Annotated in this window: 44 protein-coding genes and 6 pseudogenes; 21 read left to right on the forward strand and 29 right to left on the reverse strand. The window is 67.1% G+C overall.

Annotated features, from left to right (window positions below):
- Positions 1 to 204, forward strand: a pseudogene (locus ACZ4RZ_RS46825) (hypothetical protein); the annotation flags it as partial.
- A complete protein-coding gene (gene fdxA / locus ACZ4RZ_RS46830) occupies positions 173 to 493 on the forward strand; it encodes a ferredoxin (RefSeq protein ID WP_467753698.1) in 321 nt (106 codons plus the stop codon). The pseudogene ACZ4RZ_RS46825 and the gene fdxA, both read left to right, overlap by 32 nt.
- A 121-nt stretch (positions 494 to 614) precedes the next feature.
- Here the strand turns inward: fdxA and ACZ4RZ_RS46835 are convergent, their stop codons facing one another.
- Positions 615 to 1,394: an exodeoxyribonuclease III gene (locus tag ACZ4RZ_RS46835; RefSeq protein WP_467753699.1), complete on the reverse strand. Its 780-nt coding sequence runs from the start codon at positions 1,392 to 1,394 to the stop codon at positions 615 to 617.
- Between the two features lie 111 nt (positions 1,395 to 1,505).
- Here ACZ4RZ_RS46835 and ACZ4RZ_RS46840 point away from each other — a divergent pair, with 111 nt between their 5' ends.
- Together ACZ4RZ_RS46840 and ACZ4RZ_RS46845 are read left to right on the forward strand one after the other, a co-directional pair.
- Positions 1,506 to 1,964 carry a MarR family winged helix-turn-helix transcriptional regulator gene (locus tag ACZ4RZ_RS46840; protein ID WP_467753700.1) on the forward strand — a complete coding sequence of 153 codons (459 nt, stop codon included), beginning with the start codon at positions 1,506 to 1,508 and terminating at the stop codon, positions 1,962 to 1,964.
- Between the two features lie 83 nt (positions 1,965 to 2,047).
- The gene (locus ACZ4RZ_RS46845; RefSeq protein WP_467753701.1) at positions 2,048 to 2,620 is read left to right on the forward strand and encodes an isochorismatase family protein; all 573 of its coding nucleotides are present in this window, start codon (positions 2,048 to 2,050) and stop codon (positions 2,618 to 2,620) included.
- Positions 2,621 to 2,691: 71 nt separating this feature from the next.
- Here ACZ4RZ_RS46845 and ACZ4RZ_RS46850 read toward each other — a convergent pair whose 3' ends face one another.
- Together ACZ4RZ_RS46850 and pcaDC are read right to left on the reverse strand one after the other, a co-directional pair.
- A complete protein-coding gene (locus ACZ4RZ_RS46850; protein ID WP_467753703.1) occupies positions 2,692 to 3,327 on the reverse strand; it encodes an MBL fold metallo-hydrolase in 636 nt (211 codons plus the stop codon).
- 70 nt (positions 3,328 to 3,397) lie between these two features.
- A complete protein-coding gene (gene pcaDC / locus ACZ4RZ_RS46855; protein ID WP_467753704.1) occupies positions 3,398 to 4,699 on the reverse strand; it encodes a bifunctional 3-oxoadipate enol-lactonase/4-carboxymuconolactone decarboxylase PcaDC in 1,302 nt (433 codons plus the stop codon).
- A gap of 272 nt (positions 4,700 to 4,971) precedes the next feature.
- Here pcaDC and ACZ4RZ_RS46860 point away from each other — a divergent pair, with 272 nt between their 5' ends.
- Together ACZ4RZ_RS46860 and ACZ4RZ_RS46865 are read left to right on the forward strand one after the other, a co-directional pair.
- Positions 4,972 to 5,343: a hypothetical protein gene (locus ACZ4RZ_RS46860; protein WP_467753705.1), complete on the forward strand. Its 372-nt coding sequence runs from the start codon at positions 4,972 to 4,974 to the stop codon at positions 5,341 to 5,343.
- Positions 5,344 to 5,584: 241 nt separating this feature from the next.
- Positions 5,585 to 5,764 carry a hypothetical protein gene (locus ACZ4RZ_RS46865; RefSeq protein ID WP_467753706.1) on the forward strand — a complete coding sequence of 60 codons (180 nt, stop codon included), beginning with the start codon at positions 5,585 to 5,587 and terminating at the stop codon, positions 5,762 to 5,764.
- A gap of 126 nt (positions 5,765 to 5,890) precedes the next feature.
- On the opposite strand, the gene ACZ4RZ_RS46870 is transcribed toward ACZ4RZ_RS46865, so the two are convergent.
- The 6 genes from ACZ4RZ_RS46870 to ACZ4RZ_RS46895 form a co-directional block, all read right to left on the reverse strand.
- The gene (locus tag ACZ4RZ_RS46870; RefSeq protein ID WP_467753707.1) at positions 5,891 to 6,763 is read right to left on the reverse strand and encodes a carbohydrate ABC transporter permease; all 873 of its coding nucleotides are present in this window, start codon (positions 6,761 to 6,763) and stop codon (positions 5,891 to 5,893) included.
- Positions 6,760 to 7,725, reverse strand: coding sequence for a carbohydrate ABC transporter permease (locus ACZ4RZ_RS46875; RefSeq protein WP_467753708.1), 966 nt, complete (start codon positions 7,723 to 7,725; stop codon positions 6,760 to 6,762). Before ACZ4RZ_RS46875 ends, ACZ4RZ_RS46870 begins: the two co-directional genes overlap by 4 nt.
- Before the next feature lie 21 nt (positions 7,726 to 7,746).
- Positions 7,747 to 9,012, reverse strand: a complete 1,266-nt coding sequence (locus tag ACZ4RZ_RS46880) for an ABC transporter substrate-binding protein (protein WP_467753709.1) — start codon at positions 9,010 to 9,012, stop codon at positions 7,747 to 7,749.
- A 723-nt stretch (positions 9,013 to 9,735) separates the two neighbouring features.
- Positions 9,736 to 10,044 carry an RICIN domain-containing protein gene (locus ACZ4RZ_RS46885; protein ID WP_467753710.1) on the reverse strand — a complete coding sequence of 103 codons (309 nt, stop codon included), beginning with the start codon at positions 10,042 to 10,044 and terminating at the stop codon, positions 9,736 to 9,738.
- Positions 10,045 to 10,665: 621 nt separating this feature from the next.
- The gene (locus tag ACZ4RZ_RS46890; RefSeq protein WP_467753711.1) at positions 10,666 to 10,860 is read right to left on the reverse strand and encodes a hypothetical protein; all 195 of its coding nucleotides are present in this window, start codon (positions 10,858 to 10,860) and stop codon (positions 10,666 to 10,668) included.
- Between the two features lie 260 nt (positions 10,861 to 11,120).
- Positions 11,121 to 12,815 (reverse strand): sigma-70 family RNA polymerase sigma factor, encoded by a 1,695-nt coding sequence (locus tag ACZ4RZ_RS46895; RefSeq protein WP_467753712.1) that lies wholly within the window; start codon positions 12,813 to 12,815, stop codon positions 11,121 to 11,123.
- Between the two features lie 933 nt (positions 12,816 to 13,748).
- Between ACZ4RZ_RS46895 and ACZ4RZ_RS46900 the strand changes: the two genes are divergently transcribed.
- The 3 genes from ACZ4RZ_RS46900 to ACZ4RZ_RS46910 all read left to right on the forward strand — a co-directional run bounded on the left by ACZ4RZ_RS46900 (position 13,749) and on the right by ACZ4RZ_RS46910 (position 16,708).
- Entirely contained in the window at positions 13,749 to 14,048 is a 300-nt protein-coding gene (locus tag ACZ4RZ_RS46900; RefSeq protein WP_467753714.1) for a hypothetical protein, read from the forward strand.
- Between the two features lie 3 nt (positions 14,049 to 14,051).
- Positions 14,052 to 14,792, forward strand: a complete 741-nt coding sequence (locus ACZ4RZ_RS46905) for a hypothetical protein (protein ID WP_467753715.1) — start codon at positions 14,052 to 14,054, stop codon at positions 14,790 to 14,792.
- 491 nt (positions 14,793 to 15,283) lie between these two features.
- Positions 15,284 to 16,708, forward strand: coding sequence for a ricin-type beta-trefoil lectin domain protein (locus tag ACZ4RZ_RS46910; RefSeq protein ID WP_467753716.1), 1,425 nt, complete (start codon positions 15,284 to 15,286; stop codon positions 16,706 to 16,708).
- A 442-nt stretch (positions 16,709 to 17,150) separates the two neighbouring features.
- Here ACZ4RZ_RS46910 and ACZ4RZ_RS46915 read toward each other — a convergent pair.
- The 7 genes and pseudogenes from ACZ4RZ_RS46915 to ACZ4RZ_RS46945 all read right to left on the reverse strand — a co-directional run.
- Positions 17,151 to 17,509 (reverse strand): annotated as a pseudogene (locus tag ACZ4RZ_RS46915) (heterodisulfide reductase-related iron-sulfur binding cluster); the annotation flags it as partial.
- A 34-nt stretch (positions 17,510 to 17,543) separates the two neighbouring features.
- Entirely contained in the window at positions 17,544 to 17,837 is a 294-nt protein-coding gene (locus ACZ4RZ_RS46920) for a hypothetical protein (RefSeq protein ID WP_467753717.1), read from the reverse strand.
- Positions 17,838 to 18,060: 223 nt separating this feature from the next.
- Positions 18,061 to 20,109: a hypothetical protein gene (locus ACZ4RZ_RS46925; RefSeq protein WP_467753718.1), complete on the reverse strand. Its 2,049-nt coding sequence runs from the start codon at positions 20,107 to 20,109 to the stop codon at positions 18,061 to 18,063.
- Positions 20,110 to 20,228: 119 nt separating this feature from the next.
- Positions 20,229 to 21,137 (reverse strand): carbohydrate ABC transporter permease, encoded by a 909-nt coding sequence (locus tag ACZ4RZ_RS46930; RefSeq protein ID WP_467753719.1) that lies wholly within the window; start codon positions 21,135 to 21,137, stop codon positions 20,229 to 20,231.
- 1 nt (position 21,138) lies between these two features.
- The gene (locus ACZ4RZ_RS46935; RefSeq protein WP_467753720.1) at positions 21,139 to 22,005 is read right to left on the reverse strand and encodes a carbohydrate ABC transporter permease; all 867 of its coding nucleotides are present in this window, start codon (positions 22,003 to 22,005) and stop codon (positions 21,139 to 21,141) included.
- Between the two features lie 76 nt (positions 22,006 to 22,081).
- Positions 22,082 to 23,353 carry an ABC transporter substrate-binding protein gene (locus tag ACZ4RZ_RS46940; RefSeq protein ID WP_467753721.1) on the reverse strand — a complete coding sequence of 424 codons (1,272 nt, stop codon included), beginning with the start codon at positions 23,351 to 23,353 and terminating at the stop codon, positions 22,082 to 22,084.
- Between the two features lie 364 nt (positions 23,354 to 23,717).
- The gene (locus ACZ4RZ_RS46945; protein WP_467753722.1) at positions 23,718 to 24,644 is read right to left on the reverse strand and encodes a helix-turn-helix domain-containing protein; all 927 of its coding nucleotides are present in this window, start codon (positions 24,642 to 24,644) and stop codon (positions 23,718 to 23,720) included.
- A gap of 238 nt (positions 24,645 to 24,882) precedes the next feature.
- Here ACZ4RZ_RS46945 and ACZ4RZ_RS46950 point away from each other — a divergent pair, with 238 nt between their 5' ends.
- Both ACZ4RZ_RS46950 and ACZ4RZ_RS46955 read left to right on the forward strand, forming a co-directional pair.
- Positions 24,883 to 26,154, forward strand: coding sequence for an alpha-L-fucosidase (locus ACZ4RZ_RS46950; RefSeq protein ID WP_467753723.1), 1,272 nt, complete (start codon positions 24,883 to 24,885; stop codon positions 26,152 to 26,154).
- Positions 26,155 to 26,335: 181 nt separating this feature from the next.
- Entirely contained in the window at positions 26,336 to 26,863 is a 528-nt protein-coding gene (locus tag ACZ4RZ_RS46955) for an ABATE domain-containing protein (RefSeq protein WP_467753740.1), read from the forward strand.
- 220 nt (positions 26,864 to 27,083) lie between these two features.
- Here ACZ4RZ_RS46955 and ACZ4RZ_RS46960 read toward each other — a convergent pair whose 3' ends face one another.
- The 3 genes from ACZ4RZ_RS46960 to ACZ4RZ_RS46970 form a co-directional block, all read right to left on the reverse strand.
- Positions 27,084 to 28,049 (reverse strand): NAD(P)H-quinone oxidoreductase, encoded by a 966-nt coding sequence (locus tag ACZ4RZ_RS46960; RefSeq protein ID WP_467753741.1) that lies wholly within the window; start codon positions 28,047 to 28,049, stop codon positions 27,084 to 27,086.
- Between the two features lie 344 nt (positions 28,050 to 28,393).
- Complete coding sequence (locus ACZ4RZ_RS46965) at positions 28,394 to 29,089, reverse strand: type 1 glutamine amidotransferase domain-containing protein (protein ID WP_467753724.1); 696 nt, start codon at positions 29,087 to 29,089, stop codon at positions 28,394 to 28,396.
- A gap of 132 nt (positions 29,090 to 29,221) precedes the next feature.
- Positions 29,222 to 29,917, reverse strand: a complete 696-nt coding sequence (locus tag ACZ4RZ_RS46970) for a type 1 glutamine amidotransferase domain-containing protein (RefSeq protein WP_467753725.1) — start codon at positions 29,915 to 29,917, stop codon at positions 29,222 to 29,224.
- 161 nt (positions 29,918 to 30,078) lie between these two features.
- Between ACZ4RZ_RS46970 and ACZ4RZ_RS46975 the strand changes: the two genes are divergently transcribed.
- Both ACZ4RZ_RS46975 and ACZ4RZ_RS46980 read left to right on the forward strand, forming a co-directional pair.
- Positions 30,079 to 30,987: a LysR family transcriptional regulator gene (locus ACZ4RZ_RS46975; RefSeq protein ID WP_467753726.1), complete on the forward strand. Its 909-nt coding sequence runs from the start codon at positions 30,079 to 30,081 to the stop codon at positions 30,985 to 30,987.
- Positions 30,988 to 31,305: 318 nt separating this feature from the next.
- Entirely contained in the window at positions 31,306 to 32,196 is an 891-nt protein-coding gene (locus ACZ4RZ_RS46980) for an AraC family transcriptional regulator (RefSeq protein WP_467753727.1), read from the forward strand.
- Between the two features lie 49 nt (positions 32,197 to 32,245).
- Here ACZ4RZ_RS46980 and ACZ4RZ_RS46985 read toward each other — a convergent pair.
- Positions 32,246 to 32,737: pseudogene (locus ACZ4RZ_RS46985) on the reverse strand (type 1 glutamine amidotransferase domain-containing protein); the annotation flags it as partial.
- A 484-nt stretch (positions 32,738 to 33,221) separates the two neighbouring features.
- Here ACZ4RZ_RS46985 and ACZ4RZ_RS46990 point away from each other — a divergent pair.
- Complete coding sequence (locus tag ACZ4RZ_RS46990) at positions 33,222 to 33,353, forward strand: hypothetical protein (RefSeq protein ID WP_467753728.1); 132 nt, start codon at positions 33,222 to 33,224, stop codon at positions 33,351 to 33,353.
- 694 nt (positions 33,354 to 34,047) lie between these two features.
- Here the strand turns inward: ACZ4RZ_RS46990 and ACZ4RZ_RS46995 are convergent.
- Both ACZ4RZ_RS46995 and ACZ4RZ_RS47000 read right to left on the reverse strand, forming a co-directional pair.
- A complete protein-coding gene (locus tag ACZ4RZ_RS46995) occupies positions 34,048 to 35,250 on the reverse strand; it encodes a Gfo/Idh/MocA family protein (protein WP_467753729.1) in 1,203 nt (400 codons plus the stop codon).
- 122 nt (positions 35,251 to 35,372) lie between these two features.
- Positions 35,373 to 35,564 (reverse strand): hypothetical protein, encoded by a 192-nt coding sequence (locus ACZ4RZ_RS47000; RefSeq protein ID WP_467753744.1) that lies wholly within the window; start codon positions 35,562 to 35,564, stop codon positions 35,373 to 35,375.
- Here ACZ4RZ_RS47000 and ACZ4RZ_RS47005 point away from each other — a divergent pair.
- Positions 35,530 to 35,697 (forward strand): annotated as a pseudogene (locus ACZ4RZ_RS47005) (helix-turn-helix domain-containing protein); the annotation flags it as partial. The gene ACZ4RZ_RS47000 and the pseudogene ACZ4RZ_RS47005 sit on opposite strands and share 35 nt — an antisense overlap.
- Positions 35,698 to 35,746: 49 nt before the next feature.
- Here ACZ4RZ_RS47005 and ACZ4RZ_RS47010 read toward each other — a convergent pair.
- From ACZ4RZ_RS47010 to ACZ4RZ_RS47035, 6 genes and pseudogenes are all read right to left on the reverse strand, one after another.
- Positions 35,747 to 36,442, reverse strand: coding sequence for a type 1 glutamine amidotransferase domain-containing protein (locus tag ACZ4RZ_RS47010; protein WP_467753730.1), 696 nt, complete (start codon positions 36,440 to 36,442; stop codon positions 35,747 to 35,749).
- Positions 36,443 to 36,649: 207 nt separating this feature from the next.
- Positions 36,650 to 37,063, reverse strand: coding sequence for a DUF4345 family protein (locus tag ACZ4RZ_RS47015; protein ID WP_467753731.1), 414 nt, complete (start codon positions 37,061 to 37,063; stop codon positions 36,650 to 36,652).
- 43 nt (positions 37,064 to 37,106) lie between these two features.
- Positions 37,107 to 37,868, reverse strand: a complete 762-nt coding sequence (locus ACZ4RZ_RS47020; protein ID WP_467753732.1) for an SDR family NAD(P)-dependent oxidoreductase — start codon at positions 37,866 to 37,868, stop codon at positions 37,107 to 37,109.
- A gap of 316 nt (positions 37,869 to 38,184) precedes the next feature.
- On the reverse strand, positions 38,185 to 39,510 hold the full coding sequence (locus ACZ4RZ_RS47025; RefSeq protein WP_467753742.1) for an aldehyde dehydrogenase family protein: 1,326 nt from the start codon (positions 39,508 to 39,510) through the stop codon (positions 38,185 to 38,187).
- A 19-nt stretch (positions 39,511 to 39,529) separates the two neighbouring features.
- Positions 39,530 to 40,147 carry a hypothetical protein gene (locus ACZ4RZ_RS47030; protein WP_467753733.1) on the reverse strand — a complete coding sequence of 206 codons (618 nt, stop codon included), beginning with the start codon at positions 40,145 to 40,147 and terminating at the stop codon, positions 39,530 to 39,532.
- Positions 40,148 to 40,513: 366 nt separating this feature from the next.
- Positions 40,514 to 40,857: pseudogene (locus tag ACZ4RZ_RS47035) on the reverse strand (carbohydrate ABC transporter substrate-binding protein); the annotation flags it as partial.
- Between the two features lie 1,268 nt (positions 40,858 to 42,125).
- Here ACZ4RZ_RS47035 and ACZ4RZ_RS47040 point away from each other — a divergent pair.
- The 6 genes and pseudogenes from ACZ4RZ_RS47040 to ACZ4RZ_RS47065 all read left to right on the forward strand — a co-directional run.
- Positions 42,126 to 42,560, forward strand: a complete 435-nt coding sequence (locus ACZ4RZ_RS47040) for an RICIN domain-containing protein (protein ID WP_467753734.1) — start codon at positions 42,126 to 42,128, stop codon at positions 42,558 to 42,560.
- A gap of 73 nt (positions 42,561 to 42,633) precedes the next feature.
- Positions 42,634 to 42,849 (forward strand): ATP-binding protein, encoded by a 216-nt coding sequence (locus tag ACZ4RZ_RS47045; RefSeq protein ID WP_467753735.1) that lies wholly within the window; start codon positions 42,634 to 42,636, stop codon positions 42,847 to 42,849.
- Between the two features lie 315 nt (positions 42,850 to 43,164).
- Positions 43,165 to 45,693, forward strand: coding sequence for an RICIN domain-containing protein (locus tag ACZ4RZ_RS47050; protein WP_467753736.1), 2,529 nt, complete (start codon positions 43,165 to 43,167; stop codon positions 45,691 to 45,693).
- 633 nt (positions 45,694 to 46,326) lie between these two features.
- Positions 46,327 to 46,545 carry a hypothetical protein gene (locus tag ACZ4RZ_RS47055; protein ID WP_467753737.1) on the forward strand — a complete coding sequence of 73 codons (219 nt, stop codon included), beginning with the start codon at positions 46,327 to 46,329 and terminating at the stop codon, positions 46,543 to 46,545.
- A 912-nt stretch (positions 46,546 to 47,457) separates the two neighbouring features.
- A complete protein-coding gene (locus tag ACZ4RZ_RS47060) occupies positions 47,458 to 48,678 on the forward strand; it encodes a metallophosphoesterase (RefSeq protein WP_467753738.1) in 1,221 nt (406 codons plus the stop codon).
- 30 nt (positions 48,679 to 48,708) lie between these two features.
- A pseudogene (locus tag ACZ4RZ_RS47065) lies at positions 48,709 to 48,990 on the forward strand (peptidase S8); the annotation flags it as partial.
- 441 nt (positions 48,991 to 49,431) lie between these two features.
- On the opposite strand, the gene ACZ4RZ_RS47070 reads toward ACZ4RZ_RS47065, so the two are convergent.
- A partial coding sequence (locus ACZ4RZ_RS47070; RefSeq protein ID WP_467753739.1) for a GNAT family N-acetyltransferase occupies positions 49,432 to 49,848 on the reverse strand: 417 nt, incomplete at its 5' end.

Genomic DNA, 49,848 nt, shown 5'->3' on the forward strand with positions numbered 1-49,848 from the left:
GCCGACCCCGACACGCTCCACCACACCCCCATCGGCGTGCTCCGTTCCGTGGACCGGCCGGTCTACGACACCCAGATGGCCGACCAGCTGGACACCGCCGTCGAGCAGTACGGCAAGGGCGACCTCGCCGCCCTCCTGACCGGCAACGACACCTGGACCGTGGAGAACACCCATGACGTACGTCATCGCGCAGCCCTGCGTTGATCTCAAGGACAAGGCCTGCGTCGACGAATGCCCCGTCGACTGCATCTACGAAGGCCCCCGCAAGATGTACATCAATCCGGACGAGTGCGTGGACTGCGGAGCCTGCGAACCCGTGTGCCCCGTAGAGGCCATCTTCTTCGAGGACGACACCCCGGAGGAGTGGGCGGACTTCCGCAAGGCGGACGCCGAGTTCTTCGCGGAGCTCGGCTCGCCGGGCGGCGCGTCCCATCTGGGTCCGGTCGAGCGCGACCACCCCGTGGTCGCCGGGGCGCCCCTGCCGACGGCATGACATCGCCGGTCGCCTGGACGTCCGGGTCCACCAGGACCAGTTGGACGTCCAGGTCCGCCGCCCCCGGCTGGACGTCCGGATCCACCACTACGGGCTGGACGTCCAAGTCCACCACTACCGGCTAGACGTCCAGGTCCACCACGACCGGCGCATGGTCCGACGCGCCCTTGCCCTTGCGCTCCTCGCGATCCACGTACGCGTCCTTGACCGCCTTCGAGAACGCCTCGTTCCCATAGACGAGGTCGATGCGCATGCCGCGGTTCTTGGGGAAGCCGAGCTGGCGGTAGTCCCAGTACGTGAAGGGGTGGTCGTACTTGAGGGGACGCGGGACCACGTCCGCGAGGCCGGCCTCGCGCAGGGCGGCGAGAGCTGCGCGCTCGGCCGGGGTGACGTGTGTGGCACCGTCGAAGAGGGAGATGTCCCAGACGTCGTCGTCCGTCGGCGCCACGTTGTAGTCCCCCAGCACCGCGAACGGCCGGCTGCCCGACGCGTCGCCCGCGACCGCGGCCTTGAGGGCCTCGAACCACTGGAGCTTGTACGCGTAGTGGGGGTGGTCCACCTCGCGTCCGTTCGGCACGTACACCGACCAGACGCGGACCGGGCCGCAGGTCGCGGAGATGGCGCGGGGCTCCTCGACGCCCTCGTAGCCGGGGTCGCCGGGCAGGCCCTTGACTACGTCTTCCAGGCCGACTCGGGAGATCACCGCGACGCCGTTCCACCGCCCCGTCGCGTGCACGGCCGCCTCGTAGCCCAGCTCGCGCAGTTGGTCGGACGGGAACTGCTCGGCCGCGACCTTGGCCTCCTGGAGGCACAGCACATCGGTGCCGCTGCTCTCCAGCCAGGCCAGCAGCCTCGGGAGACGGGCGGTGATCGAGTTCACGTTCCAGGTGGCAATGCGCATGACTCACAACCTACCGGGCGGGTACGACAACGGGCCCGTCAGTGCCACAGGACCGGCCGATTTCGACAGGCAAACTTGTAAGTTCGCCTGTTTGACAGTTAGCCTGTCGATATGACGTCGCCCGAGGACCGCACCCCGCTGAGCCGCGAGGAACTGGCGCGGGCCGCACAGGAACTGCGGTCCGCGCTGGACCGGCTGCTGCGCAGGATCCGTGTCGAGGCCGCAGACCACGGTCTCTCCCTCTCGCAGTCCTCGCTGCTGAAGCGGCTCGACCGGGAGGGCCCGGCGGCTCCCGCGGCCCTGGCCCGGGCCGAGCTGGTCCGCCCGCAGTCGATGCTCGCCACGGTGAACGCCCTGCAGAGCGAGGGCCTGGTGGAGCGCCGGCCGCATCCCACGGACGGCCGCCAGGTGCTCATCGCGCTCACCGAAAAGGGCCGGGACCGACTACGGCAGCGCGGAGAGCTCCGCGAGGACGCGATGGTCCGTCTCATGGCCGAGCGGCTGACCCCGGCCGAGCAGCACGCACTGTCCGAGTCCGTCGAGCTCCTCAGACGGCTGGGCGAGGACTGACTGTCTTTCCCTCCAAGGAGCCGCCCCTTGTCCTCCCCAAGGGCCGTCTCTGCCTCTCCGCACGCGCCACAAGGAGTACGACCATGTCCGCCACCACCCTCGACGAGCGCTCCGCCCTCGTTCTCATCGACCTCCAGAAGGGCATCCTGGCCCTGCCCACCGTCCACCCCTCCGACGCGGTCCTCAAGAACGCCACCCGGCTGGCAGAGGCGTTCCGTGTGCAGGGCCTGCCCGTCGTACGGGTGCGGGTCGCCTGGTCCCCGGACGGCGGCGACCTGCCGGTGGGGCGGGCGGACCACCCCGGTCCGGCCGCCGCGCCGCCCGCGGAATTCGCCGAGTTCCCGGACGAGCTGGGTCCGCTCGGCGACGACATCGTGATCACCAAGCGGCACTGGGGCGCCTTCACCGGCACCGAACTGGATCTCCAGCTGCGCCGCCGTGGCGTCACCCAGATCGTGCTCGCCGGGATCTCGACCTCCATCGGCGTGGAGTCCACGGCCCGTTCGGCCTTCGAGCACAGCTACCACCTCACGGTGGTGGAGGACGCGACCACCGACCTGGACGCCGACTCGCATGCGCACAGCTTCGGCAAGATCTTCCCGCGCATCGCGGAGACGGCGACGACGGACCAGGTGCTGACGCTGCTGAAGGCCTGACCCGGCGAAAGGCCTGCCGCCGCGGAAGGCCTGACGCTGCCGGAGAGTTGATGCTGCCGAAGGGCGGGCGCTCAGACCTCGGCCGACGACCCCGGCGCGAGCCGCAGGTGTTCGGAGCCGCCCAGGGCGCCGATCTGGTTGTCGTAGATCGGCCGGGCGAGGTCGGTGAGCAGGGCGTCGTGGATGTCGTACGCCCGTTGCGGTTTGACCTCGCGAACGTACTCGATGACCTCGGCGATCTTGTTCCACGGGGCCATGACCGGGAGCATCAGCGTCTCGACGGGCTGATCGGGGACCGTGAGGGCGTCGCCGGGGTGGAAGACGCGGCCGCCGTCGACGAGATAGCCGACGTTGGTGATGCGCGGGATGTCCGGGTGGATCACGGCGTGCAGTTCGCCGTGCACCTGGACATCGAAGCCAGCGGCGGTGAACGTGTCGCCGTGGCCGACGATGTGCACGCGGCCCGGGAAGGCGGCGGAGATCTTCTCCGCGACCGACCTCAGGGTCCAGATCTCGGCCGCCGGGTTGGACTCCATGCCCGCCCGCAGCCGCTCCTCGTTGAAGTGGTCGGCGTGCTCGTGCGTGACCAGGATGGCCTCCGCGCCCACGGCGGCGTCCTCCTCGCTGAAACCGCCGGGGTCGATGACGAGCGTGCGCCCGTCCTTCTCGAGACGGACGCAGGCGTGCGACTTCTTCGTGAGCTTCATGGGTCCATCCTGCCCCCGGCGGCGCCGCGAAGGGCTGCTGAGACTGGTGCTCCCACTGCCAGGCTGAAGATCACTCCTGCGGCGTGGTCTCCTCGCGGATGACCTGCTGCGCCACCTTGAATGCGCTGTTGGCGGCCGGTACGCCGCAGTAGACGGCCGCTTGGAGGAGCACCTCCTTGATCTCCACCGGGGTGAGGCCGTTACGGAGGGCGGCGCGGGTGTGGAAGGCGAGTTCGTCGAGGTGGCCGCCCGCGACCAGCGCGGTCAGCGTGACACAGCTGCGCGAACGCCGGTCGAGCCCGGGCCGGTCCCAGATCTCGCCCCACGCGTACCGGGTGATGAACTCCTGGAAGTCCCCGGAGAACTCGTCCGCCGAGGCCAGCGCCCGGTCGACGTGCGCGTCCCCGAGCACCTCGCGGCGGACCTTGATCCCGGCGTCGTACGGATCGGGACGCCCCATCCCCATGACCTCGGGCTGCAGGGCGGGCGGGGCAATCTCGGCGAGGGGCGCGACCGACGGGGGCGCGGCCAGGACCGGCTTCACCGGCGCCGCCGAGATCGCCATCTGGCCGGTGGTCGAGTCGAAGGCGGGCTGCCAGGCCGTGGAGAAGTGCCGTACGAGCAGATCCGTGACCGCGGCGGGCTGCTCCACGGGGACCAGATGCGAGGCCCCGGGCACGACCGCGAGCCGGGCGTCCGGTATCCCGGCGACCAGCGTGCGCGCCTCGGCGGGCCCGGTGACCTGGTCGTCGGAGCCGACGAGGACAAGCGTCGGAACGCCGATCCGGCCCAGCTCGGCGCGCACGTCGAAGGCGGCGAGGGCCTCGCAGGCCGCGATGTAGCAGCCGGGGTCGGTGGTGCGCACCATCTGCACGGCCCACTCGGTGATCGCGGGCTGCGCCGCGGCGAAACCGCCAGTGAACCAGCGCTCGGGCGACGTACGCGCCATCGGGTCGAGGCCGTTCGTCCGCACGATCACACCGCGCTGCCGGAACTCGTCGGCCGTACCGAACCGCGGCGAGGCGGCGATCAGCGCGAGCGACGCGAGCCGCTCCGGGTGGCGCAGCGCCAGCTCGATCCCGATGGCACCCCCGAACGCGCAGCCCGCGTAACCGAAGCGCTGCACGCCGAGACCGTCGAGCGTGGCGAGCAGCCGGCCGGCGAGTTCGGCGACCGAACCCGCCGGATACGCGGGCGCTCCGCCGTGTCCCGGCAGGTCGAACCGGAAGACCCGCCAGTGCTTCGCGAGCTCGGGGACCTGCCTGTCCCACATGTGCCATGTGGTACCCAGTGAGGGACCGAGGATCAGGACAGGAGCGTCTTCTGGCCCGTCAAAGCGGTATTGCAGGGTGTTCATCGGTGTCTCACTCACCCGCCTGACCCTCTCATCTGTCACGGACGCCCCTATAACGGGGGGTCGGCAGAGACCGTCCGGACCAGGCTGAAGACCTCGCGGGCGGCATATCGCTTGAGGCAACGGATGATCTCACGACGGGTTTTGCCCTCCTGGGTGCGGCGCTCGTAGTACGCCTGAGGTACGCGGGTCGTGGCGCAGCCGGGTGAACACGATGCGGTGCAGAGCGGCATTCGCCTGCCGGTCGCCGCCATGGTTGAGCCGACGCGAGCTCTGCCGAGGAGTACTCGATGGGACTGACTGACCCCGCACAGCGCGGCGAAAGACGCCTCGGTGCTCAGCCGCTCAGGGTTGTCGCCCATGGTGATCAGGAGCGTGACAGCGGAGTCCGGGCCGATACCAACCGGCGCGAGCAGCTGCGGGGCATGGCGTTCGACGAGCCCGGTCAGTCGCTGATTCAGCTCATCGATCTGCTGCTCGATGCGCTCGGCCAGCAGCCTCAGGGTGATGCGAGTGGCCTGGACGACGGCATCCTCGTCGCCCTCGCCGTCGCGCGGGCTGAGGCACGCGCAGGTGCGGAACAGCTCGCGGTTACCCAAGTCGGACAGCCGCTCCCGCAGAGCCGGGTCGGCTACAACCAGGACGGCCTTGAGCTGGTTTGAAGGATTCGGGGATGGCGTCCGCGAGCTCGCCGACGCCATCCTTGTGGCTCGCCACCGTCGCCTGTCGGAGTCGCCCACGCCGTACACGGCCCCGGCCCGACGCGGTACAGGATCACTGCCCGTTTACGGCCAATATGCCCGCTGCAGCGGTGAGCGGTGGAAGGGTGCGAGGCGGCGCGTCCAGGAGGTGGATGCCGAACTTGGGAAAGCCTTCGGGAGGCCAGGTCCGCACTCCGCTGCCATGCTCCTGATCACCGTGCGGGCCATGAACGAGGGCGTGGAGCGTACCGGCCCGGATGTCGAGGACTGGACGGTGGAGTACCGGTTCCGGGCGGTACCGAAGGTACTCGATGGGGCCCCGGGCGGCGGGAACGGGGTGGCGCCGAAGACGGTCACGCAGGTGAGTGGGCCGCGGCAGTGACGCCGGGTCGGCGGCCTGTCCCGTCGGCGTAAAGCCGCAGGTAGACCGCCGACGAGTTCACGGACTTGCGCGAAGGCGGAGTGGAAGGTCAACTTTCCCCTCGCGTAGGGCGGTTGGACAGACATCTCAGCCTTTGATTCCGGTCTGTGCGACGCCCTGGACCAGCCAGCGCTGAAGGAAGAGGAACACGAACACCAGGGGCAAGATGGAGATGGCGGTGGCCATGAAGATCAGGTGGTAGTTGACGGTCTGGTTGGTCATGTAGGAGGAGAGCGCGACCTGGACGGTCCAGGCGCTGGGGTCCTGGCCGATGACGAGGGGCCACAGGAAGGCGTTCCAGCCGTTGATGAAGGTGATCGTGGCCATCGCCGCGAAGAAGTTCAGCGAGTTGGGCACGACGACACGCCAGTAGGCGCCCCAGTGATTCAGCCCGTCCATGCGCGCGGCCTCCTCCAGCTCTTTGGGGAAGCCCAGGAAGTACTGGCGGAAGAGGAAGCAAGTGAAGCCGCTGAAGAGGCCCGGGATGATCAGTCCGCGGTAGGTGTCCACCCAGCCGAGGGAGGAGACCAGCACGAAGCTGGGCACGAAGGTGACAGCGGTGGGGACCATGAGAGTGGCCAGGACGGCGTAGAAGATCTTGTTGGCGTGCCGGTAGGGGATACGGGCCAGGCCGTAGCCGGCCAGCGAGCACACCAGCAGGGTGCCGGCGGTCATCAGGACCGCGACGACCGTGGAGTTCCACAGGGAGCGTGCGAAGTCGACCGTGACGTCGTCGAAGGGCTCGGTGATGTTGCCCCACCGGATATCAGTGGGGAGCCACTTCCAGTTCTCGCCGGTGATCTCCTGATCCTCCATCAGTGCGTTACGCACGATCAGGTAGAAGGGGATCAGGAAGAGCAGGGCGGCGATACCGACCGCGACATACAGACCGGTGTTGCCGAGCCCGCTCCCTCGCTTGACGCGGCGCTGCTTTCCGACCGGAGAGTTGATCGTGCTCACTTGGACTCCTCCCCCCTTCCGAAGCCCAGGATCTTCCCCTGGAACAGGGTCACTATGCAGATGAGCAGGGTGAGGATGACCGCGCCCGCGCTGCCCGCGCCGTAGTCCTGGTTCTCACCCAGGGCCGTCTTGTAGAGGACCACGAGGGGCGGCTGGCCCCAGGTGGCATTGCTCAGCAGGTTGTAGAACTCGTCGAACGCCTGGTAGGCGGCCACGAGCAGGAGCAGCAGCACCGCGGTCGAGGTGGCCCGCAGCTGCGGCAGCGTGATGTGCCGGAAGGTCTGCCAGCCCGGCTTCGCGCCGTCGATCGCGGCGGCCTCGTACAGCTCCTGCGGGATGTTCTGCAGCGCCGCCAGGAACAGGATCATGAAGAAGCCCGACTGGAGCCACAGGCGGACGGTCACGATGACCAGCCAGTACCAGGGCGGGTCGGGGTTGGCCAGCCAGGCGATGTTCTCGACGCCGAACCAGCCGATGACGGTGTTGGCCAGGCCGAAGCGGACGCCGTTGAAGATGGACATCTTCCAGATCAGCGCGGCGGCCACATAGCTGACCGCGGTGGGAAGGAAGAACACCGACCGGAAGAAGGCCCGCATGAACCGCAGCCGGTTGACCAGCAGCGCCAGGCCCAGCGAGAGAGCCCAGGTAGTGGGCACGATGAACGCGGCGAACACCGTGAACGTCACCAGCGAGCCGGTGAAGTTGGCGTTCGTGAGCATCTGCCGGTAGTTGGCGAAGCCGACGAACTCGCTCGGCGTGACGGTGAAACGTGCCTCGAAGAAGCTGAGCCAGATGCTCCAGCCGATGGGAACGAAGACGAAGATCACCAGGCCGAGCAGGAACGGCCCGGTGAAGAGCCAGAAGTTGAAGGTGCTGTTCGCCCTGAGGCCCCGCCGCGGCCGGGCCTTGAATGCCTTAGCCGGGGCGGGGCGCGCGTGGTGGCGCGTGGTGGTGGTCGACATGTCGCTGCCCGTCCGCATGGCCTAGCCGAAGAGCTTCGTCAGTTCACGGTTGACCTTCTTGTCGCAGTCGTCGAGGGCGGCCTCCGGCTTTGTGTTCTTGCGGACGGCATTGGCGATGACGTCGTTGAACGCGGCGATCACGGCTTGGGTCCAGCCGATGTTGTCGAAGTGCCCATGGGTGGTGGCAAGCTTGACCGCCTCGGCCGGCAGGCCGGACTTGAGCTTGGAAGCGGACCGGGCGAGCGAGGTTCGCGGTGGGATGTGGAAGCCGTAGGACAGCGACCAGTCCTCCTGGTACTGCTTCTGGTCGATCCACAGCCACTTGACGTATTCCTTGGCCGCATCGACGTTCTCACCCTTGGCGTTGACGAACATCGACCAGCCGCCCATGGTGACCGAGGGCTTGCCGGAGTCCACGATCTTGGGGAACGGGAAGATCCCGATGTCGTCGCCGAGCGCCTGCTGCATCACAGGCATGGACCACATACCGCCCCACTGGATCGCGTTCAGGCCCTGGGTGAAGGCCGACGGGTCCCACCAGTCGGCAGGTGCGTCCAGCAGCAGGTGACCGCTGGTGAACAGCCTGCGGAGCTTGGTCAGGCCCTCGGCGACGCCCTCCGTGTGGTAGGCGATCCGGTTCTTCTCATCGAGGGTGTTGGCACCGGCCGACCAGATCAGCGGGTTGGCGATCGCGGTCAAGTCGTTGCCGAGGAAGAGACCCTTGACCTTGCTGGTGGTGAGCTTGGCCGCGGCCTCGATCAGCTCATCCAGCGTGGTCGGCACCTCGACCTTCGCCTTCTCGAACAGCGAGGGCCGGTAGAAGAAGAACTGCGGGTCGTCGATCATCCGGACGCCGTATATCTTCCCGTCGACCGTGTGCGACTTGATGTCGGCCGCATTGAAGTCGTCCTTGACCGGCTCGATGATGTCGCTCAGGTCCGCCACCTGACCGCTCTTGACGAGCTGGATCTGCGGGTGGAACTCGAAGACATCGGGCGCGTTCTTGGTCAGCAGCGCCGCGAACAACTTCGTCTCAAAGTTGCTGCCCGTGATCCACTGCGTGCTCACATCGGCATCCCTGTACGCCTTCGCGTACCGCTTGATCGCCTGCTCGGTGCCCGCCTCACCATAGGCGTGAAAGTACTGGACCAGGGACTTGCCCGAACCACTTCCCCCGCCACGCCCGTTGTTGCCGCCGCACGCGGCCAGCGTGCCGGCGGCGGCCAGGCCCGCGGCGGCCCTGAAGAGTGATCGGCGATCCCAGTTGTTGTTGCTCATTGCCGACATGCTCACGTTCCTTGTCTCGAGTGCGGCTGCGGCTCATAGGGCTCAGCACGCGATGGTTCACATGGGTTTGCGGTGTGGGGTTCAAGGCTTCGGCAGGGAGTGGGACGAAACCTGCGCGAAGCGTTGCGCCGTTCGATCACAGGCTCCGATCGCTTCCACGTGTTGCCGGGCCTCAACGACGACTTGATTGGAGGAAGGGCATCACCCGGCACTCACAAGGCGGTCTGGAGCCATGCAGGGTGGCGGCCGTTCTTCTTCGCTACCTGGCTTGCGTAACCGGCTGGTAAGTCAGGCACAGCCGTTCCGAACGTGCCGATGATCTCGGCCGACGCCGCAGAAGTGTCGGGGATGGCGTTTCGGCGGTGGCGTAGGGCTTGGGAGCTCTCGGCTGCGGTGCAGCCTCGTTGCAGCGCGTCGTCCGCGGTGTCCGCGGCGACGACGAAGTGGTGGGAACCGACGCTGCCGTCGGTGTGTGATGTAGGGATGGTGACGAGCCACATGCGGGGGACGAGGCAGGGTCGGGTCATGACGGGTGTCCTTGGGTGCAGGCCCGCAAGCGGGTGTTGGGCCGGAGAGCCGGGACGCGTGCGGCCGTCCCGGCCCCTCTTCGGCTGGGGGTCACTTGCTCGGTGGGTGCGGGATGACGAAGTCCCGCGCCGGCGGTCCCCGCCTGTCTTGCGTGGTGGCTGGCCCGTCGTACGAGGTGGCGGGCCAGCCCGGGGCCTACGCGGGGTAGGTCCACTGCTGGTTGTCCATCCCCCAGCAGTCGTAGACGATGATCGGGGTGCCCTCGCCGGTGGTGCGGCCTTGGGCATCCAGGCAGCGGCCGGAGGCGGCGTTACGGATGGTGTCGTCCCAGGGCATGGTCCACTGCTGGCTCGCTCTACCGTCGCAGTTCCTCATCGTCACGGTGGCGCTGCTGTCGGAGATGTCCAGGCACTTGCCGAGTGACTCGAAGGTGTTGCCGGCGCGGGTCCACCGCTGGTTGATGGTGAAAGCCGCGCAGATGTCGGCGAACGTCTTCTCGGGCACCCGCGTGCGACGCGTTGAAGCCGACGGTGACGGTCTGCGGGGCGCTCCCCGTACCGCGGGCAATGCCACCGCAGGCGCTCAGCAGGGTGGTGGCGGCCCAGCGCAACCGCTCCGGCCAGCCCCCGCAGCAGCGTGCGGCGGTCGGGGCCGAGAGAGGAGAGACCGGACGTAGAGAGTTGCATGACGACTCCCGGGCAGGAAGCGGTCGTCGGGCTTCAGGCCACGAGAAAACAAGGCCGCTCAGAAACCAACTAGACCGAACAGTGGCCCCATGAGAGCTGTTCGAGCTGCCGAACGTCAAGGGTCGTGCGTACCCTTTTTATGACCCCTACGAAAACCCGTGACCTGGGGAAATCGCTTTCTGTAGGAGCCCCTTACCGAATCTCCGCAGGTTGAGACAGTGGGCGCGCTCCCAGACGTGGGCGTGTCCGTATCGCACATCGAGCGCGCACCTGTGGGAAACGTCGACAGTCTGAAGCCATTTCAGGTTCATCCACAGCGTTGGCGCGGTGTACCGCACCAATTCGCCGAGCCTGGACGGGTCCGCGGCCCATCTCAAGCAGGCGGCCGCGCGGCCCAGGCCGCGAGAGGGCCATTCCGAGCGCCGCGTCCAGGGGCATTTTAAGTCGATGTTGGGTGCAGCCGACGCTCATCGGGGCCGGGCCGCCAGTCTGTCGAGGTGATGGCGAGCTTCAGCGGGACGCCGTTGGCAGCGCCCACCGCGACCCGGATCGAGTTCGTGTCTCCGGCCGCCTTCAGGGCCTGCTCTGTAAGCCCCTCCGGGATGGACATCTGCAGCAGTTCCTCGAAGGCCATGTGCCCGTGCCCTTGGGGCGTCCCGAGGGACGGTGTGGTGAACAGCGATGTTGCTGCCGTACTCCCAGGCGTCCGTACCATTGCGGATGAGGGTCTTGCCGTCACTGCTTCTCAGGGCCGTCGGCGGCGACCTGCCGGGTTTCCGTCTCGGACTCTGCGGCGGCGCGGCGTCGCCCACATGCACAACCTCGCCCTCGCGCATCGGCAGCCGCGCCGTCCACGAGCTCTGGCCTGCCGGAACAAACTCTTGCGCCGACGCTTCAGAAGCCGAACACCTGGGTCCAGGTCCAGTCGTCGTCAACCAGGCCGAGGCCCATGGTGGTCAGAGAGCAGTTGAGGATGTTGTCCCGGTGAACTTGTGAGTTCATCCACGTCGCCATCACGGCCTCGGGAGAGCTCTGTCCTCGGGCGATGTTCTCGGCTCCAGGTGATGGATAGCCCTGGGCCATGGTCCGGTCCCAGAATTTGCGGCTGTCCACGCTCGTGTGGTCGAAGTAGTCGTTGGCCGACATGTCCTCGCTGTGCAGTTGGGCGGCGCGCGCAAGGCGCTCGTGGTACTTCACCGGGTTGCAGCCAGCCTTGGCCCGCTCGGCGTTGACGAGCGCCAGAACCTGCTCAGCCGGAGTGTCCGCGGGACCGAAGGTGGGAGTGGGAGTGGGGCTGGGGGTGGGGCTGGGCGGCCTGGGCTTCGGCTTCGGCGGCGTCGGTCTGGGCTTCCTGGGTGTCACACTGGGATTGGGTGTGCGGGATTTGCTGGGTGAAGGTGACGGGGATGCTGATGCCGAGGCGGTGGGCAAGGGGGAAGCGGCGGGTGCTGTAGCCGCGGGTTGCGATTCGGCCGCGGACCGCACCCCCTCCCCATCCGACGGCAGCATGCCCAGGCCCGCGAGCATGCCTCCCGCAATCAGTGCGGCGACCGCAGCAGCAACGTCCGTGTTGCGGCCACGCCTCTGTATTCGCTCTCGTACGCGGCGGTTGCGCCTGCCCATCGTGCCAACGCCATGGACCGGTTCGAGCAGAGCAGTGTGGTCGTCCGGTCCGGACGACGTGCCCATATCCGAGTGGGAGCCTGCGTGCTCGTGGCCTGTCATGGCAGGTAGATCACCGGCGCCCTGATGCCCGGACGCACCGAAGGCCGTGGGCTCCACGGGTGTTCCGGCACCGTTGAGGGCGGTCAGCCCTGCAAGGCCGGTCAGCGCGGCAGCCGCAGGCACCAGGCCCAGGCCCACCAACAGCCGCTCTGCGGGCACCAGTCCGGCTTGGTGTCCCGAGCACACTTCGCAGTCCCGTGCGTGCCGAGCGATGCGCCTGCGCCACAGTGCCGACGGGCGGCCGTCCCAGTTCCCGATCACTTGGTCGAGGCGTGCGCACAGCGGGGTCGCGGACAGCGCCCGTACGACGAGGCGGGCGGTCTCCAACTGCGCCTTCATCCGCTGTACACGCACGGCGGTGTGCTGCGCGGACAGCTCCACCGCGGCGGCCACCTCCGTACTGCTCAGCTCGCCCGTGGACTCCAGCCACCACAACGACAGCAGCGAGCGGTCGTCGGCGTCCAGCCATCGGGTGGCTTCCGCCACCTCGCGCCGCTGACCCCCCAGGCCGAGGCGCACGATCGTCAGGTCCACGAAGTCCGCACCGGGATCGGCCATGTCGCAGGCGTCCAGCAGATCCGAACCGGCCGGTGCCGCCTGCTGTTTGTACCCGTGCGTGCGGATCTGGTTCATCGTGATGGCAACCAGCCAGGACCGGAAGCTGACCGGGTGATGCAACGAGCTGAGACTGCCGAGCGCGCGGACCATGGTCTCCTGTACGACGTCGTCGACGTCGGCATGCCCGTTCAACGCGCGGCCCACGATGTTGTACACCAGCGGCAGATATGCGTTGACCAGCTCGTCCTGCGCCCACAGGGCGCCGCCCTGCGCCGCCTCCACCAGCGCGTGGTCGTGTTCTCCCATCGCTGCCACACCTGTCCACTTCCCTTCCCGGGTCCTTGCTGCTCTTCCGTCCGGCACAAGGGGAGACCTTGAGCCGGGGCCGCCCTAGCACAAAGCGGGATCCAGTTGTCGCCGTGTGCATCGCGCCGTTCGCGAGTAGGTGGAGCAACCGCCAGTTGCCGGCCGTAGCGGGGAGCGCGAGGAAGTACCCGCGGCGAGGAGGCACAGGCAAGGGACCGAGGTCGACCGCCATATGGAGTGGCACGTGGGGGTGTCCGGAATCGCATCGCCTGTTGGAAGGAGCCACTCGTAGGGTCACAATCGGCCACGATCGCAACCTTGCGGCTCGTGCAACCTTCAACGAAATTAAACAGTTTCACTCACATGCTGGGAGATAGTGAGCGGCAGTCCGGGCGCGTGTCAATGCCTGTGAGTGACTGCCGAAGTCAATGGACCTGAGATCCAACTCCCATAGTCCACGGGGAAGGTGAACTGTGCTCAACTTCGTGCGGTCACCGCGAGTTCTTCACCTCCGGCTCCAAAAAGTGACGCACGAGCCTTGACGTTCGACCAATCGAACGGTTCTCATTGGGCCCGGTTGTTCATTCGCGTTTGTTTTTGATCGACCTTGCGTCCACGCGGCCCGATGCGTGATGGCCGGTCGTCGTCAGCCTCAGGAGCTCTCATGCGACTCCCTCCCGCCGGTCTCTCCACTCAAAGCCCCAGCCGCCGCACGTTGTTGCGCGGTGCCGGAGGGGCAGCAGCGCTCGGCGCGGGCGTTCCGCTGCTCAGCGCCTGCGGTGGCAGCGAGTCCGCCGCGACGGACTCCAAGACCATCCCTGTCAGCGAGGGCCGGTCGGACGCCGTTCCGAAGAAGACGCTCGCCGACGTTACGCGCTCTCCACCCAGTGGTTCGGACTCAGCGTCAAGGTCATCGCCAAGGACCACAACGCGTTGCAGGAGCAGAGCAACGCCCATCTTCAAGGCACTCCTGACGACGTGTTCAGCTGGTTTGCCGGCTGCCGCATGCAGTTCCTCGCCGCCAAGGGCCTCGCAACACCGATTGCCGACGTGTGGAAGACGATCAGCGGCACGTTCCCCTCCGCCATGCAGGACCTCAGCAAGGGAAAGGACTGCAAGTACTACTTCGTCCCGCTGCACACCAACCTGGGCGATCTTCCACCCAGGAGCGTCTTCCAGCGGCACGGCCACGAAGTGCCCACCACCTGGGAGCAGTTCGCCGCCCTGTGTTAGCAGATGAAGAAGGACGGCCTGATCTCCATCGCCTTCAGCGACAAGGACGCCTGGCCCGCCTTCGGCACATTCGACCAGATCAACGCCCGCACCAACGCATACCACTTTCACATGTCCCTGATGAAGGGCGGCGTGGCCTCCTGGGCCGACGCCAAGGTGAGAGCCGGCATCGACCAATGGGCCGACATCCTCCCTTACCGCCAGGACGGCGCCGTCGGCCGCACCTGGCAGGACGCAGCCCAGAGCCTGGTGCCGAAGAAGGCAGGCATGTACCTGCTGGGGATGTTCGGTCGCGCACCAGTTCACCGACAAGGCCAATCTGGAGGACCTCGACTTCTACCCCTTCCCCGTGATCGACCCTCGTATGGCCAGGACACGGTGGAGGCCCACACCGACGGCTTCATGTTCAGCAAGAAGCCCAAGAACAATGCCGGCGCCGTCAAGTCGATGGAGTTCCTGGGCACGCCCGAGGCCGAGGAAATCCACCTCGAGCGCGACCCATGCGTCGTCACCGCCTCCACCAAGGCCGGCACCTCCTCGTACAGCACCCTGCAGAAGACGGGTTACGAGCTGATCAGCAAGACCGAGCACCTGACCCAATTCATGAACCGCGACGCCCGGCCCGACTTCAGCTCCACGATGATGCCGCCGGCGATGCAGGAGTTCATCCCCGACCCCAAGGGCGTCGACGGCCTACTCACCCAGATCGAGCGTCAGAGGAAGACGATCTTCGCTCAATCATGACCGTCACTCCGCACATGATCCCGGCGGCGACAACAACACCGACCTGCAGATCTACGAGTTAACCACCTGCACGTCCTCGCCCAGCACAGCGGCTGGCGCCTGGATGTCGCGGGTGCATCCACCGCAACGGGACCCGCCTCATCCGGTGGACCCTGCACGACCGGCACCAACCAGCAGTCCGAACGCCGCGCGGCCTGACCACGAACGCTGCACTCCCCAGTGTGGCGCGGGTGTCCGCGCCCTAGTCACAGGCTGGTCTGACAGGACCACCTGGCGCCTCGTCGATGAGGCGCAACCCCGCCCGGCGCAACCTTCGTTATCCCGTGCCGGGCGTTGATGACCGGCCGGGGTACGAGCCACACCCCAGCCTCCTGGACCGCCTCACAACTCACGGAGGGACCATGTTCCGTTCCCATCTCGATCCACCCGATCGCCACACCGTCGCACCAGGCCCTGCGCGTACCCGCTTCCTTCGCCGTGCGCTGGCCGGCATGCTGGCCCCCCTGGCCATTGCGTCGATCAGCCTTGTGTCCGGCACTACCCCGGCTCACGCTGACCCCAACCTCAACGCCAGCGAGTTCAAGGGCGTGAACTGGGCCCGCGTAGATGACAACTTCCACGATGGCCCCCTTGTCCTGCAGGGGCTGGACGCCTCCGACAGCTACGACACCGTCAAAGCCAAGGCCGCCGCCATCTACACGGGGTTGCAGAACAACCTCGGAGCCAACACGGTCCGGCTGCCGATCAACACCGACACCGTGAACTCGACATGGTGGAACTCCTACCGCGGCGCAATCGACGCCGCGACCGACAAGGGCTTCAAGGTCGTCCTGGGCTACTGGGCCGGCGACGGCTCCGACCATCCAGAGCGGGTCGCGATGTGGGACGCCGTCATCGCCAAGTACGGCTCCAACCCCCAGGTCTACTTCGAGCCGTGGAACGAACCCGGCAGTACGGACAACTGGCTGCCCGGCGTCGCTGCCTGGATCGAAAGATACTCGTCGCTCCCCAAGCACCGGATCTTCGTGAGTGGCGCAGGCATGAACACGGACATCGAGTCCATATGTTCCGACCGCCGCTTCGACGGGACCTACGTCTCCTGGCACAGCTACACGTTCTTTCACCCCGGAATCACCACCTACAAGGGATGGCTCCATCACATCGCCGACAAGCTGAACTCCTGCGATCCGTCACGTGTCGTCTTGGACGAGTTCGGCGAAACGATGATGGATGGGAACAAGCCCCAATTCAACTACAACGACGCCAACACCACCGAGAACAGGGTCCAGTACCTGCGCGCTCACACCGAAGCCATCCGTACCCTCGGCATAGGCTCGATCTACTGGCCCGGCCTCGGCGGCAAGAGGACAGGGTGGCCTGACAACCCCGCCTCCAATCCCGACGGGTACGCTCTGCAAGCCCTCCACGGCAGTGGCACCGACCTGACGCTGAGCAACGTGAACGAGAGCGGCGTCGACCGCGTCAAGTACGGCTGGGGTCTCGCCTCTGACCCGACTGCCAACTCGACCAGCGCCCTGTTCAACGTCGCCACGAAAGGTTGCCTCGACGTCCCCAAACGCACCGACGAAATCGGCACCCAGGTCGGAACCTGGGACTGCAATGGCGGCGACAACCAGAAGTGGACCAGAACGGAAACCGGCCAGATCACCGTCTACAGCAGCGACAAGAAGAGGTGCCTGGATGTCCTGAGCGAGAAAACGGACGAAGGCAGCGAGGTCGCCATCTGGAACTGCAATGGCCGCGACAACCAGAAGTGGACCGTCGATTCCCACGGCACGATCCGCGGCGTTCAGTCGAATCGCTGCCTGAGGGTGGACCCGTCCACCTCCAAGGTCGAGCTCGGGGCCCTCGGGGACTGCACGGCCAACGACCAGAAGTGGCTGAACGGCCAGTAGCGGCAATTCCCGCCTGACAAGCCACGACTGGCCGATTGCGGTGCACCCGCTCAGTGCGGTCGCTCCTCCCCCCATGGCCCTGCCCCGCAGGGGAGGAGTGACCGCACACGGCTGGACCAGCATGCCGGCTGACCCCCTTCGCCGACCGGACGCCACATCCCCTTGCCCACTCCCTGCTGTTCGGGGAGTTGCTGCATTTAAGGAGGGACGGACCCCACAGCGCGATGCGTATGCGCGGCGACAGCGGGGCCACGCCGCGATCGCGTTCCGCCGAGGACACCGTTGGCGAATTCGGCGGTGTCTGTGCGGGGTGCCCGGCGGCTGAAGCGGTAGGTGCGGGTGCCGGCAAGTGGTGTCCCGGTCAGCCAGGCGTCGGTTCGGATGAAATTAAGGGCGGCGCCGGTGAGCAGGTGTTGGAGGCGGGTCTGCTTCAGGCTGGTGGGCCGAGCACGTCCACGAGCAGCTCGGACAGCTCGTACACCTTGGGGCCGTGCCCCTCACGGAGGCAGCCAGATCCGCCTCGCCGCTGGACCGGGTGAGGGTGCCGTGGCACTCGCGGATCATGCCGGCACAGGCCCCAGAGGGGGTGACGACGGCGTCGTAGTCGGCGAAGACCTCTGCGAACCGGCGCACCAGAGGCAGCACCCGTGGCGGTAGCCGGAAGTGCATCTGGCCGCAGCACGTCTGGGCCTGCGGGAAGTGCACCGTGTGGCCGAGACGCTCCAGGAGCTGCTTCACCGCCGTTCCGGTGTCGGGATACAGCGTGTCGTTGAAGCAGGTGATGAACAGGGCGATGCGCATGCCTACGCTCCTTCCGGTACCGGAACGTCGCGGCTCAGTAGGCCCTCTGCCCGCAGCTTCTCCCAGACGGCGGTCGGCACGGCAAGCTCAACAGCTCTGCGGCGTCGTGGACTTCGGCCGCCGAACGGCCCCCGACGAGGACGCTCGCCACAGCGGGGGGACCGAACGGGAAGGCCAGGGCAGCGGCCCGCAGCGCCACTCCGTGTGCCTCGGCGATCCGGCGCAGGCGCAGTACGCGTTCCAGCAACGCCCGTAGCGTTTCTCCGTAGTTGTGGGTGGCTCCGTCGAGCATGTGCGCCTTCGCGGCGAGAAACTGCTCAAGAGGCACAGGCCATCCCTGCTTGTCCGGCCCACGGGATTTCAGCAGCCCTCGATGAGTGGCCGTGGTGCGGGCTGTGCGGGATCGACCGCCGCTAGGCAAGCGGGAGGTTCGGCGGGCTGGAACGAACCGAAGCAGAGATCCTTTGCCTGCAAGCGCCTGGTCGGCGTGGCCGGGTGGGTGGTGACGCGTGGCCGCCCGCCCGGTCACGCCGACTGTTTGTCGTGACGGTTTAGCCGGTGACGTCGATGCGGTCGATAACCAGGTAGGTTCCCGACGCCTTACTCAGTGTCAGGGTGTGCTGTTTGTTGGGGTCCAGGCCGGTCCGCGTGAACACTGGTACCTGCGCCCTTCTGGCGGGCGCGCTGACGGTGGCGTCGTAGCCGAACTGGACGGGGCTGCCGTCGAGGCTGTACTTGACCGCGCCTTCATCGGAGTAGGTCTCGGTCAGGACCTTCACGCCGGTGCCGTGGAACGTGAAGGTCACGCTGGCGTTGTCGGTCTTGGTGTAGTGGACGTCGCCCTGGTGGTCGCCGAAGCTCCGGCCGGTCAGGTGGCCCCAGCTGTCGTCGTAGGCGAACTGCGGCGAGTCGTCGTTGAACTTGGTCCACCGCTGCGCTTGCGCGGGGCCGTTGTAGGCGCCGATGTTCGGCACGGCGGTCGCGCTGTCCGGGTTGCCCCAGAAGTCTTTGCCACCGTTGATGCCGTCGTTGTTGGTGGGGATCAGCACGCCGCTTGCCAGGGCTGGCGAGCCGGTGCTGAGCTGGAACCCGCTGGTTTCGCCCATCGTGGTTCCCCCGTTGGTGCCGGTGCCGTAGCCGCCTGCCGAGTCCTCGACCAGCAGCGGGTCTTTGGAGATCGCATGGGTGTCGTTCGACGGCGCCGAGAATCCCCACCACAGGTTGTTGTTGAATTTCGAGGTGGTCGGCAGCTCCTTCGTGAGCCCGCTACCGACGAAGATGTTGTTCTGCACTTCGGTGCCGTCCGGCACTGCGAGGGTGAATTTCCGGTTCGGCGCGTCGAAGGTGTTGTTGTACATCTGCACCTTGGCGGTGCTGCCGGGAGCGAAGACGCGTCCCTCGTTCTGGGAGACGTTGTGCCGCAGAATGATCGTGGGGTCAGTGGAGCTGCCCACGCATCCAGCGCAATCGAGGAAGAAGCCGCCGGCGTTGCTGTTGCTGTAGTTGTACTGGTAGAGGCAGGTGCCGGTGACGCCCCAGTCACAGTCCCACGCTTGCGAGTCACCCGAGTCTTCCTTGTCGCCGGCCGGCTGGGTGGCGACGGCTTCGTTGTACTGGAAGGTGGGGTCGCTGCTGGTGTAGGTCCATATCGCGGCGATGTTCCCGATCTTCGGGTTGTTCCAGCCTGCTTCCCGGGAGATGTTGTACTCGGTCATGGGCGATTGGGAGACGCCGACCAGGATGGCATCGTCACCTGGGCGGGTGATGGTGTTGCCTTTGACCAGCACGTTTGTGTTGTGTTCCTTGGCGTCGTGCCCGTCGCCGCCGACAATGGCGACACCCATGGACTTCACGTCGTGCACCGTGTTGTTCGAGATGGTGACGTGGTCGAAGTGGCCGGAGAGATTGCAGCCCTTGTCAGGGCTTTGTACCAGGATCCCGGCCGAGCTGTAGCGACCCGCAGCGTAACGGTCCAGGATGCCGTTGACGTTGCTGACGTCGACGGCGTTGATGGTGATGCCGGAGTAGGTGTTGTTGTCGGTGGCACCGACCAGCACGCCGCTGTTCACGCCCGGCTCGGGTGCGTTGTTGGTTACCGCGATGTTCTCGATCGTCCAGTGGCTGACGTTCTGGAGGACCACTGCGGCGGATTCTGGAAAGTCGAGGAGGCGGCCGCTGGCAGCGGCGGGGCATGATTGCTGGTTCGGCTGGTTCTTGAACTGGGCGCCGTTGTTGTTGATGGTCGGGGCTGCGCCGGTGTCGTAGGAGGTCACGGTGATCGGTGATCCGGGTGCTCCGCTGCCAGAGGCCTGCAGGTATCCGCTGCAGCTGGTGCCGGCGCGCAGCCGGATGTGGTCGCCGGGGCCGAATTCGTGGCGGTTGACGCTGTTGAGGGTGTTCCAGGGAGACCCCTGGGCGCCGTCGCCGTTGGCCGACGCGGAGCAGTCGACGTAGTAGTCGGTGCCGGCGGCGTGGGCGGCGGGCGCCTCGAGTGCCACGGTGGCGGCGGCAAGTGGGCAGACGCTGCCTATGGCGGCGAGGATCCGCCGCAGCCGGAAGGTGCGGCCCACTGGGCCGGACCGTTTCTGGGTGTCGTGCATTGCCGTCTCTCCTTTGAGTGGGCTGCGGTTGCAGGGGTCGTTCCGTCTTCGGTCCAGGCGAGGCCCGGATGAGGCGCGCGGCTTCGTGCGCGTGGATGTTCGCGTTCGCGCTGGGTGTGTCAGCCCTTGACGGCGCCCGCCGTGATTCCTTCGGTGATCAGCCGCTGCAGGAATACGAAGCCGACGAGCAGCGGGAGTGCTCCGAGAAAGGCGGTGGCGAACAGCGTGGTGGGTTCGAACCCGTGAGGTCCGATGTAGGAGTAGGCGTTGACCATGACGGTCCGCTGCTGCGGGTTCTGCAGGAAGACCAGGGGAACGGCGAGGTCGTTCCAGACGGCCAGGGTCACGAACATGATCAGCGTGCCGGTGACCGGGCGGAGCAGCGGCAGGATGGTGGTGACGAAGGTCCGCAGCGGGCCGCAGCCGTCGAGGGCGGCGGCTTCCTCGAGTTCGCGCGGCACGGAGCGCACGAAGCTGGTGTAGAAGAACACCGCGAGCGGAAGGTTGACCCCGGCCTCGATGAGGATCACGCCGAGGTAGCTGTTGACCAGGCCCATGGTCCGCAGCGTGATGTAGAGGGGTGCGATGCCGACGAACAACGGAATCGCCATGCCGCCGAGGAAGAGCCGGTAGGTCCACTTCGACCACGACGCGGTGATGCGCGCCAGGGGGTAGGCGGCCAGCGACCCCAGGATCACGACGATCACGGTGGCAGACGCCGTGATCAGCAGGGTGTTGAGGACCGACCGGGCGAAGTCCATGTTGCGAAAGGCCGTGGCGATGTTCGCGAAGGTCGGGCGCAGGGGCAGGCCCAGCGGACTGGCTGCGACGTCGGCGGCTTTGCGCAGGGCCGTTGAGATGGTCAGCAGCACCGGGTAGAGGAACACCACGGTGGCGCAGATGCCCAACGCGTTGCACGCGTACCGCAGCGTTCGGCGTCGAAGTCCGGTGCGGTGCTTGCGGTGGGGGGCGCGGGTACTCCGGCGCACTCCGCGGGCCTGGACGAGGTCCTTCTCGAGCGTTGTCATCTCACAAGTGCCTTTCGCGCCGCTGCAGCAGCGTGGATGTCGCACTGGACAGGACGATGACGACCAGCAGCAGCACGACCGCGAGCGCGGTGCCGTAGGCGAAGTCGCTCTCCTGGAACACCTTCTGGTAGATGAGCAGGGAGAGCGTCTCGGTCGAGTTCACCGGGCCGCCGTTGGTCATGACGAGCGGCAGGTCGAAGGTGCGCAGGGTGCCGATGACGCTGAGAGTGACGGTGATCGTGGTCGCCGGCGCCAGAAGCGGCCAGTCGACGCAGCGGAACCGCTGCCATGCTGATGCGCCGTCGAGCAGCGCCGCGTCCTTCAGGTCCTGGGGGATCGCCAGATAGCTGGCGAGGAAGATCGCGCACGAGTACCCGGTGAACATCCAGACATGGACAGCGGCAACGGCGTAGAGGGCGTGGGAGGGCTCGGCCAGCCAGGTCTGCTTCCCCATGCCCAGTGAGGAGAGCACCGCATCCAGGCTGCCTCCCGGGGCGTAGATGTAGGACCAGATGAATCCGGCCAGCACCGGGGCCATCATCGCCGGGGCGAGCAGTGCCACGCGGATCGCGCCGCGGATCCGCGGGAGCGACATCAGCCAGGTGGCGAAGATCAGGCCGAGCAGGTTCTGGCAGACGACGACGAACGTCGCGTAGATGAGCGTGTTCTTCAGCGCCGCGGTTGCTTGTGAATCCTTCAGGATCTGCTCGTAGTTCGCGAGGCCGACGAACGGGCCGGGTTCTCCGCCGAGAGAGTCGGTGAAGCTGAGCCAGGCACCGCGCACCGTCGGGTACAGGGTGATGAAGGTGTACAGGGCGATCGCCGGGAGCAGGAATCCCAGGGCGATGACCGGGCGGCGATGGATCACCGAAGGCTCTCCTCATAGGGGTGCATGACAATTGCAGGAGGGTGCGCCGCGGCAGGGCTGGCGCACCCTGCGCCGGTCAGTTGGCGAAGTGCTGGTCCCACGAGGACAGGACGCTTTTCGCGGACCGCTGCCCGAGCACGAACGCCTGCAGGCTGCTCTGCATGTCGGCCTCGATCTTGGTGTTGCGCCAGATCTGCGGCTGGTAGATCACGCCATTGCCCTTGGTCACTGCCGCCTCGAAGTCCTTGGCCTGGGGAATCGGGGGCGTGGTGCCGTTGGTGAGGGGGCTGAAGGCGCCTTCGGGCTTGAGGTACTGCTGGAGCGTGCTGTCGTGCGCCCAGAAATCCAGGTACTGCTTGGCCGCGTCCTTGACCGGGCTCGCGGCATTGATCGCCAGGCCAGTGCCGACGTACAGGAGCGGGGACGTCTGGCCGGCCGTCGCGCCGCCGGGGACTGCCGAGAACCGGAACGGGAAGTGTGTCTTGGAGGAGAAGTCGCCGATGTTCCATGATCCGTGGATCAGGAACGCGGTCTTGCCGGATTCGAAGTCGGTCAGGCCCTTGCCCATCTCGTCGGTGTTGAGGGCCTCTTTGACGTTGACGTAACCGGCCAGCTTCTGGATCTTGTCCAGAGCGGTGCTCCAGCCTTCAGTCGCGGCGAACGTCGTCTTGTTCTTCGCCCTCTCGTGGTCCCACGCATTCGTCCCGCGGTTGACGTCGGAAGCTGCGAGGGTCAGGGCCGCCATCTCACCGGTCCACCCCTTCTTGTCGGCGAACCCGATGGGATTGACGCCGGCCGCCTTGAGCTTGGCCAGGTCGGCCGTGAACTCGTCCCAGGTCTGCGGGACGGCGGTGATACCGGCCTTCTTCAGCACGGCCATGTTCGAGAACAGGCCGATGCCGACGATCTCCTGGGGCAGGACGGCGGTGTGACCGTTGAACTTGGAGAAGTCCTGAAGCGAGGGCTTGAGGGTGTTCACCCAGGGCTGGCCGTCGAGCGAGAGCAGGTTGCCGCTCTGACTCCACTGCTGGGCCTTGACGTTGTCGGCCATGACCACATCAGCGGCGTTCCCTCCGAGCAGCTGTGTGGTGACGGTCTGCTGGTAGTTGTCACTGGGAACGTAGGTCCACTTGACCTTTATGTTCGGGTGGGCCGCCTCGAACGCGGCGTTGATCTGCGCGATGTTCGCCGGCTCAGAGCCGCCGCCTTTCCAGCCGACGACCTTCAGGACGGTCTTACCGTCCGAGGTGGTCGTGCCGCCGCTGCTGCTGCAGCTGGCGACGGCTGTGGTGAGTGCTACACCGACAGCGGCACAGCCCAACAATGCCTTCTTGCCACGGGAAAACATAGGGATGCCCTTTCACATGGTTCTGGCTCGTCTGGAGCACGAGCAGTGTGATGTCCCTCTTAGGGCGTACGCGGGTTCGGAGGGTCTGCCGTTTCAGGGGCGGATCCGTCCTGAACGCTGCGGAGGGTCTTGCGCAACGGGACTGCGGGATCCCAAAGCGGCACACGGGTGCCGCCGCCGCGGCATGCGGGAAGCCGCAGCCCGGCAGCTCCGTATCATCGGAGGACTACCGGTGCATGGCAGGTTAAAGTCGCGCCGGGCGCTGACACAAGCAGCGCGTCCCCGTGTTTCGGATCGTTACCACCGCATGACGCAATGACGCGCAGCCGCACGGGCTTAACGCAGGAGATGCAAGGTGGGGCCCTCACTCCTCCTCGCGTACCTCCAGAGGGAGCAGCGGGATGCCTTTGCGGAACCGGCGGACCTGCGGGTCGGAAGTCATCCGATGTTCTTCGGCCCATTCCGGGCGCAGGGTGCGGGAGCGCAGCTGCCGGGGCGAGTATCCGAACTCGCGCCGGCAGGCTTTGTTGAACGCGTGCAGGTCGGGAATGCCCACCGAGGCGGCGACCGCCGCCACCGGGATCGTCGATTCGCACAGCAGGTGCCGTGCACGTTGCATGCGCAGCAAGCGGATGTACCCCACGACCGTCATGCCCGTGTGAGCCCGGAACAGGCGCGTGATCTGGTTGCCCGAGACCGCCGCGACCCGGGCGATCTCTGCGACCTCCAACTTCTCGGCCAGCCTCGCGTCGATGTAGGCCATGGCCTTGGCCAACGACGGATGCGTCGCCTCCTTCTCCGCGTGCGCCGCCAACATGGCCACCCGCCACAACGCCGCCCACAATTCGACGGAGGCATGCGCGGGTTCGTGTCCGACCGCGCCAACCACCCCCGCCATCAGGTCAGTCAGACCCGGAACCTGACCTCCGGCCGCCTGTAGATGCGGGACGAACACCCCCTGGCGGCCGTCGCCGAGCGGAGCGTGAAAGTGCGCATAGTAGTGCTCCGACCGGCTGTGATAGCGAAACTCCAGCACGGCGCCCGGCGGCACGACGCTGACCGCGCCGGGACGGATGCGGTACGGCCGGCCGTCGACGATCAGATCGCCCTCGTAGCGGTACAGGTGCAACTGCCACAGGTACGGCAGCTGATACCAGTCGCCGACCGAGCGCACACCGTGCACCGCAAGCCCTGCGCTCGCGACCTGCGGGGCAGCAGACAGGTCGATGCGCGCACCGCCCGGCGCGGCCCCTCGGGGCGGTCCCTCTGACGCGTCAGACTCGTTCAGCATGGTGAAAACGTACCAATAATGGTGGTCCCGTCCCACGAAATTGCAGGTCAACGCAGGCTAACCTGCAGTTCTCATACCAGCCGCCGTGGGGGTATCGGTGCGGGCCGAACCACCACGCTGCCGATCCCGGTGCGGGCCGGGAGAAGTGGGCGATCCCGGTGCGGGCCGGGAACGCCACGACACACGCGCATTCCAAACACGCGCATTCCACCACCCAGATCAGGAGAGACACTTCGCCATGCCCATGCAGCCATGGTTCACCTACGCCAAACTCGGTATCTTCGTCCACTTCGGCATCTATGCCGTCGACGGCGTCGAGGAGTCCTGGTCCATGTTCAACGGCCAGGTGAGCCCCGAGCGGTACGCCGCACAGATCCAGAGGTTCACCGCCTCACGCTACGACCCCCACTCCTGGGCCCAGCTGTTCTCCCGGGCCGGCGCACGCTACACCGTGCTGACCACGAGGCATCACGACGGCGTCGCCCTGTGGGACACCGCGCAGAAAGGCATCAGCGTCGCCCGTGACGCACCGGCAGGCCGCGACCTGGTCGGGCCATACGCCGACGCCATGCGCGAGCAAGGGCTGAAAGTGGGCCTGTACTACTCGCACTCGGACTGGAGCCACCCCGACTACGCCACTGTCAGGCATCCTCATCCGGCCGTGCCGCAGCACGTCGCTAGCCCCCTCGTCACTCCCCCGGACGGGCGCGAGGACCAAGCGGCGTGGCAGCGCTACCTCGACTACCGCGACGAACAGGTCAAAGAACTGCTGACGAGGTATCGGCCGGACCTTATGTGGTTCGACGGCGAGTGGGAACGCAGTGAGGAGCAATGGCGCATGGATCGGCTGGCCGAGCTGATACTCTCGGCCAACCCCGAAGTCGTCCTGAACGCAAGGATGCTCAGCTACGGCGACTACGCCACACCCGAGCAGGGCATCCCCATCAAGGCGCCTGCGGGACCCTGGGAGCTGTGCCTGACCATCGGCGACTCCTGGGGCTACCGACACGAAGACGACCGCTACAAATCCGTCGACCAGCTCATCCGGTACTTCACCGAAACGATCGGCATGGGCGGCAACCTGCTGCTCAACGTCGCCCCGCGCGAGGACGGATCCATACCCAAGGGACAGGCCGAACGCCTTGAGGGCCTGGGAACATGGATTGCACGGCACGCCGAGGCGGTCTACGGCACCCGTGCCGGACTTCCCTCGGGACACCACTACGGGCCGTCCACGCTCTCGGCCGACGGCAGGACCCTGTATCTGATCTGCTTCGACGTGCCGCGGGCAACCGTCTCCGTGCGTGGCCTGCGCACACCCGTGCGCGAAGTCAGCGTGCTGGGGTCGGGTGCCCGCCTTGCCCACGAGACCACCGACGGTCTGCACGAGGTCCCCGGCGTGCTGTGGATCGACCCCCCGGCAACCGAGGACATCGACGCATCCGCCACGGTTCTCGCCGTCGAACTCGACGGCGAACTGGACGTCTACCGCGGCCCAGGGCGGCAGTAAACCCACCAGGTCCTCAACCAGCTGCGGCCCTGGTTGGTTACCGCCGATGAGGCGTCCGACCCGCAGGACGTTGTTCTGCAGTTGTCGGTCAAAGGCGTGGCTTTCTAAGGGTCAGACGACGGCGACAGCGTCGATCTCGACGAGGAACCCGGGGCCCGGGCCAGCTACGACATGGACCGTGATGGCCGGCGGCGGGTCGCCCCGACCCCAAGGGAGACTCGTTCCGGTTCGACGCCTTCGCCACCTGCCTGGCGTCGCCCACACCGGCGGCGAAGGCCAGTACGCGGTGTTCGAGACCCTCCACGAGCCCGCCGACTTGGGCGAGTGGCTGGCCCAGCCTCCACTGGCCGCGGCCGTGACAGTGCCGGTGACGGCCCGCGAACTGGCCGCGGCCAAAGCCCTTCGTCGAGCGATCTGGGACGCGGCGCACGCCCGGGCAGCGTGTCGCCCCCTGTCGGCCGGGGCGGCCGCGGCACCGCTGGTCCCTGAGCTTGCCACCGACAGCACGACCACGGGCTGGGCTTCACCGGTGCGGGGCACGCAAGCCCTGTCAACGCTGGCGCGGGAGATCATCGAGCTGCTGTCCGGGCCGCACGCCGCGCGCATCCGCGAGTGTGCGAGCGACAACTGCCCGCTGGTGTTCGTGGACTCGTCCCGCCACCGCCACAAGCTCGGGGCTCTCCGCACCCCGCGGGCCACGGATTCGTGACGCGGCCTCCAGACTCCTGCCGGTGGTGGCGAAGATGATCGAGCGGACCGACCGCATCGGCTGAGGAAGGCCGACGGGCGTTGGAGCTTTCCGGCTCCGGCACTCCATCTACCGCCCGGTACCTCGATCGGCGTTCACGCCGGGAACGCATGGTCCGGGAGGGCTCTCCCGCTCGCTCCACTCTGGACGCCTCTTTCCGCTCTCCGGATGCCTCTTGGAGTCATGCCGCGTCGGGGTTGATCAGGACAATTTTGCCAATGTGATGGGCGTCCAGGATGCGATGCGCTTCCGCGGCCTGGTCCATGGGCAGGGTTCGGTCGATGACCACCTGAACGGTTCCGCTTTCGATCAATGGCCATACGTGTTCCTGGACTTCGGCCACGATGGCTGCTTTCTCTCCGGCTTGGCGGGAGCGCAGGGTAGTGCCGTGCACGGATGCGCGCTTGGAGAGGAGTTGGGCAAGGTTGAGTTCGGCTGTCAGGCCGTTCTGCAGTCCGATGATGACCAGACGCCCGTCGGGGGCCAGGGAGTTGACGTTACGCGCAAGGTAGTCTCCGCCGATGACGTCGAGGATCACGTCGTAGGGACCGTGCTCGGCGAAGTCCTCCGTACGGTAGTTGATCGCGAGGTCGGCGCCGAGGTCTCGGACCCTGGCAGCCTGCTCGGGGCCGCCGACGGTGGTGACGACGCGGGCGCCGTGGGCCTTGGCAATCTGAATGGCTGTCGTACCGATGCCGCCGGCTCCGCCGTGCATGAGGAAGGTCTCGCCTGCCTTCAGGGCACCGGTCATGAAGACGTTGGACCACACGGTGGCGGTGGCTTCCGGCAACGCTGCCGCATGGACGAGGCTGACGCCTTTGGGCACCGTGAGGAGCTGCCCTGCCGGGACAGCGACCTTCTGCGCGTAGCCGCCTCCAGCCAGCAACGCGCACACCTCGTCACCGGGCTGCCAGTACGTCACACCCTGGCCGACGGCGCTGATCCGTCCGGAGACCTCCAGCCCCGGGTAGGGCGATGCTCCTTCCGGAACCGGGTACAGCCCCAGGCGCTGTGCCACATCAGCCCGATTGACGGCGCTGGCAATGACGTCGATGACCACTTCTCCCGCGGCGGGGACGAGGTCCTCCACATCGGTCCACCGCAGGACTTCCGGCCCCCCGGGTTCCTTGATCGAAATTGCTTTCATGACGTTCCTCCAAGTACGCCGACCTGACGTGCTGGCGCACACGCGGGTCCTTGCGTGGTCGAGATGCCGGTGAGAGGACACGGGGTCAACCGGGCCTGCGGTACGTCGCGCGGTGGCCGGAGCAGGGTGAGGGCTTCCGCGGCACAGCTCCCACCCCCCGCCCGCTCGCCGGAGACCGCTGCCGCTCCTGGGAGCGGTCCGCGCCTGGCAGGCTCGCCCGGGGCCTGGGCACGCCGAGGCCCCGGGCGGCACCCGGCTCGAAAGAACGAGCGACCTGTGACCCGCCACAAGGCGGGCAGACCGCCAAACCTCCGAGACCCTCTACGAGCGGGCCCGGCCCGGCGCTAAGGAGCAAGGTCAAGGTGGTGCAGCGTCTCGATGATCTTGGCCGTTACTGCCTTGGTGGAGACGGGGTTCTGTCCTGTCACGAGCCTGCCGTCAGCGGTCGCGAAGGGGGTCATGGGGATGGTGTTCTTGACATAGTGCGCGCCGCGCTTGCGGAGTTCGTCCTCCAGCAGGAACGGCACCCGGTTCTTCACCATGGCGACTCGCTCCTCCGCCGTGGAGAACCCGGTGACCGTGCGTCCGTCGACAAGCAGGGAGCCGTCGGACAGCGTGATGTCCAGCAGCCCGCAAGCACCATGGCAGACCGAGGAGACCACGCCGCCGTTCTCGTAGATCTCGCGCGCGGCCTGCTGGAGGGCGGCGTTGGAGGGAAAGTCCCACATCACGCCGTGCCCGCCGGTGTAGAAGATCGCGGCGTACCGGGCCGGGTCGACGTCGGCCGCCTTGCTGGTGCGGTCCAGGCTCGACATGAACGCGCTGTCCTGCATGTACTGGCGTACTTCCTTGTCGGCCAGTTTGGTGCTGCGCGGATCCAGCGGTACGCGCCCCCCTGCGGGACTGACGATGTCGACCTCGAAGCCGGCCTTGCGGACGGCGTCGTAGAAGTGAACCAGCTCCGCGATCCAGAGGCCGGTTTGGTGGGGGTCCGACCCATAGGTCGCCTGGTTGGTGACCACGGCGAGAATCCTGCTCATCTGTTTCCTTCCGAAGGTAATGACAGGCGGCCAACCGAACAGCCAACGGAGCACGACCATGCTTCACGGCACGTGCCGCGCCCCACGCAGAGAGCGTGCAGTGCCCCTCCAGCGCAATCAGCGGCGCGCGTGTCAGGTCAGCTTCTTGAGCATCTCGGCTGCGGCGGGTCCGGCGGAGGCAGGGTTCTGACCGGTGACCAGATTGCGGTCCACGACCACGTTCGGAGCCCACGGCTCGCCCTCCTGGTAGTCCACGCCGATCTCGACCAGGCGGTCCTGGAGCAGCCACTTGGCACCCGCCGCCAGACCGCCCTGGACCTCCTCGGCGTTACTGAAGCCGGTCAGCCGGTAGCCCGCGAAGGCATTGCCGCCGCCGGCCAGAGTGGCAGCCAGCAACGCGGCCGGGGCGTGGCAGACCACACCGAGCGGCTTACCCGACCCGAGCGCGTCGACGAGGAGCTGGCCGGAGGTGGCATCGACGGCCAGGTCCTCCATCGGACCGTGGCCACCGGGGTAGAAGACCGCGGCGTAATCGTCGAGGTCGACGTCCACCAGGCTGATGGGGTGCTGGATCTCGCTGATCGAAGCGATAGCATCCGCGACCTTCTTCGCGCCCTCCTCGCCGCCGTTGAACTGCGGCGCCAAACTGCCCTGGTCCAGGGGCGGCACGACGCCGCCCGGCGTGGCCACGACGATCTCGTGACCAGCAGCCGTGAACGCCTCGTACGGGGCCACCAGCTCCTCGGCCCAAAAACCCGTCGGATGCTTGGAGCCGTCCGCCAGCGTCCAGTGGTCGGCGCCGGTCATCACGAAAAGAATCTTCGACATAGTGCAGTCTCCTCGAGTCGGGGTTGAGGCTCAGACGCTCGATACTCAGCACGTCAGCGCCCTGGCTTTCGAAACTAAAGCTGCTGAAGTATCGGCGCCAATGAAGGCGCCGATACCAGGTATCGGTGAACCGATGCCTTGTACCTCGTAGGCTCGAGGCCGTGAGCGATCACGACACTCATGGGTCCGGGCCGCTGGACCTGAACCTGCTGCGCACCTTCCTCGCGGTGCACCGCCTGGGGTCCTTCACCGCCGCGGCACGGCAGTTGCGCCTGTCGCAGTCCACCGTCACCACGCAGATCCGGGCACTGGAGAACCGCCTGGGCCGCGAGCTGTTCGAACGCCGGGCGCACGGGGTCGCCCCGCTGCCCCATGCCGACGAACTCGCCCTGCGGCTGTCGGTCCCCCTCGACCAGTTGGCCGACATCACCGGCGAGGAGCCGAGCAGCACCGTGGCAGCGGTGCATCTGGCGGGGCCCGCGGAATTCCTGAGCGCTCTCGGTCTCAAGGTGCTGGCCCCGTTGGTCGCGCAGGGCGTCCGGCTGAGGGTGGCCATGGGGCTGACCGAACCGCTGCTCGACGAACTGCGGGCCGGGCGCCATGACCTCGTCGTCGCCACCCGTCGGCCCCGCGGCCGGACGCTGCAGGCCGAACTCCTTTCCGACGAGGAGTTCGTGCTGGTCGCCGCCCCGCAATGGGCCGAACGGGTCAAGGGGCAGGACCTGCCCGCCGCCGTGGAAGCACTCCCACTGATCGCCTACGCCGAGGACCTGCCCATCGCCCGCCGCTACTGGCGCCACGTCTTCGACCGCCGCCTGCACGCCCAGGCCGCGATCACCGTCCCCGACCTGCGAGGCGTCCTCACCGCCGTGACCGCCGGCGCAGGCTGGAGCGTCCTGCCCAGCTACCTGTGCCAAAGCGAACTCGCCTCCGGCGCCCTCCGGCTGCTCCACCAGCCGGAGGATCCGCCGATCAACACTGCCTACCTCGTCCAACGCCCGGGCAGCCCCACCAACCCGCACGTGACACTCGTCCGCGAGCACCTGCTGTCCGCCGCGAAGACCTGGTGAGCCCCCCCCACCGCCCCGAGTCCCCTCGACCGCTCTGGGTGAGCGCGGCGTACCGCCGAGGGCTGCGAAGCTTGCCACCACCGCCACGCGAATATGCATCCCACAGCGGGTTCCGTCCGTCATAACACGTGTCCTTCCTCATCGCCCGCGAATCCCCGAGCGGCAGGACATCAGGGGTTTCAGATATTCAATCAGTCCGCCGGAGAATTGCTTTGGTCAAGAGTGGCGCATACTTGCAGAATCCTCTTTCGCGATCCATCCGCATCAGCAGGAAAGGATTGCTGGACCTTTCCTCGGCCGCAATGCTTCAATCGGTTCATGCTGCTGGACGAACTCCGTATCCTGCTGGCCCGTCATGCCCAAGCCGACGGAACGACCGCCATCGAGCATGTGCTGATCGGCCGCGAAGAGTCGCACTCGCCCTCGTCCGGCCTGACCGGAACGGCCATGGTGCTGATCGCTCAGGGGGCCAAACATCTCGCGCTGGGCGAGTACGTGTACGAGTACGGCGCCGGGCAGTACCTGGTCACGTCTATGGCCCTGCCCGTCACCGGCCGCTTCACCGATGCAGCCCCGGAGCGGCCTGGTCTGGGTGTCTGCCTGCTGCTACAGCCCTCGGACATCGCCGAGATGATGCTGCAGGCCGCTCCGGGCACGTTTCCGCAGAACGACACCGCCCCGCCCGCCGTCACCGTCAGTGACGCCTCCGACGAGCTCCTCGACGCCGTCGTGCGACTACTGCGCCTGCTCGACCATCCGCACGACAGGGACGCGCTCGCCCCCCTCATCAAAAGAGAAATCCTCTGGCGTCTGATCACCAGCGAGCAGGGCGCCACGGTTCGCCAGATCGGCCTCGCCGACAGCAAGCTCTCCCATATCTCCAGAGCCGTGCAATGGATTCGAAAAAACTACAGAGAGCCGTTCCGCGTGGACGACCTGGCAGAGCTTATCGGGATGAGCACCTCCGCCTTCTACCGGAACTTCCAAGCCGCCACCGGAATGAGTCCCATCCAATTCCAGAAGAAGATCAGACTCCATGAGGCCCGGCTTCTTCTGGCGTCACATCCGAAGGACATCGCGCACATCGCGTACCTCGTGGGATACGACAGTCCGTCCCAGTTCAGCCGAGAGTACCGGCGCCTCTTCGGCGCGCCACCCAGTCAGGACGCGGCTGGCTTGGCGGCGCGCACTGCCGACGAAAGGAATTGACCGCCCGAGGCGACCTGGAAGCCGAAGACGGTCACCTCGAAGACATGGGTCAGGTCAGCTTCTTGAGCATCTCGGCTGCGGCGGGTCCGGCGGAGGCGGGGTTCTGACCGGTGACCAGGTTGCGGTCCACAACCACGTTCGGGGCCCACGGCTCGCCCTCCTGGTAGTCCACGCCGATCTCGACCAAGCGGTCCTGGACCAGCCACTTGGCCTTAGCTGCCAGACCGCTCTGGATCTCCTCGGCGTTGCTGAAGCCGGTCAGCCGGTAGCCGGCGAACGCGTTGCCGCCGTCGGCCAGGGTGGCGGCCAGCAACGCGGCCGGGGCGTGGCAGACCACACCGAGCGGCTTACCCGAGACAAGCGCGTTGACGAGAAGCTGGCCGGAGGTGGCGTCGACGGCCAGATCCTCCATCGGACCGTGCCCACCGGGATAGAAGACCGCGGCATAGTCGTCGAGGTCGACATCCTCCAGCTTGACGGGGTGCTGGATCTCACTGATCGAGGCGATGGTATCCGCGATCTTCTTCGCGCCCTCCTCGCCTTGTGAGGGTGCCGCGCGGGGGTGATTTCGCATCGTTTGCGGTGAAGCTGCCTGGGCTGGCTTCTACCGTCGTGGCGTTGAGCCCGCCGTGGGCGCGGGCGCCGTTGCGGGGTAGGTGGTGTGGTGCCGTCGTTGATCGAGGCGCTTGAGGCCAGGGAAGTGGCGGCTCGTGGCCGGGCCGATCGGCTGCCCGAGCGGATCGCCGGGCCTTCCGAGGAGTTGTCGCAGGTGGAGGCGGAGCTGTCGAGGCTTCGGATCACGCGGGAGACCGTGGACGAGGTGCTGTCCGAGGGTCCGGCGGCGGCCCCGACGCCGGTGGGGGGCGTGGAGGCCGCGGTGGTGCCGTTGGCGGATCTGGCGCCGGTGCTGCTCGCTGCGGAGGCGGCCGGGGACGCCACGGTGACCTCGCCGGCCTACCGGCGGATCCTGGTGGCGTTCGCGGGGGCTCCGGGGCCTTGCGGGGTGCAAGGAGGTGTACGCCGCGGTGGGGCTGGGGACGGAGGCCAACCACGTCGAGGGAACGCGGTCGAAGCTGAAGCGGCTGGTCGAACGCCAGATCCTCGTCGAGGCCGAGTCGGGGCTGTTCGCGCTGGCGACCCGGTCGGGTGCGCGGTGAGCGGCGGGGCGGGGCGGATCTGGCCACCGCAGAGACCGTGTTCGCTGCCTCCCGCCGCCTGTTCGAGTCCGTCGCCGACGAGCTGGGATCTACCGACGCGGCCTCCTTGACGCACTCGCAGCTGGAGGATCTGCTGGGCTCGCGGATGCGGGAGGTGACCCGGCAGCTGTTCCAGGATCATCTGCGGCTGCGGGAGCTGACCGAGCAGCGACTTCCCGAAGCGGTGGACGCGAGCGGTGTGGAGCGCACAAGGATCGAGCGGGGCCGTTCCCGGACCCTGGCCACGGAGTTCGGGAAGGTGACGGTGACCCGGATCGCCTACCGCGGCAGTTCGGTGGCGGATCTGCACCCGGCCGACACGGTGCTGAACCTGCCGGCGGGGATGCACAGCCACGGGCTGGCCAGGCTCCCGGCGATCGAGGCATCCCGCGGATCCTTCGCCGAGGCGTGCGAGCGGATCAACGTCGTGACCGGCGCCGGGATCGGTCACCGGCAGGTCCAGGAACTCGCGGTGGGCGCCGCTGCCGACGTCGACGACTTCTACGACGACTTGGTGCCCGCTCCGTGCACCGACACAACCACGCTGGTGATCTCGGTCGACGGCAAGGGCGTGGTGATAAGGCCGGAGGCGCTGCGCGAGGCTACCGCGAAGGCCGCCTCCGCCAAGGGTGCTCGGCCCGACGAGACCGGGACGTCACGCATGAGGCGCGTCCCCGAAGTCCGGGATCTCCAGCCGGACACCGCCCTTCATCACCGATTCGTGCGCGACGATCCCCGGCAGGGTGTAGCGGGCCGCCACCCACGCGTTCACGGACGGCAGGGTGCGGGAGTTGACCGCGGTCACGAAGTCGTCGACCAGGAAGTGGTGGCTGCCCTCATGGCCGTTGTGCAGATGGTCGAACTCCCGGGGCAGCCGGGCGCGGTCGTGCACGGGCGCCGATCCCGAAGTGAAGGCGGCCCGGAGCTCCGGTGCGATGTGCTGGAGTGACGGGTCGTCAGGAGACATGGAGGGCTTGGGCTCCAGCAGCTCGCTGATGTCCCTCACCCCCTTCTTGTCCTGCCACAGGGCGGCCGTGGCGAGTTGCTCCATGCTCGCCTCGGTGCCGAAGAAGCGGAAACGCGACTCCCTTATGCGCGAGGGGTAGCCCACCCGGCGGAACTCGTTCGTACGGAACGACCCGCCGCCCGCCACCTCGAACAGCGCGGTGGCGTTGGAGATGTCGTTGTCGAACTGGCTGACCGACCGGTTGAAGACGCCGTCGTCGCGCTCGTCGACCACTCCGATCGCCGACACGCTCAGCGCGTGCGTCTGCCATGCCCCCAGCACACCGCCCACCGAGTGGGTCGGATACAGCAGCGGCGGATAGCTGGCGGTCTCCTTCCAGTTCTCGCCGCCGCTGTACTGGTACGCCTCGTAGAACCCCAGGTCCATGTCGTGGACGTAGTCGCCCTCGGCGTAGAAGAGCCGCCCGAAGGCGCCCTCGGCGATCTGGTTGCGGGCGTGCACCGTCGCCGGGTTGTACTGGCTGGTCTCGCCCATCATGTACGTCAGACCGGTCGCCTTGACCGCGTCGATGATCGCCGCGATCTCCTCCGTGGTGATCGCCATCGGGACGGCCGAGTAGACGTGCTTGCCGGCGTTCAGGCCCTGGAGGACCAGCGGCCCGTGGGTCCAGCGCTGGGTGAAGATCGCGACCGCGTCCACGGCCTTCGACTCCAGCATGGCCTCGTACGACGGGAAGGTGCCCGCCAGGCCCTGGGCGGCAGCGAGTCGGTCGGATCGTTCGGGGAGCAGGTCGGTGACGTAGACGTCGCTGACGCCGGGGTGGGCCTGGAACAGTGTGGCGAACTGGCCGGAGAACTGGCCGGCGCCAACGATGCCGATCGAGAAGGTCATGGGGTGGGTGCCTTTCAGCAGTCAAGGACGAAGTTGGTCTGGTAGGAAGCGACACTTTCGAGCCGGGTCGCCTCGGCCGGTGGCATAGCGGGTTGTCTGGCCCTTCGGCGGCCCGGTCCGATCTACTTCTGCGCCCCTACGAGTCCTTGCACGAAGTACTTCTGCAGGAACAGGTAGGCGATCACGACCGGCAGCATCGCCAATAGGGAGGCCGCGGTCGCTGCGGGTAGGTTGCTCGTGTTGCCGACGAAGAATGAGGCGACCGACGGGGCCACGGTGGCCCGGCTTCTTCTGGCGTCACATCCGAAGGACATCGCGCACATCGCGTACCTCGTGGGATACGACAGTCCGTCCCAGTTCAGCCGAGAGTACCGGCGCCTCTTCGGCGCGCCACCCAGTCAGGACGCGGCTGGCTTGGCGGCGCGCACTGCCGACGAAAGGAATTGACCGGCCGAGGCGACCTGGAAGCCGAGGACGGTCGCCTCGAAGACATGGGTCAGGTCAGCTTGTTGAGCATTTCGGCTGCGGCGGGTCCGGCGGAGGCGGGGTTCTGACCGGTGACCAGGTTGCGGTCCACGACCACGTTCGGGGCCCACGGCTCGCCCTCCTGGTAGTCCGCGCCGATCTCGACCAAGCGGTCCTGGACCAGCCACTTGGCCTTGGCTGCCAGACCGCTCTGGATCTCCTCGGCGTTGCTGAAGCCGGTCAGCCGGTAGCCGGCGAACGCGTTGCCGCCGTCGGCCAGGGTGGCGGCCAGCAGCGCGGCCGGGGCGTGGCAGACCACACCGAGCGGCTTACCCGAGGCGAGCGCGTTGACGAGAAGCTGGCCGGAGGTGGCGTCGACGGCCAGGTCCTCCATCGGGCCGTGGCCACCGGGATAGAAGACCGCGGCATAGTCGTCGAGGTCGACGTCCTCCAGCCTGATGGGGTGCTGGATCTCACTGATCGAGGCGATGGTATCCGCGATCTTCTTCGCGCCCTCCTCGCCGCCGTTGAACTGCGGCGCCAAGCTGCCCTGGTCCAAGGGCGGCACGACGCCACCCGGCGTGGCCACGACGATCTCGTGACCGGCGGCCGTGAACGCCTCGTACGGGGCAACGAGCTCCTCAGCCCAGAAGCCGGTCGGATGCTTGCTGCCGTCGGCGAGCGTCCAGTGGTCGGCGCCGGTCATCACGAAAAGGATCTTCGACATGGTGCGGTCTCCTCGAAGTCGGGGTTGATGCTCTGACGCTGCATGCTCAGCACGTCAGCGCTCTTCAGTTCTCGGAACCGTCCCGCAGGGGTTCACGGACGGCCGTGGCTGCGGGGCGGTTGTGCCAGCACCACGGGGCGTGCCACAGCGGCGATGGCGTCACGGGGGAGCCCGGCATGTGCCGGTCTCTCTGTTTGGGATCGGTGCTCAGGCTGCATGTCGCGCTCGTCTGGATCTGAGTGCAGTGGAGTGCGCCCAGATGATGACGACCGGGAGGATGAGCTCCAGGAGGGCGGAGGCGAGAAAGACTCCCGCCGGGCTGGGCATGCCGTGCTGAGCGAAGGAGAACAGCCGCCCGACGCCGCCGAGGAAGATCGGGACGGCCAGGAAGTAGACGAGTACCCCCTGCCAGCGGATGGTCGCCGCCACCCAGGCGAACAACGGAGCCCAGCCGATGTAGATGCCTGCCATGAAGCGATGCAAGTTGTCCGCGTCCGCCGCGCCCGCCGGGGCTCCCCACACCAATTGCTGCAGGCCGTCTCCGAGGGCGATGGCAGTGACCAGCAACAGGCAGACGCGGACGATGGTGTTGGCTGGTGTGAGAGAGGTGCTGGCAGCCATCACGACTCCGTGCTGGTCTCGCAGTCGGCCTCGAGCTTCGCCTTCACGCCTGCTCGGTGGGGCGTACGAGCAGCTCGGCGACCGCAACATGCCGGGGGCGGGTGACGATGTAGCCGACGGCGTCGGCGATGTCCTGGCTCTGCAACCGCTCAACGTCGCGGAAGGTGGCGTCGAGGTACTCCTGGACCTCGGCCGTGTTGTGGGTGCGCAGTTCGGTGTCGACGGCACCAGGCTCGACGACGGACACGCGCACGTGTTGGCGTGCCAGTTCCTGGCGCAGCGATTCGCTAAAGGCGTTGACGCCGAACTTGCTGGCGCTGTACACGGCCGTCATGGGGTAGGCGTAACGGCCGCTGACCGAGCTGATGTTGACGATGTCGGCGACCTGACGCGGCGCCTCGCCGGCCGCCTTGACCAGATGAGGGACGGCCGCGTGGGCGGTGTACATCAGGCCCATGAGGTTGATGTCGATCATGCGCTGCCAGTCGTTCAGGTCCGCGCCGGGGGCGGGACCGAGCAGCATCAGGCCGGCGTTGTTGACCAGGGTGTCCAGGCGGCCCAGGCCCTCGACGGTCCGCTCGACCGCTTGCGCGGCGGCGGGGGCGGTGGTGATGTCAGCGGGCACAACCAGGGCCTTCCCGCCGGCGTGGGAGATTTGCCCGGCGAGGTCGGTGAGCCGGTCCTCGCGACGTCCGACCAGGGCCACGGAGGCACCCTCGCGGGCCAGCTCCAGCGCGGTGGCGTGGCCGATGCCGCTGGAGGCCCCGGTGACCAGGGCGACGGTTCCTTCAAGTCGAGGAGTCATGGTTCAAGCCTTTCAATGAACGGGCACGCTGCCGGTCGTACGGAAGAGAGGCAACGGCCCTCCTGACAGGGCCCGGTCTGTCCAAGTTCATATGGATTGTCTACAGGTGCTCTCAACCGCATGGCCAGGGGAGACGCCATACATTCCGTGACCGATTGCGTCGGCATCGACTTGCGCATTCCCGCAGGCAGGGGCGTCTTCTGACCAAAGGACAGCCAAGAACCTCGCCCGAATCCGCTCGGAGCAGGCCCGTTTGTGTCCGAGTCCAAGCTCTCCGCCCCCCTTCTTGTCGGCCTCGTAATCGGTCGCCTCCCGTTCAGCTCAGGGGGACGTCGAGGACGGCCTTGCGGTGGCTGAAGGTCTCGATGGAGTAGCGGCCGTGGTAGTTGCCCATGCCGCTTTCGCCGACGCCGCCGAAGGGGAGGGTCGGCACCGCGAGGTGGTACATGGGCAGGCCGAAGTTGAGGCCTCCCGAGGAGGTCTCGGCGGTGAGGCGGCGCTTGGTGGTGTTGTTCTCGGTGAAGGCGTAGAGGGCGAGCGGCTTGTCGCGCTCGTTGATGAACGCGATCGCCTCGTCCAGGTCCGCCACGGTCAGGATCGGCAGGATGGGCCCGAAGATCTCCTCCTGCATCACGGGCTCGTCGGGCCGGACATCGGCCAGCACGGTGGGAGCGATGTACCTGTCCGCGCGGTCGGTCTTCCCGCCGGTGACCGTACGGCCGGAGGTCAGCAGCGCGGACAGCCGGTCGAAGTGACGCTCGTTGATGATCCGTCCGTAGGCGTCGGACGTCTGCGGGTCCTCACCGAACAGCCCCTTGAGCGCGACGACCAGGGCAGCCTCCAGTTCGGTCGCGGTGTCCGGGTCGGTCAGGACGTAGTCGGGGGCGACGCAGGTCTGTCCGGCGTTGGCGAACTTCGTCTGCGCCAGGCGCTGCGCGACCGTGGCGATGTCGGCGTCCCGGTCCACGAACACCGGTGACTTGCCGCCGAGTTCGAGGACGACGGGGGTGAGGTTCTGCGCGGCGGCGGTCATCACGATGCGGCCGACCGTGCCGTTGCCGGTGTAGAAGATGTGGTCGAAGTGCTGCTCAAGGAGCACGGTGGTCTCCGGGGCGCCGCCCTCGACGACCGCGGTCGCGTCGGTGTCGAGATAGGCGGGCAGCAGCTCGGCCAGCAGTGCCGAGGTGTGGGCGGCGTAGTCGGCGGGCTTGATGACGACCGCGTTGCCGGCGGCGAGCCCGCCCGCGACGGGCACGAGCAGCAGATTGACCGGGTAGTTCCACGCCGAGATGACCAGGGCGACGCCCAAGGGGTCGAAGACCGTGCGGGCGGTGCTGCCAGGGGCTGCGGGCACCGTCACGGGGGCGGGCTGCGGGGCGGTCCACTCCTCCAGGTGCTCCAAGTAGTCCTCGATCTCGACGATCGTGGTGTTGATCTCCATGGCGTCGGCCTCGGCGCGGTTCTTGCGCAGGTCGGCGTAGAGGGCGTCGGCTATCGCCGCCCGGTTGTCGGTGAGCAGGTCGCGCAGGCGGGTCAGCTGCTGCCGACGCCAGGCCAGGGGCCTGGTGCGGCCGGTGCGGAAGGTGGCGCGCAGCCGGTCTACCAGCGCGGTGGCTTCGGTGGCGGTGAAGGTGTCGTCCAGGGTGAAGGCTGCCTTGGTGTCAGTCACGGTTGCGTCCCGTTCGGATTGGAGGGATAGCCGGGCGGCATCCGGGGGAAGGAGAGCGGTGCCCCGGCAGCCACACGCTGTTGGTCACCGCCAGGTCTGCATGACTGCCGCGGCAGCGGGCGCCGACCGCCCCGAGCGGCAGGATCGCCTGGAGACGGATGAAGTCCTCAGGCGTGAGGGTGGCCTGCGCGGCCCACCTTTTCGGCCAGGCCCTGTGGGCTGCGGGTGCCTTGATGAGGACGATGTCGTCCCCCTGCGCCGGCAACCAGCTCGGCGAAGGGTGGTGATCGCGATGCCCTTGCGCTGCGCCAGGGCTGTTGGCTTTCAGACTGCGGCGAGGTTCTTCTTGTAGCTGCCGGGTTGTCGGCGGTTGCTCTGACTGCGCATCGCGGCCTCCTTGTACTTGGACGCCGCCCATCCGGTGCTTGATCGGGTCGCGTCCCACCGCGACTGGATCCGCGCCCTCTTCGGGGAATTGCTCGCGCGGCTCGGCCACGCCGATCCGGAGTCGGCGGCCGGGGCGCTGCTGATGAATGCCGCCCGGCTCACGGTCGATGCCGCTGCTGGCCACTGTGGCGATCGCCGCGGCCGACTGCAGCTTCGCAGACACTCTGCGCTCCTTCGTACATCGATGCAGCTCATGCCCTATGACCGAGCCTTCTTACGCGATGCCATTCAACCTCTGCGACCTGCGGAAGCCGTAGAACTATCCTCGCTTCCCCTTGCACGATCCTCTCGCCATGGTCAGGGCCCGTGCCCATGTCAAGCACACGACGGGACCGTTGGGGTGATCTCCTGTATCTCCGCACCCTCGATCGCCGCCACCCAGCTGGGGCAGCTCGGCACCGAGCCTGGTCAGAAGTTCCTCGAAGCCTGGCCGCCACTACCACGTTGTGTCCCGTGCGGTTCCGGTGCCGGTGTTCGGAGTGAGGGTCATGACTGAGGGTGTGGCGACGCCCTTGGCGGCGAAGAACTACATGCGGTAGCCGGCGAACCAGGTGAACACGTCGTCAGGAGTGCCCTGGGCGTGGGCGTTGATCTGCTCCTGGACGGCATTGTGGTCCTTGGTGTTGACCTTGATGTCGAGTCCGGACTTCTTGATGAAGGCCGCGTAGACGTCCGCGAACGCCTTCTTCGGTACGGCGTCGGAGGCACCGGAACCGACGGTCACGGCCTTGGTGTCGCCGAGGCGAAGTCACTGCACCCGCAGGCACTGTGCAGCGGAATGCCCGCGCCTGGCGCTGCTGCCCCGCCGACGCCGCGCAACAGCGCGCGGCGGCTGGGACCTTGAACGGAGAGACTGACGGGAGAGGGGTGCATAACAGCTCCTGAGACAGACTAACGACCGGCCAACATGCATCGGACCAATGGACGCATGGTCGACCAGAAACAAACGGGATCGCACAAGGTGAGCCAATGAGAACCGTTCGACCTGTCGAACGTCAAGGGCTGTGCGTCACCTTTTCCAACCCCTATGACAAAGGCCCAGCTAAACGGGGAGGGAGCCGAAGAGCTCTACAGACAGCCCCCAAAGCTGAGCCCAATTCATCTTGCGCCTGATCGGTAAGGCGCTTACAGGGCCCATGACTTGGAGGCAATGGGTAAGTGCAACTCAGCAGACTTGAACCTTTGTCGGACTCACGGCTCGGGCCAGCCGCACGAGAGCGACAACCTCGACTGGGCCTCGGGCCCATTTGCCTCCGAGTTTGAACTTGGGCATTGACACACGCCTTGGGGTCAGCCCACCATCTCCCCACGAGTGAGCGAATCTGTTTGATCTCGTTGAAGCTTGCATGATCTGTTGGGTGCAACCGTCGGCCAGGAGTCCCCCTTGAGGGGCTCCTTCAGCCGACGATGCGATTCCGGACTCGCCACGCCCCTCGCTCCTCGGGCGGTCGACCGCGGCCGCTCCCGCTTCCCGGCCCTTCCACCCCCCCTCCCGGAGTCGGCATGACCTCCTTACCCAGACGGCGACCGACTCTCCTTGCGTCGCGACGAGCATCTCCGTCACGATCGGCGGCATGCCGTCCGGCCTCGTCTTCGACGGCGTCGGAACGATCGGCGACGGCAACGCATGGCTGCTCGCTCGCGACTTTGCGGCTTGAGCTCCGATTGCCGCTCTTCCTTGCCCAGCAGTCGTCATGCGACGTTCTTCCTCTGGTCTCTCCGCACCCGGCCTCGGCCAGCGCACGCCGCTCGTGGAAAAGCTCCGGTTCCGGTGACTCGAAGACCGTCACGCTCGGCTCCAATGCCTCGGACGCCATGCCGAAGCAGGCACCCCTCCCTCAGCCTGGACCGGACGCGTTTCTGCAACCGCGAACCAGCAGTGTGCAGTGTGCTGCTGACCCGACTCACCTGCCGGCCCCACGCCCCCTGCCCCAGGGGTCGGCAGGTGGCCCCTCACTCCGTGCCCTCGATGGCGTGCACGGCACGCCGTATTCAGGGACCGGACCTCCACGCCATGCGAGTCTCCCCATCAGGTCCTCCGCGCGTTCGGGCATCCGCTGCGGACCGTCCGATCCGCGCGTGGCCGGCCATCGGCGCACGATCCGTCGGCCGTCTGCGCTCAACCTGGGTCTCGACGGCCGGTGCCGCCTCGGCCCCTTCGCCGCCCGCGCCATTACCGCTGCGTCGGCGGCGCCAACCAGCAATGGCGGTTGGAGAACCAGGGCAACGGTTACTACCGCCTGATCGCGCGGCCCCGCAACAAGTGGATGGACGTTACGAGCGAATCCCCCGATGACGGCCGCCGCGTCATGCAGTACACCCGCAGCGCCCGATCGAACCAACAGTTCAGCGACGCACCGTCTGACTACGAGCCACAGCAGCCCAGCGAGTCACAGCAGATGCCCTGCCGGGCTGGAAGGAAGCGAGCACGGCGTGAACGAAGCCGTTGCAGAAGCCGGCATCGAGCTCTTGGCCACGGCCAAAGCGGTTGGCCGGGCGCGATTGTTCGTGAGCCGCACGCGCCACAGGGACCACAGAGCCCGACCCGTACCACGCCCCTCTCGAAGCGTCGTTAATCGAAGTACAGCTCCATAACGCAACGGGTCCCTGGTACTCGAAGTCTGGGACAGCAGTTCCACACAGCCCGCGGTGCGGAGAGAGGCGGACGACGACGAGGGCGGGCGCGGACTCTTCGTCGTCGAAGCGATGAGCGCTCGCTGGGGTGTGTGGCGACCGGTGGCCGGCGGCAAGGTCGTGTACGCGGAGCTGGAGGTAACCCCATCACTCGAGACGGTGGCGACGCGAATGGAGGTGCCCGAGCAAGTCCGGGAGATGGAGCACTTCGATTTGCCCCGAGCTTTGTAGAGCGCACGGCTCCTGTCCTCGGTTGCGCGGAGTCAGGACATCTGACTTCACGCTACGTCCCCCAGGGCCGGTCCAAGATCAACTGGTGGCAACTCACCGGCACCATCGCAGATCAATCCCAACAGACCACCCGAAACCGCGTGGCCCCTCGGCCGGCGCGTGCCATGAACGGGGTCGACCCCACTACGCACCCGGCCGAAAGCGCGCCGCGCCCAAAGACGCAAAGCCGACAGCTCGCTGTTCGGCATGCCGGAAGCACTCTCCTCAGGAAGGACGATCCTGATGCCTGCTAGACCGCAACCACATCCCGTCGGCATGAGAGCCCCACGCATCTGGACAGCAGTTCTCGCCGTCATGGGACTCTGCCTGGCGCTGGTCACCGGCGTGGCACCAACCCGCGCTCACGCCGCGATCGCGACGATCACCATCGACGGCAATTCCCAAGGCCGCACGTTCGACGGCGTCGGAGCCATCAGCGGCGGCGGCGGCAACAGCCGCCTGCTCATCGACTACCCCGAGCCGCAGCGAAGCCAGATCCTGGACTACCTCTTCAAGCCCGGCTACGGCGCGAACCTGCAGATTCTGAAGGTCGAGGTCGGCGGTGACACCAACTCCACCGACGGCGCCGAGTCCAGCATCGCACACTCGCCCGACGACATGAAAAAGCCCCTCTGCGACAACGGCTACGAATGGTGGCTGATGGAGCAGGCCAAACAACGCAACCCGAAGATCAAGCTGGCCGCCCTCGCGTGGGGCGCTCCGGGCTTCCTCGGCGGCGGCGACTTCTGGTCCACCGCCAGCTCACCCAGCTCACCGTCGACGGTCGACTACCTCATCAGCTGGCTCGACTGCGCCAAGCGGCACAACCTCACCATCGACTACCTCGGTGGTTGGAACGAGAAGTACAACTCCTCGAAGAGCCCCGCCTGGTATGACGCCCTGCATGCCGCCCTCGCGCAGCACGGCTATGCCACGAAGATCGTCGGAGGGGACGGGGGCCCAGGCGACTGGCAAGTCGCGAACGACAATCTGTCCTCGTCGGTGGACATCTTGGGCTTTCACTATCCCTGTGGCTACCTGTCCGCACAGGTGAACTGCTCCAGCGGGGACGGCAAGACGGCGAACGCGATAGCGAGTGGGAAGCAGCTGTGGGCGAGCGAGAACGGCTCGGACGACGCCGATTACGGAGCCATCCCCATGGCCCGCGGCATCAACCACGGCTATCTGGACGGCAAGATGAGCGCCTACATCAACTGGCCGCTCGTCGCGTCGATATCCCCCAACCTCGCATTCAACGGGGACGGCTTGATCCAGGCCAACCAGCCCTGGTCCGGCGCCTACAACGTCGGCCGCAGTACTTGGGTGATGGCGCAGACCAGCCAGTTCACCTCCCCGGGGTGGAAGTACCTGGACACCTCCAGCGGCTATCTCGCCGGCGGCACTGACAAGAGCCAGGGCAGCTACGTCACCTACGCGGCCCCGGACAAGTCCAACTGGAGCACCGTCTTCGAGACCATGGACCTGCCCGACAAGCAGACTGTGACCGTCCCCTTTTCCGTCACCGGTGGACTTCCCGGCGGCACCCTGCACGTCTGGGCAACCGACCTGAGCAGCACCAGCCAACCGAGCATGAAGGCCTTGCCCGACCTGAAGCCCACCAACGGCACCTACCAGCTCACCCTGCAGCCCAAGCGCCTCTACACCGTCACCACCACCACCGGACAGGCCCCCGTCGCCACCTCGGGAGTCTCCGGCAAGCGCACCGTGCAGCCTCTCCCCTACAAAGACAGCTTCGCCAACTACGACACGGGCAAGGAGGCCAAGTACTTCGCCACCATGAACGGCGCCTTCGAGGCGCAGCAATGCGGCGGCGGACGCAGCGGCCAGTGTCTGCGCCAGATGACCACCACTCCACCGATCAAGTGGACCAGCGAAACCAGCAGCCAGCCCTACACCACGATGGGCGACGTCAACTGGTCCAACTACACCGTCTCCTCGGACGTGCTGATAGAGAAGTCGGGAGGCGGAGCCGACCTGCTGGGCCGCGTCGGCTGGCAGGCCAAGAACAACAATGGCCTCAACGCATACCACCTGACCCTCGACACCGCGGGCAACTGGTCGCTGCAAAAGTCCGACGGATCATGGAACTTCACCACGCTCCCCGGCGCGAGCGGCAAGCTCGACACGGCCCCAGGCACCGACACCTGGCACAACCTCTCCCTCGCCTTCCAGGGCAGCACCATCACCGCGAAGATCGACGGGAAGCAGGTGGCAAGCGTCACCGACACCAGCTACGGCGCCGGACAGATCGGGCTCGGCACCGTCTTTGACGACAGCACAAAGGGGTACTACGGCGTCCAGTACTCCAACCTGTCCGTCACACCCGGCACGACACCGGACCTGAACGGAACGTACAAGATCGTCAATGTCAACAGCACCAACAGCGACCAGACCGAGGTGCTCGACGCCGACCACCAGGGCACCGGGAACGGGACGCCGGTCATCCAGTACAGGGACAACGGCGGCACGAACCAGGAGTGGACGTTGACCGCCAACGGCGATGGCTACTACAAGATCACCGGCGTCCAGAGTGGAAAGGTCCTGGACATATCGCGATTCACCACGCTGCCCGGCCAACAACTGCAACTGTGGGACGACAACGGCGGCACGAACCAGCAATGGGCGGTGACCCCGTCCACCGACGGCACCTACACCATCGAATCCCGCAACAGCGGCCGACTGGTCGACGTGGAGCGCGGTTCAACGAGTGATGGTGCCAAGGTCGTCCAGTGGAACCCGAACGGAGGCCCCAACCAGCAGTGGAAGCTGGTGAAGGTCGGATGACCGATCGGCACTGACCACGTTCCGACACGCTGAATTCCCCGCTCCTCCGCATCCTGCGGCGGAGCGGGGAGTTCGGTGGTGCAAGGCCAGGCCCTCCTGAGACAGGAGGTTGCGAACGGTGAGCGACTGACTGAGCTTCGTTGAAGTGCCCGATCTGTCCGCGGACCGCTACATGTTGATTATGTGTCCGGCCAGGCCATGGATGGCCTCATGACAGGCGGTCTGCTGGCGGTTAGGGGCGTACGGTGCGAGGCCAGAGCTCCAGGGCGATTGTCTCGGTGATGAACGCGGGCGGGATGCGGCGGGTCGCGGTCTCTGCCACAGCCCGGCGGACCGCGGCCTCGTCGATCAGGCCGGCCCTGCCAAGGGCGGAACCATGTGGAAGAGGACGCTCGGCGCGTCAAGGACTTACAGCATCAGATGGAACTCGCCCGCTCCCGGCAGACGGACAGCATCGCCCAGCGAATGGCCATGGACATACGCCACGGAGACTTCCACCCAGCGCTCCTGCAGAAACTGTGAAACACCGGCGCGTTGGGGAAACCTCTGTTCGTCCTACTCGACAGCTTCGGCGGACCTGACATCCCTTTCTCACTTCTGCAGGAGTTGGGGCATCACCCCAGGACCGAAGTGATGGTGACCTTCGAGCCCGCCTTCCTCACACGGTTCGCCGGATACGCCCTCTTGGAAACCGTCTACCGGCCCGCCCAAGTGATCGACGCCGTCCGACAGCTACGCGACGCGGACGACGTGACGACGGAACCTCGTGCCATCAACAACAAGACGCGAGTGCACCTGGCCGCGACACCTCCGATCCTCAAGCCGTCAGCCGAGCAGGACGCCCTGTGGTGAGCAGACCCCGAAGGTGCACCCGGGGCGTATGAGCCAGGAGATGGCATCGATCGGCATGAACTCCGAAGCGGAGGCATTTCCAGGACGGCCTTGACAACTGCACGACGGGCCTCGCCGGAGCAATCCGGCGAGGCCCGTCCTATCAGGTCCCCGTCTGCACTGAATCCCCCGTCGAACCAGGCCGCCAGAGGTGCCTCACGTGTCACGCCCGTGTCACCAACCCCGTAGACGCTCCCGGACCTCAGAGAATCCGCCTACGCAAAAGGCATCGTTTCGGACCACGTGGACGCCTAAAGACGGCTTCTACGACATGTGCCATGTGGTACCCAGTGAGGGACCCAAGATCAGGACTGGGGCCTCTTCTGGCCCGTCAAAGCGGTATTGCAGGGTGTTCGGTGGTGTCTCGCTCACCCGTCTGACCCTCTCATCTGTCACGGACGCCCCTATGAGCGGGTCCTGGCTGTAGCTGTCCGACCAGGTGGAAGACCTCGCGGGCAGCCTCACGGCTCGCCACTTCCTGGCCTACTTCAGCAGATCGCGGTATCCCGCAGAGCGTCGACGAGAAGTCTGCGGGGCAGGCGGCGTACTGGACATGGTCGAACTGGACATGCCCATCCCTCTTCCGGTCCGATGGCTCGTCACGTTGCCGGTACCGGGCCGCATCGGGCGGTCAGAATCGTGAGGACGATGGGCTGTACTCTCCACTGCTTCCGGAGCTTCTACGCCTCACCGTTCGAAGCCGCCGCGGCCCCGGTCAGGAGCAGAGTCACCAACCGCGTGAGCCGGGGGCGAACTCGGAGGCCGCCTCGCCACATGGGGCTGCCCACCATGAGCACCCCGTCCGTCCGACCGGCCCGGGACGGCCGGATACAGTGCGCGCGACGGCAGCCTGGTTGCTCAAGGAGGGGAAGCGTGACCGACACCAGCGAGACCCGATCCGCCGACAGTGCAGCGCACGCGACTCAGCAGAGCCGACTGCACCGCCTGATGCGCTACCTCCCCCTGATCGCGCCGGTGCTGCTGTGGACCGTGCCCTGCTGGCTGCTGCTGTACGCCGGCCAGCACTGGCCGCTCCCGGTCACACTGGCTGGCACCGCCCTGTTCGCCCTCGGCCTGATCGGTATGCCGCTCGCGATGGTGCGCGGCCACGGCCGACGGCAGCAGGACTGGGCGGCGATCATCGGGGACACCCTGCTGGGCACCAGCTGGGTCCTGTTCACCTGGTCCGTTGTGCTCGGCGTCCTACTGCGGCTCGCCCTGACCGTGACCCGCGTGGGCGACGGCCAGGACCGGGCCCGGATCGTCACCTGGGCGGTCCTCGGCGCAGCCACCGTGCTGCTCACCTGGGGGTACGCCGAGGCCCGCCGGGTACCACGGGTACGCCGCCTCGACGTGCAACTCCCCCGCCTGGGCGCCGGGTTGGACGGCACCCGCGTCGTCCTCATCACCGACACCCACTACGGCCCGCTCGACCGCGCCCGCTGGTCGGCGCGAGTCTGCGAGACGGTCAACGCACTCGCGGCCGACCTGGTCTGCCACACCGGCGACATCGCGGACGGCACGGCCGAACGCCGCCGCGCCCAGGCCGCCCCACTCGGCACCGTGCAGGCCACCCGGGCCCGGGTCTACGTCACCGGCAACCACGAGTACTACAGCGAGGCCCAGGGCTGGGTCGACCTGATGGACGAGCTGGGCTGGGAGCCGCTGCGCAACCGCCATCTACTGCTCCAACGCGATGGCGACACCCTCGTGGTCGCCGGCGTGGACGACGTCACCGCCGAGTCCTCCGGCCTCGCCGGCCACGGCGCCCACCTCGCCGGAGCCCTGAACGGCGCCGACCCCGACCACCCCGTCCTGCTCCTGGCACACCAGCCCAAGTTCGTCGACCGGGCGGCAGCCGCCGGCGTCGACCTCCAGCTCTCCGGCCACACCCACGGCGGCCAGATCTGGCCCTTCCACCACCTCGTCCGCATCGACCAGCCCGCCCTCGCCGGCCTCAGCCGCCACGGCACCCGCACCCTCCTCTACACCAGCCGCGGCACCGGTTTCTGGGGCCCGCCCTTCCGCATCTTCGCCCCCAGCGAGATCACCCTGCTCGTACTCCGCTCCCCGCAGCGGCCCCCCACGCCGTAGCGCTGGGCGGGCCGGCGGTTCCGCCTGGAGATGCTGCAGTGCGCCGGCACCCCGAAGAAGGGCTACGCATCCTGCAACGCCCTGCGCGTCACCAGCGGCACCACCGCCTTCCAGGAAGAGCAGGCGGCGAAGAAGGGCATCGCACCCCAGACCGTCCGGCCGAACGCCGCCGCGGACTCCCCCACCCGCTACGGCCCCAGCGACCTGCAGTCGGCCTACGGCCTGACCTCCGCCGCCTCCGCCAGCGGCTCCGGCAGGACCATCGCCATCGTCGACGCCTACGACGACCCGAACGCCGAGTCGGACCTGGCCAACACCCACGACAGTCAGGCTCTGATGCCCCTGTCCGGAGCCTCCCGCCGATCCGCTCCACCGCGGGCCGCACCGACGCAGGTCGGCCAAGCTCCACGGGGCAAGGGCTGTGACTACTTCCACTTGCGCTGATGGCTGCACTGGCAAGGCATCATCCCCTACAGCGCTGACGGTGGACTGTGGCCACTTCGTCTCGCAGATCAGGGTTGTGTGAACTACGTACGCGGCCGACCTCGATCGTGTGTGGAGCGAGCCGAGGTGTACGCGATTTCGATGGCCCTGGGAGTGCCGGAGGCGAGGGAGTCGCCAGGAGAGACCGCTGGCGCAGACGATCCCCCCGCCAGGGCAAGACGGCACACACGGAGCGCGCGACGTCCAGCGGCTCCTGCATGCCGGCCACCATGCAGGCGAAGCCGGTGCCCTGCGAACCGGCACACCGCGTCATTCCGAAGGAATGCGAAACTCGAATTCGGGACGGTCCCACGGCACGGCGGGCGGGTTCGCGAGCGCGGTCCCGGTCCGCACTGCACCAACGCGGTGATAGAAGTCCTCGGCGGGAAGATGCGACACGACCTTGACACGGTCGAGCCCGGCGGCACGGGCCTCGGACTGCATGTGCGCAACGAGCAGCCGTCCAATACCCCGTCCTTGCGCTTCGTCAGCGACGAACAGCAGGTCGAGCTCCGGTGGAGCGAGGACGAGCGAGTAGAACCCGATGACCCGGCCTCCATGCTCGTCGGCGCCGACGGCCACAAAGGCGCGGTGGGCCTCGATGTAATCAGGACCGACCCGGTAACCCGCCACTGCGGCTGCGTACTTACCCTCGTAGGCGCCTGAGCCACGCACGAGCCGCGTGAG

The organism is Streptomyces sp. NPDC027189, from assembly GCF_055566975.1.

Excerpts from the sequence above, each read along its gene's own strand:
- ACZ4RZ_RS46860 (WP_467753705.1), top strand. The coding sequence starts at position 4,972 with ATGGGACTGACTGACCCCGCACAGCGCGGCGAAAGACGCCTCGGTGCT.
- ACZ4RZ_RS46910 (WP_467753716.1), top strand. The coding sequence starts at position 15,284 with ATGCTGGCCCCCCTGGCCATTGCGTCGATCAGCCTTGTGTCCGGCACT.
- ACZ4RZ_RS46950 (WP_467753723.1), top strand. The coding sequence starts at position 24,883 with ATGCCCATGCAGCCATGGTTCACCTACGCCAAACTCGGTATCTTCGTC.
- ACZ4RZ_RS47050 (WP_467753736.1), top strand. The coding sequence starts at position 43,165 with ATGAGAGCCCCACGCATCTGGACAGCAGTTCTCGCCGTCATGGGACTC.
- fdxA (WP_467753698.1), top strand. The coding sequence starts at position 173 with ATGACGTACGTCATCGCGCAGCCCTGCGTTGATCTCAAGGACAAGGCC.
- ACZ4RZ_RS46970 (WP_467753725.1), bottom strand. The coding sequence starts at position 29,917 with ATGTCGAAGATTCTTTTCGTGATGACCGGCGCCGACCACTGGACGCTG.
- ACZ4RZ_RS46865 (WP_467753706.1), top strand. The coding sequence starts at position 5,585 with ATGCTCCTGATCACCGTGCGGGCCATGAACGAGGGCGTGGAGCGTACC.
- ACZ4RZ_RS46840 (WP_467753700.1), top strand. The coding sequence starts at position 1,506 with ATGACGTCGCCCGAGGACCGCACCCCGCTGAGCCGCGAGGAACTGGCG.
- ACZ4RZ_RS46895 (WP_467753712.1), bottom strand. The coding sequence starts at position 12,815 with ATGGGAGAACACGACCACGCGCTGGTGGAGGCGGCGCAGGGCGGCGCC.
- ACZ4RZ_RS46905 (WP_467753715.1), top strand. The coding sequence starts at position 14,052 with ATGAAGAAGGACGGCCTGATCTCCATCGCCTTCAGCGACAAGGACGCC.
- ACZ4RZ_RS46880 (WP_467753709.1), bottom strand. The coding sequence starts at position 9,012 with ATGTCGGCAATGAGCAACAACAACTGGGATCGCCGATCACTCTTCAGG.
- ACZ4RZ_RS46930 (WP_467753719.1), bottom strand. The coding sequence starts at position 21,137 with ATGACAACGCTCGAGAAGGACCTCGTCCAGGCCCGCGGAGTGCGCCGG.
- ACZ4RZ_RS46955 (WP_467753740.1), top strand. The coding sequence starts at position 26,336 with ATGGCCGGCGGCGGGTCGCCCCGACCCCAAGGGAGACTCGTTCCGGTT.
- ACZ4RZ_RS46850 (WP_467753703.1), bottom strand. The coding sequence starts at position 3,327 with ATGAAGCTCACGAAGAAGTCGCACGCCTGCGTCCGTCTCGAGAAGGAC.
- ACZ4RZ_RS47055 (WP_467753737.1), top strand. The coding sequence starts at position 46,327 with ATGGTGACCTTCGAGCCCGCCTTCCTCACACGGTTCGCCGGATACGCC.
- ACZ4RZ_RS46940 (WP_467753721.1), bottom strand. The coding sequence starts at position 23,353 with ATGTTTTCCCGTGGCAAGAAGGCATTGTTGGGCTGTGCCGCTGTCGGT.
- ACZ4RZ_RS47015 (WP_467753731.1), bottom strand. The coding sequence starts at position 37,063 with ATGGCTGCCAGCACCTCTCTCACACCAGCCAACACCATCGTCCGCGTC.
- ACZ4RZ_RS46965 (WP_467753724.1), bottom strand. The coding sequence starts at position 29,089 with ATGAGCAGGATTCTCGCCGTGGTCACCAACCAGGCGACCTATGGGTCG.
- ACZ4RZ_RS46890 (WP_467753711.1), bottom strand. The coding sequence starts at position 10,860 with ATGGCCTTCGAGGAACTGCTGCAGATGTCCATCCCGGAGGGGCTTACA.
- ACZ4RZ_RS46925 (WP_467753718.1), bottom strand. The coding sequence starts at position 20,109 with ATGCACGACACCCAGAAACGGTCCGGCCCAGTGGGCCGCACCTTCCGG.
- ACZ4RZ_RS47010 (WP_467753730.1), bottom strand. The coding sequence starts at position 36,442 with ATGTCGAAGATCCTTTTCGTGATGACCGGCGCCGACCACTGGACGCTC.
- ACZ4RZ_RS47020 (WP_467753732.1), bottom strand. The coding sequence starts at position 37,868 with ATGACTCCTCGACTTGAAGGAACCGTCGCCCTGGTCACCGGGGCCTCC.
- ACZ4RZ_RS46995 (WP_467753729.1), bottom strand. The coding sequence starts at position 35,250 with ATGACCTTCTCGATCGGCATCGTTGGCGCCGGCCAGTTCTCCGGCCAG.
- ACZ4RZ_RS46835 (WP_467753699.1), bottom strand. The coding sequence starts at position 1,394 with ATGCGCATTGCCACCTGGAACGTGAACTCGATCACCGCCCGTCTCCCG.
- ACZ4RZ_RS47000 (WP_467753744.1), bottom strand. The coding sequence starts at position 35,564 with ATGTCCTTCGGATGTGACGCCAGAAGAAGCCGGGCCACCGTGGCCCCG.
- ACZ4RZ_RS46960 (WP_467753741.1), bottom strand. The coding sequence starts at position 28,049 with ATGAAAGCAATTTCGATCAAGGAACCCGGGGGGCCGGAAGTCCTGCGG.
- ACZ4RZ_RS46875 (WP_467753708.1), bottom strand. The coding sequence starts at position 7,725 with ATGTCGACCACCACCACGCGCCACCACGCGCGCCCCGCCCCGGCTAAG.
- ACZ4RZ_RS46945 (WP_467753722.1), bottom strand. The coding sequence starts at position 24,644 with ATGCTGAACGAGTCTGACGCGTCAGAGGGACCGCCCCGAGGGGCCGCG.
- ACZ4RZ_RS46980 (WP_467753727.1), top strand. The coding sequence starts at position 31,306 with ATGCTGCTGGACGAACTCCGTATCCTGCTGGCCCGTCATGCCCAAGCC.
- ACZ4RZ_RS46845 (WP_467753701.1), top strand. The coding sequence starts at position 2,048 with ATGTCCGCCACCACCCTCGACGAGCGCTCCGCCCTCGTTCTCATCGAC.